The following is a 57,671-nucleotide window of genomic DNA, read 5'->3' on the forward strand; positions in this document are numbered from 1 at the left end:
GCCGAAAAGGCAGCGTGGCAACGAGAAACACATCCATCCTTCGTCATCCTAGGGCGGAGCAGGCCGAAGGCCGTCGCGCAGACCCTGGGATCCATGCCGCGACCAAGCGGCAGCGCGCTCAGCGCCACGAACCCACGCAATCGACCAGGTGCTTGTTTCGCAGCGCGGCTCGATCGAAGTTCCTGAACGGCGTGTGGGCTACGAGCAGGGCGACCACGTCGCTTTGCGTCAGCGCGTCGTCCAACGGCTGCAGCCTGATATTGGCGTGGCCTGCCAGGGCAATGGGAAGTTCGGCGACGTGAGGCTCCACCACGGTGACATCGTAGCCCTTGTGCCCGAGCATCTCCACGATCTCGACGGCCGGGCTTTCGCGCAGGTCGTCGACATCTGCCTTGTAGGCCTCATCGTCTATCTGATACCCTACGAGGAGCCTGGAAATCTCTACTCTCAATGGTCTAGCGAGGCGTTGTACTACCTAGCCGATAAGACGAAATGCGTACCGGCATTCCTACGTCGGGAGGTGCAGGAGCCGGTGTCGTCCTACGCACACCATGGATGCGCGTTCGCAATATCAGCTAAGTGGGCAGTCCATGAACGGCAACGCCCGACACATGCGTGCCGGGCGTTGCGACCGATCATCCATGTTGCACCGTTAAGCCGATGCGGAAAATCTCTACTTCTTGCGCGGCAATAGCGACCAGACTGCCGGAACGAGGCTGGCTGCCAGCGCGACCTTGATCAGGTCGGAGAGAATGAACGGCATGACGCCGAACTGCCAGGCCTTTTCAGCGCCGATCATCGTTGCCAGCCAGGCAAAGCCCATCGACATCATCACCGCTTCGGCGACCAGCAAGGCGCCGAACAGTTTGAAAGGGCTGCGGTCGAAGCCACGGTCAGCGGCCCAGCCGGCGATTGCCGCCATAACCACGAAGCCGGCCAGATAGCCGCCGGTGGAGCCGAGCATATAGGCGATGCCGATGCCCTTTTCCGGAGTGCTCTGGAAGACGGGAAAGCCCATCGCGCCTTCCAGCATGTAGAGAAGCAGCGTGGCGACCGCGAGGCGCATGCCGAAAGCTGCGGCGATCAGGAAGATAGCCAGGGTTTGCAGCGACATGTCGACGGGGCCGAGCACGACTTTCGTCTTGGCCGACAGGGTCAGCAGAAGCGTTCCGGCAATGGCGAGGAACAACTGAGTGGCTAGCCGTGCGGCGCCCTTTTCGGGCAAAGCCAGTGAAACAAGCGGACGCATTGTTGTTGCAATTGCCATGATCTTCCTCAATCCGTTTGGCCAAGGCGCAAATGCGCTTCGGGTTTCCCCTATATTGGCTTCCGTGATATGCGGCAAACGATTTTGCCCGCTATTGGTTGAGTAAATGGGCTATGAGCCTCAAATTCGACACCAGTTTTCAACCGGCATACGGCGAAGCGGTGACCGTCGCGTCAGGCGTGCAGCGCATCACAGCGCCGAACCCTTCGCCTTTCACCTTCCATGGCACCAACAGCTACCTGATCGGCAGCGATTCGCTGGCGGTGATCGACCCAGGCCCGGACGATGCTTCTCATCTGCAGACACTGCTTGGAGCCATTGCTGGGCGACCGGTAAGCCATATCTTTGTCAGCCATACGCATCGGGACCATTCCCCGCTTGCATCGAGGTTGAAGGCCGAGACCGGAGCCATCGTTGTAGCCGAGGGGCCGCACCGCCCGGCGCGCCCGCTCAGGATCGGCGAAACCAATCCGCTCGATGCCAGTGCCGACACCGAATTCATGCCGGATATCGCCTTGGCGCATGGCGCCGTGGTCGATGGTGACGGCTGGTCGATCAGGGGTGTTTTTACACCCGGGCATACGGCCAATCATCTGGCGTTTGCACTGGAAGGCCGCCGTGTCCTGTTTTCCGCCGATCACGTCATGGCTTGGTCGACCAGCATTGTCGCCCCGCCGGATGGGGCGATGGCTGACTACATGGCATCTCTCGATGTGCTGCTCGAACGCGACGACCGGCTGTTTTTGCCCGGTCACGGTGGGCCGGTCGGTGCGCCGCATGCCTTCATGCGTGGCTTGAAGGCGCACCGCAAGATGCGCGAGCGCGCTATACTGGAGCGCATCAGAAAAGGCGATCGCACCATCAAGGCCATGGTTGCGGCGATATACCGGGATACCGATCCGCGTCTGCACGGAGCAGCAGGATTGTCGGTGCTGGCCCATCTTGAGGATTTGGTGACGCGCGGCACGGTTTCGACCGATGGAAATCCTTCGATCGACGGCATCTATCTGCCGGCTTGAACCTACTCTGCAGTCGATGAGGTGCCGATCTGGCCAACCACCTCCTGGTCCAGTTCTGCCAGGAATTTGACGATACGGGCGGCATTGTCGCCAAGGTCTTGGCGGCCGTAGCGGGAGGCTGAGCGCATGTCGACATAGCTCGTCTCGCCTTCACTGGTGACACGGATTGCCACATCGACAGGCAGTTCTAGAACGAAGCTTTTGGCAATCGCTTTGACGACCGCGTCGCTGTCATTGACGTCCGATGACGGCAGTGGTCCCTGAGCTTGCCATCCCTGCCGGGCGAATACCGTTTCGACCGCATCGACTGTTTCCTTGAACGGCAGATCGTAGCGCCGGCCAGTTACCAGCGGGTAGGCCTGCACTTGCAGGCGCCGTTCCCCCGGTGTCGGTGCGTGTGTTCCGTTTGCACTATCTTTCGCAACAGCAAGCGCTGGCGGATCTTCGAGATCGGTCGAAATGTCCTTGAGCGGCGGGTAGGTCGTCGTCCAATAGGCCGCGACTGCAAAAGGAACGAGTACGATCATGGCGAGCAATGCGCCGACGGTCAGGTCGCGGCCGCCCCGGGCGCCAAAATTCCAGAGTCTCGAAAAGGCAAGGCCCGCCAACAGAAGGGCAAGTGCCGCGAGCAGCGCCACAAGGGCCAGCACCCAAAGGAACGCAAGCGTTTCCACCAGTCCGAAATGATGGCCGACCCACACAGTCAGCAAAAGCACCGGGGAGAAAGCTCCGGTCCGGCGTGACCAACTGGCCGCCTTTGATGATTGCCTGTCAGGATATTCGCTCATTGACTGCCAAAGACCGTTTCGCATTTCCCGGCCGGATGCTTAACGCATGATCCGGCAAAGTTGAATGACCCGGCAGCGCGAAGATGGCGGATATGTTGGTCGTTCGTCAGACGGTAGGCAATCGATAACCCCTGAATTGCTCGCGAAGGGCGGTCTTCTGGATTTTTCCAGTCGCGGTGTGTGGAATTTCGGTCACGAAAGCAATGTCGTCAGGCATCCACCATTTTGCGACCTTGCCGTCCATGAAGCCGAGTATTTCACTCTTGCTTGGCTCTTTGCCTGCTTTTGGAACCACGACAAGCAACGGCCGCTCGTCCCATTTCGGGTGGCTGACGCCGATTACCGCAGCTTCGGCGACATCGGGATGGCCCACCGCCAGGTTCTCCAGGTCTATGGTCGATATCCACTCGCCACCCGACTTGATGACGTCCTTGGCCCGGTCGGTGATCTGCATGTAGCCATTAGGGTCGATGAACGCGACGTCGCCTGTGTCGAACCAGCCTTCTTCACCGAACTGTTCGGTGCCCGCGTCACCATAGTAAGCGCGCGCCACGGCTGGGCCGCGCACCTTCAGCCGCCCGAAGGTTTTGCCGTCCCAGGGATGCGCGTTGTCGTCGTCGTCCGTCACTTTCATCTCGACGCCGAATGGCGCGAATCCTTGCGTTTTCTGAACGGCCAGGCGCTCCTCGCCCCTCAGGTCGTCGGTTTCGGGCTTCATGGTGCAAAGTGTGCCGAGCGGCGACATCTCCGTCATGCCCCACGCATGCACGACCTCGACATCATAGTTGTCCTGGAATTTCTGGGTGATCATGCTCGGGCAGGCGGAACCGCCGATCACCACCTTGTTGAGGAACGGAAGCTTTTTGCCGGCTTCCTCAAGATATTGCAGCAGCATCAGCCAGACCGTCGGAACGGCGGCGCTGAACGTCACCTTCTCGGTATCGAGCAGTTCGTAGATCGAGGCGCCATCCATCCTGGCGCCAGGCATGACCAGTTTGGCGCCTATCATCGGCGCGCTTTGTCCGAGCCCCCAGGCGTTGGCGTGGAACATGGGAACGACTGGCAAAATGACATCGCGTGAAGAAATGCCCATGGCATCCGGCATTGCCGCGATCATCGCATGAAGCACGTTCGAGCGATGGCTGTAGAGGACCCCTTTCGGATCGCCGGTTGTGCCTGACGTATAGCACATGCCGGCAGCCGTCTGCTCATCGAACTGCCTCCAGCGGAAGTCACCATCGGCTTCGGCCAGCCAGTCCTCGTAACAGACCGTGTTGGCAAGCCCTGTCGCGGGCATGTGCTCCCGGTCTGTGAGAATGATGATCCTGGTCAATGATTTGACCTGGCCTGCGATCTTTTCGAGCAGCGGCACAAAGGTCAGGTCGACAAAGATCGCCCTGTCCTGAGCGTGGTTCATGATCCACGCCAGTTGCTCGGGAAACAGGCGAGGGTTCAGCGTATGATAGATGGCGCCGATACCCATGATGCCGTACCAGGCCTCAAGATGCCGAGCGCTGTTCCAGGCAAGTGTCGCGATCCTGTCGCCCAATAGAAATCCGTCTCGTTCAAGGCGTTGCGCCACTTTTAACGCGCGTGTGCGGGCATCTGTGTAGGTCGTCCGGACGATTGGACCTTCGATCGAGCGTGTGACGATTTCGCGCTTGCCGTGTTGGGTAGCGGCGGCATCCAGAATCTTATGGCAGAGCAGCGGCCATTCCTGCATCAATCCAAGCATCATGTTCCTCCCTGGATATATTGTGGAACGAACCGCAAAATTGTCGAGTCGCCAAGCCAGGATGCCGTCGTCTAAGCCGAATTGACGAGATCGGGCGCCATAATGCGGCCATTGTCGACGTAAATCTTTTGTGAGGCGGGGCTGGCCAGCGAAATGCACGAGGTTTGCATGGATGCGCAGCTTGACGATAAGGCGCTGGAGACCAGCTTGGCGGAAAGCCTTGGCGATCTCGTGCCCGAAGCACGAACCGTTTCCGAAGACGAGTTCGTAGAGATTGTCGGCCAGGCCCTGGAAGCGGTCGGCGGCGAGATGCTGTTCAAGATGTGCCTCGAGACGGACGGCCGACGCGAATACGTGGCTGCGGCAGCAGTCGGCAGCGATGACAAGCGTCAGTTCCTGCTCCTTACCTTGCCTGTCGATGGCGGTGCGCTGAAGGTCGAGACGGCGTCGAAAAGCACCAACCCTGTCGCTGGCCTTGCCCCCGCCTATGCAGGGCTCATGGATGTCTTCCAGGCTGCCGCCTGACAAGTTTTGCGATACGAACTTGCGGCAGTTTCATGCCGAAGGTGGGTTCGAGTCCATCCTGTGGGCGAGACCGGGATTCGCCGGTATGGAGGCGGCGATCAAAAGGGCGCAGAAGATGAAGAAGGCGTCCATGATGTCGTGCTTGAACATGATCTGGGTCATGCCGCAGCCTACGTAGGCTGTGAACAAGATCAGCGCGAGGAACAGCCGGGTACGATAGCTTGGATCGCGCGGCGCCCGCCAGGCGATGAAGACCGGAACGCACAACACTGCCGCCAACGCTGCCAGCGTGATGATCCCGCCATCGAGAGCGAAAGAAAGAAAGCCGTTGTGAGCGTGGGTAAAGCCGCGGATGGGAAGCCCATCCTTTGACAGTTCCGGAATCAGCGACGTCATCCTGTTCTGGATGCCATGGCCCCAGACTGGTGAATCGAAAAAGGCGTCCCAGCCCGCGCGCCAGAGCCTGAGCCGCTCGCCAATACCTCTGGTGGTTTGCACCCCCGTCAAGAGGCGATGGAGTTCACGTAGAGTTTCGTTCCAGCGCCCGTCAAGCAGACGTTGGACGTTGTAAAGGGCGATTGCCGCGACCGCGACCACCAGGCCGCTCAGGGGACGCATCACGACGAAACGCCAACGGGCCGGGGCAAATATCACCAACAGGGCCAGGATGGGGAAAATCATCAGGCCGACACCTCGCGTAAGCGAGATGCTGAGAGCAACGATACCCCCGACAACCGCCGAGATCGCCAACACCTCGCGTGTCTTGGACGGTGAAGCAATGTTCAGGCCTCCGATGCCCATAAGGCACAGCGACATCATGGAGAATACCGCGGCATTTCCCGCTCCGCCCTCGGCCCTGATGCCGGAAATGCTCGACTGGACGAAAGCCAGCAGCGCTGCCGCCGTTACGCCAATTGCGGCACCGATAATATAAGGCTGAAGAAGATCGATACCCCGACTGGCCCGCAGTCTTGGAATGACGACCCAAGGCGAAAGGAATGCCAGCAGCCAGACGATTGAATGCGGGATTTCGGATCGGTTCGGCCCAATGAGCGCGGTAAGCACGATCAATGCGGCAAAAGCGGTGAAGGTCCAGGCCAAAGCGCGATCGGAACGGGTCATCTGGAACTCGAACCGCTTCAATGCGAGGGACATCAGCCCCCACACGAAGAATGAATACAGCATGAAGGAAATCACACTTCCGCCCACTGCCGGGAGGGCTCCCATTAAAAAAGCGGCAATGACGTTGTTGCGGTCAATGCCGTTCCGCGGCAGCGTCATGCCAAGTATCTTCGGCCCAAATATCTTCGGCCCGCAATCAGGTACTGTATCCATGTTCGGACCTTGCGTTGATTCGACAACTTCCCCGACCCTCGTGTCACAGTGTGGTCTGTTTAAAGTATGTCGCCCGAAAAATCGGTTTCTGGATCACGACAGGCGCAACCAAGGCCTCCAAGTACGTTGCATAAGAGTGCTGGGCCTTAGGCAGCAAACCGGTTAGAGGCGAGTAGGGGCTGTGCCGCTTTGACGTTCTTCAAGGTTTTTGCCCGAATTGCCGCATATGTAGAAAAATCGTTTCCGTGGGTCGGTGGAATGAGCGGGGCTGACGTTGGCTGTCAGACGAGAGGCGGCTAGAAGACAGTTGCGGAACGCCGTTCACTCGCGGGCTGGCTGATCCCATTGGTCGGCAGGAGTGGACCTGGATCTGCGGAAAGGGACTAGTCTTACCATGACCATGGCACTTACCCACCTGCAGCGGCTGGAGGCAGAGGCCATTCATATTTTCCGCGAGGTCGCGGCGAGTTTTTCCAAGCCGGTGATGCTCTATTCAGTCGGCAAGGACTCTTCGGTCCTCATGCACCTGGCCATCAAGGCATTCTACCCCGCCAAACCGCCGTTTCCTTTCCTGCATGTCGACACGACGTGGAAGTTCCGGGAAATGATCGCGTTTCGCGACGCGATGGCGAAGGAACTCGGTTTTGATCTCATCGTGCACATCAACGAAGACGGTGTACGCGAAGGTATCAATCCGTTCGACCACGGCTCCAATACCCATACCCACGTCATGAAGACGGTTGCGTTGAGGCAGGCGCTCGACGAATATGGCTTCGACGCGGCTTTCGGCGGAGCGCGTCGTGACGAGGAGAAGTCGCGCGCCAAAGAGCGCATTTTTTCCTTCCGCAACGCCCAACATGCATGGGACCCGAAAAACCAGCGGCCGGAGATGTGGAACATCTTCAATACCCGTATTTCCGCTGGCGAATCGATCCGTGTCTTCCCGCTGTCGAACTGGACCGAACTCGATATCTGGCAGTACATTTTGCAAGAGGGCATTCCGATAGTGCCGCTTTACCTCGCCAGGAAGCGGCCTGTGGTGGAACGCGACGGTATGTTGATCCTCAAGGACGATGACCGCATGAAATTGCGCCCCGGTGAACAAGTCCAGGAGAAGATGGTGCGGTTTCGCACATTGGGCTGTTACCCGTTGACCGGTGCGATCGAGTCCGATGCCGACACGCTGGAAGCAATCGTCGGCGAAATGCTGACGGCCCGCACGTCCGAGCGGCAGGGACGTCTCATCGACCGCGACGAATCCGGATCGATGGAAAAGAAGAAGCGCGAGGGGTATTTCTGAACCATGCGCCATGTCACGGCCGATAATCTGGCAGCATCCGACGATATTCGCGGCTACCTGGCATCGCAGGAAAAGAAGTCGCTGTTGCGTTTCCTGACCTGCGGGTCCGTGGACGACGGCAAGTCGACACTGATCGGCAGATTGCTCTCCGACACCAGGCAGATCTTCGAAGATCAACTCGCAGCACTTGAGCGCGATTCGCGCAAACACGGCACAACCGGCGACGATGTCGATTTCGCACTGCTCGTAGATGGCCTCGAGGCTGAACGCGAGCAGGGCATCACCATCGATGTTGCCTACCGCTTCTTTGCCACGCCGAAGCGCAAGTTCATCGTCGCCGACACGCCGGGCCATGAGCAGTACACACGCAACATGGCAACAGGTGCCTCGACCGCCGACCTCGCTATCGTTCTGGTCGATGCGCGCCAGGGCGTATTGCGCCAGACCAGGCGTCACTCGGTTATCGCCTCGCTGCTCGGCATCAGACACATCGTGCTGGCCGTTAACAAGATCGATCTGGTCGATTTCGACAAGGCGGTTTTCGAACGGATCGTCTCGGACTATGAGCAATTCTCGAAAACGCTCGGCTTCCACTCTGTCGCGGCCATCCCGATGTCCGCCCGCTACGGCGACAATGTCAGCAAGCGCTCGGAAAACATGAGTTGGTATGATGGGCCGACGCTGATCGAGCATTTGGAAACCGTCGGGGTCGACGATCTAACCACCGAACTTCCGTTCCGCTTTCCGGTCCAGTATGTGAACCGGCCCAATCTGGATTTTCGTGGTTTTGCCGGCACCATAGCCTCGGGAGCGGTTGCCAAGGGCGACGAGGTTGTGGTCGCCAAGTCCGGCACGTCGGCGAAGGTCAAGCGCATTGTCGCGCATGGCGGCGACCTGGAGCGGGCGGTTGCCGGGCAGGCTGTGACGCTGGTGCTTGACGAGGAAGTGGAGGTCTCCCGTGGCAACATGCTGGTGGCGCCCTCTGCGCGCCCGCAGGTAGCCGATCAGTTCGCCGCCAACATCGTCTGGTTCGACGAGCAGGCGCTGCTGCCTGGACGCTCCTATATCTTGCGTACGGAGACGGACCAAGCTAGCGCGACCGTCACAGACCTTAAATATCGCATCAATGTCAACAACTTCGCCGAGGAGGCCGCCAAATCCCTCGGATTGAACGAAGTGGGTGTCGTTAACGTTTCGACACGCTCGCCGATTGCCTTCGACCCCTTTGCCGAGAACCGCTCGACCGGCGCCTTCATCCTGATCGACCGCATCACCAACGCCACGGTCGGTGCCGGCATGATCCTGCATCCGCTGCGTCGCGCCGACAATATCCACTGGCAGTCCCTTGACGTCGACAAGCGTGCCCGCGCGGTGATGAAAGGCCAGCGCCCGGCGGTATTCTGGTTCACCGGCCTTTCCGGCTCAGGCAAGTCGACCATTGCCAATATGCTCGACAAGAAATTCCATGCCACCGGCCGCCACACCTATATTCTCGACGGCGACAATGTCCGTCACGGCTTGAATCGCGATCTCGGTTTCACCGATGCCGATCGGGTTGAAAACATCCGCCGTGTGGCCGAGGTTGCCAAACTGATGGCCGACGCCGGGCTGATCGTCATCGTTTCCTTCATCTCGCCGTTCAGGGCCGAGCGGCGGCTGGCGCGGGAATTGATGTTGGGAGAGTTTGTTGAGGTGTTTGTGGACACGCCCTTCGAGGAATGCGCCAGGCGCGATCCCAAGGGCCTGTATGCGCGTGCACTGAAAGGTGAAATCAAGAACTTCACCGGCGTAGACTCGCCTTACGAATCGCCCGAGAACCCGGAGCTACATCTTGAAACCCTCGGACGAACGCCTGAGGAAATGGTAGAGGTAGTGGAACGGTGGTTGATTGAGCGTGACATTGCCCAGGACCAGTACGATAGCGGCGGCGGAATCTGACGACAGCGAAATCCTCGCACTCTTCGAGCGCCTGGCGCTGGACGCGGGCCGCGAAGTCATGCGCGTTTACCATGCCGGATGCGAGGTCGACAGCAAGGCCGACAGTACGCCGGTAACCGACGCCGATCGCGCCAGCGAAAAGATCATCCTCGCGGGACTGCGCGCAGCCTTTCCCGATATTCCCTGTGTGGCGGAAGAAGAGGCCGCCGCGGGCATTTTGCCCGCACATCTCGGTCAGGCCTTTTTCCTCGTCGACCCGCTCGACGGGACCAAGGAATTCGTCAAACGCCGCACCGATTTCACCGTCAACATCGCGCTGATCCGTAACCGCGTCCCTGAAATCGGCGTGGTGTTCGCACCGTGCACGGGACGGTTCTTCTGCGGCAGGCCAGGCCAGGCCGAGGCCCTTTGGGTTGGCGAGGATTTCGCTGTCGTGGCGCGTCAGCCCATTGCCGCGCGCGCGCCTGCCGTGCCCTTGGCCGTTGTGGCAAGCCGGTCGCACAACACGCCTGAGACTGAGGCCTATATCCGAAGGCTGGGCGCGGCCGAGATCGTCTCGGTCGGATCGTCGCTGAAATTCTGCCTGGTGGCCGCCGCCGAGGCGGATGTTTATCCGCGTTTTGGCCGTACCATGGAATGGGACACAGCCGCCGGCGACGCGGTGCTGCGGGCGGCAGGCGGTACGACGCGCAAGCTGGATGGCTCACCATTGACCTATGGCAAGCGCAATCAGGAACACGACGAGGATTTCGCCAATCCCTATTTCATCGCGAGTGGAAAGGAATAGGTTTCCGACCGTCGGTGGCTATTCCGCTGCGGCCTGTTCGGAGTTGGAGCCGACATAATTGCGGATCGTCTCGATGATCCGGTCCTGGTCGGATTCGCTGAGATAGGGGTGCATCGGCAGGCACAGGATGCGCTCCGGCAATGTCTCGGAGACTGCCAACCCGGTCGGTGTTCTCGGATAGTCGCGATACGCGACCTGCGCATGCAGTGGCTTCACATAGTAGATGACCGACGGAATGGCTTTTTCCTGCAGGTGAGCCTTTAGCTCATCGCGCTTTGGCGTCTCGATGGCATATTGAGCCCACGCCGAGCGGCTTCCGGCAAGATTGCCCGATGCCTTGATAACGTCGCCAAGCCCCTCTGCGTAGCGTGCGGCCACTTTCTGGCGCGCGACCATTTCTTCTTCGAGGATGGCGAGCTTCTCGATCAGGATCGCCGCCTGCAGCGTGTCGAGGCGCGAATTGATGCCGACATGGACGTTATCGTACTGGGTCTCTCCCTTGCCATGGAAGGCGAAGGAACGCAGTTTCTCGGCAAGCGCGCCGTCATTGGTGAACATCGCACCGCCGTCACCGTAGCAGCCGAGCGGCTTTGCCGGATAGAAGCTGGTGCCTGCGACGTGGCCGAACGAACCGCACATGCGGCCTTCGCTGGAGCCGCCGATGGACTGGGCGGCGTCCTCGATGACCAGCAGGTCCTCGCGCTTGGCAATGGCCATGATCGCATCGTAGTCGGCGCAAAGCCCGAACAGATCGACGGGAATGATTGCCTTGGGCTTCAGTCTGCCCTCCGCCTTGATCATGGCGATCGCAGCCTCGAGGCTGGCAAGGTCGATATTGTAAGTGCTGGCGTCGACGTCGACGAATACGGGTTCGGCCTTGGCCAGCGCGACCACTTCGGCGGTCGCTGCAAAGGTGAAGCTCGGCACGAATACGGCATCTCCCGGGCCAATTCCGGCGGCATACAGCGGCAACAGCAGCGCATCGGTGCCGTTGGCGCAGGCAACGACATGCTTGGTGCCGACATAGGCGGCGAGCTTGTTCTCGAACTCGGCGACTTCCGGCCCGAGGATATAGCGCCCGTCATTGACGACGCGGTCGATTGCGGCCTTCAGCCTGTCACGGATGCGTTCGCGCTGGGCGCCTAGATCGATGAACTGCATGTCTGTTCCAACAAAATGAGCAAGAGTTTGGCGTGCTGGTATCAGAGTTGACGGAATCGTAAAAGCGGCAGACCCACTTCTTCGCTTGATCAGCCGCATTCGATGTTACTGGCATGCGGAGGAATTTGCCCAACGAATGCTGCAAATACAAGGATACCGCGCGCCTCGGGGCAAGCCGTCAGTAAAGTTCTGTAGCTCCGAAACATAAAGTGATCAAAGGCTTGAGGCTGCCGGTCAGGCGAGTTCATGCCTCCAGGGCGGATTGGCGCCCGCACGTGATACGGTGACGGCAGCCGCCTTCGCGCCGAGGCTCAGTGCCTTGTGGATTGCCTCGCCCGACAGGTTGGTGACCGCAGCCTTGGTCAACAGGCCCTGCTCATGCAGCGAGGCGAGCACGCCGCCATTGAAGGTGTCTCCCGCTCCGACCGTATCGACCACCTTCACCTTGCCGGGAACCACCGCGACCGATCCGTCTTTCGTGTAACCCACCGCGCCTTCGCCGCCATGCGTCACGACGACAAGTCTGGGGCCACGGGACAGCCATGTGCGGATCACCTCTTCGCGGGAGCCCGACTCGCCGAACCAGTCGAGGTCCTCGTCGGAAACTTTCACGATGTCGGCCATCGCCATCATGGCGCGAATGCGCTGAAGGTGTTTTTCCCGGTCCGGGATGAAGCCAGGCCGGATGTTGGGGTCGAGCATGGTCACGTGACTTTGGTGTTCACGACGCATGAATTCCTCGTAAGCACCGCCGGCCGGTTCCGAAATCAGGCTGATAGCTCCAAACAGCATTGCCTCTACCTCGCCGCCAAGCTTGGGCAGGTCTGCCACCCTCAGCATGCGTCCGGCTGTACCCTCGTCGTAGAACACATAGGTCGCATGGCCGTCATCGAGATGGACAAAGGCCAGTGTCGTCGGGCGAGGGGAGGTGTGAGCATAGCTGCAATCGACCTTGCTTTCGCCAAGTGCTTTCTTCAACTGGATGCCGAACAGGTCCGACGACAGGCCGGAAAAGAACCCGACTGGCGCGCCGAGCCGGCCAAGCGCGATCGCCGTGTTGAACACTGCACCGCCGGCATAGGGTGCAAAGGCGGCTTCGCCAGCCGTCGTCTTGCGCGGCAGCATGTCGATCAGGGCTTCGCCGCAGCACAGGATCATTCCTTGCCGGTCCCTTGCGGATAAATGACGCCCTTGCGAATGATGATGTTGGCGTAAAGGCGCGGCTCGCTTGTTGCCACCATCGCATGGGCGCTGCGGGCACGGGCATAGAAGTCGGCGCCCTGCATGGCCACCAGCTTGCGGCCCGGCGCCCGTTTGGCGCAGACGACCTCCATTTCGCGATGAACCTGATCGATCAACTGTGGATCGCCTTTCACCGATGAGCGGAATAAGGCTTCCGGCACGAAATCGTCGACGGGCAGGACGGTGAGGATCGCATCCAGAACCGGGATCAGGTCGAGGCCGTCGGCGCGGACCAGGCGGTTGGCATCCTGTTCGGCTGGGTAGTTTCCATCCACGATGGCGATTTCGTCGCCGTGGCCCATGGCGCGCAGCACCGCCAGCAGTTCTGGTCCAAGCAGGGCCGGTATTCCGATCAGCATTGTCACGTCCCCCCGGCGATCATGGTCGGCCGGATCAGAAACCGCTCCGACAGTGGCAGGCTGGCAGCGCCGAGCGCCCGGGCATGCACGCCGACTGTTCCCTCATGAATCTTCGGGACTGTCAGGCCCTCAGCATCAATGTCGCCGATCGCCTTGCGAACGGCATCCACCAGTTTCAGCCGGACGGAAGTTGGCATCCAGCCGTCGATGACGGCCGCCTCGAAGTCGATGACCGAGACGGTCGAGACGATAGCATGAGCCAGAGCGTCGGCCGCGCGAACAATCCACTCGTCAAGCGTCGGGCCGAGTTCGCCCCAGTCTTCCGGCGACGTCCACAGGTGCGGCGCCTCGATGCCGCGCTTATTGAGTTCTTTTTCGAGCACCGCGACTGAGGCGATATCGATAAGCTGGGCCTGTTTCCCGCCGGGCCCGGATACCAGCATGGACCCCAGCGCGCCGGCATTGCCGGTAGGGCCGCTGTAGAGGCGGCCATCCAGCACGATGCCGCCGCCAGCAAAAGCTCCGATGTAGAAATAGACGAAGTCGCGAAGTCCGCTAGACTGGCCGAAAACGAGTTCGGCGCCGCAAGCAGAGGTGGCGTCGTTCTGCAGGTAGACGGGAAAGTCGCACAGAGCTTGTACGTCGCCCCGCACGTCGCGATGGCGCCATTCGTCCATGATCTCACGCGGCGCACCGGCCGTGTCGACCCAGTTCCACAATTCGAACGGCATGGCGATACCGAGGCCGGCGATGCGCTTTTCCTGCCCGGCATTCAGGCAGCCCCGCAGCTTTTCCATACCCGAGGCCACGAATTCCACCGTTTCGCGCGGCGTCGGGTAGCGATAGGAAAGTTGCTCGGCCGCCCGCACCTTGCCCAAGAAATCGATCAGCACGAGTTCTGCGCTGCGGCGTCCGATCTTGAGGCCGATGAAATAGGCGCCGTCCGGATTGAGCGCCATGGGAATGGATGGCTGGCCGATCTTGCCGCGTTGAGGGGCTTGCCTCAGAAGCAGGCCATCATCCTCGAGTTCGCGCATGATGACCGACACGGTCTGCGCCGACAGCCCGGTCATGCGGGCAATATCGGACTTCGCAAGGCTGCCATGCTGACGCACAAGCGACAGCACAAGCCGCTCGTTGTGGTCGCGCATGCCGCTCTGATTTGTGCCGCGATGAAAACGGCTTTCGGCCGGTTCAGGCGGACCGTGCTTTGTAGTGCCGGTTTCCACCGAGCTCCTCCGCCAATCCCTCGCGTCCTTTTGCCAGAATGTGTGATGGACGCAACAGAGTCAATAATAAATAAGAGTGATTTAATTATTGACTCTTGTAAAGTGGTGGTGTTTGTTTTGGGCGAGAGCGCGGCTGGGTTGCAGCGCAGGCGCTCGCGTCACGGCACCGGTATGGACCGGAACCGCATTGTTTTTGGGAGGTTTCTTATGAGAATGTCTGGCTTCAAGACTGCGTTGTTTTGCGCGTCCGCGTTCGGGCTCGTTGCCTTGGCGGCACCTGCCTCGGCAGCCGACGTGAGTGCTTGCCTGATCACCAAGACCGACACCAACCCCTTTTTCGTGAAGATGAAGGAAGGCGCAACGGCCAAGGCGCAGGAACTGGGGGTCGATTTGAAGGCTTATGCCGGCAAGATCGACGGCGATAGCGAAAGCCAGGTCGCCGCGATCGAAAGCTGCATCGCCGATGGCGCCAAGGGCATTCTTCTGACCGCTTCCGATACGGCGGGCATTGTTCCGGCAGTGAAGAAGGCGCGCGACGCCGGCATTCTGGTCATCGCGCTTGATACGCCGCTGGAGCCCGCCGACGCTGCCGATGCGACCTTTGCGACGGATAACCTTCTGGCCGGCGAATTGATCGGAAAATGGGCCGCTGCCACTTTGGGCGACGCCGCCAAGGATGCAAAGATCGCGTTCCTCGACCTGACACCTTCACAGCCGACCGTCGACGTGTTGCGCGACCAGGGCTTCATGAAGGGCTTCGGCATCGACACCAAGGACATCAACAAGATCGGCGACGAGGACGACCCGCGCATCGTCGGCCACGACGTGACCAACGGCAACGAGGAAGGCGGCCGCAAGGCGATGGAGAACCTTCTCCAGAAGGATCCATCCATCAATGTCGTCCACACGATCAACGAGCCAGCCGCTGCCGGCGCTTATGAAGCACTCAAGGCCGTCGGCATGGAAAAGAATGTGCTGATCGTCTCCGTCGATGGCGGTTGCCCGGGCGTGAAGAACGTCGAGGCCGGCATTATCGGTGCGACCTCGCAGCAATATCCGCTGCTGATGGCATCGCTTGGCATCGAGGCAATCAAGAAGTTCGCTGACACGGGCGAGAAGCCGAAGAACACCGAGGGCAAGTCGTTCTTCGATACCGGCGTGGCGCTGGTTACGGCGAAGCCGGCTGCGGGAGTCGATTCTATCGACGTCAAGAAGGGCACGGAGCTTTGCTGGGGTTGATATGACCCTTGCTTAGGCACAGTATCGACAAGAGAGAGCGGCCGCCGCCGCTCTCTCGCATCCCGGTAGGGGCAACTCCAGGGAGGAGGCCGGATGACTGACGCTTCAGCGCGTGGCGCGCGGCCGCAGGAATTCGAGAAGGTACTGACGGGCAGCGACACTTCGATCGCGAGGTTCGAAACGCACGAGCGCTCCGGTATCGAAAGGGTGCAGCATTTCCTGCACTCCAGCCCGGCAGCGGTTCCCCTTATCGTCCTGATAGTATCGTTGCTGGTGTTCGCAACGGTTATCGGCGGCAAGTTCTTTTCAGCCTTTTCGTTGACGCTGATCCTGCAACAGGTGGCCATTGTCGGCATTATCGGCGCTGCCCAGACCCTCGTCATCCTGACAGCAGGCATCGACCTTTCGGTGGGCGCGATCATGGTGCTGTCATCGGTGGTGATGGGCCAGTTCACTTTCCGTTACGGGTTGCCGGCACCGTTAGCCATTTTGTGCGGCTTTGCCGTCGGCGCAGCGTGCGGTTATCTCAACGGCTGGCTCGTGGCGCGTATGAAGCTCCCGCCATTCATCGTCACCCTCGGCACCTGGCAGATCGTGCTGGCGGCCAATTTCCTCTATTCGGCCAACGAAACCATTCGCGCCCAGGACATCGAAACGCAGGCGCCGATACTTCAATTCTTTGGTGAGAGCGTCCGGGTCGGCAACGCCGTCTTCACCTATGGCGTCATCGTCATGGTTCTGCTCGTTCTGTTGCTCTGGTATGTGCTCAATCACACCGCATGGGGCCGTCACGTCTACGCGGTTGGCGACGATCCGGAGGCCGCCGAACTGTCGGGCGTCAATGTCGGCAGGATGTTGATCTCCGTCTACGTCATCGCCGGGCTGATTTGCGCGCTGGCGGGATGGGCCTTGATCGGCCGCATCGGATCGGTGTCGCCGACCTCCGGTCAATTCGCCAATATCGAATCGATCACGGCGGTGGTGATCGGCGGCGTCTCGTTGTTCGGCGGGCGCGGCTCGATCCTCGGCATGCTGTTCGGCGCATTGATCGTGGGCGTCTTTTCGCTGGCGCTCAGGCTGATCGGTACAGATCCGCAATGGACCTATCTGTTGATCGGTGTTCTCATCATCGTCGCGGTCGCGGTTGACCAGTGGATCAGGAAGGTGGCTGGCTGATGACGAAGGAACCCATCCTCACCGCTCGCGGACTGGTCAAGCGCTATGGCCGCGTAACCGCTTTGGACAACGCCGATTTCGATCTCTACCCCGGCGAAATCCTCGCCGTGATCGGTGACAACGGTGCTGGCAAGTCCTCGCTCATCAAGGCGATCTCGGGTGCTGTCACGCCAGATGAAGGCGAAATCAGGCTGGACGGCCAGCCTGTTTCCTTCAAGTCGCCGATGGAAGCGCGCAATGCCGGCATCGAAACGGTCTATCAGAACCTGGCGCTGTCGCCGGCGCTTTCGATAGCCGACAACATGTTCCTTGGCCGCGAGATTCGTAGGCCCGGTTTCATGGGCAACTGGTTGCGCATGCTGGATCGGCCCGCGATGGAGAAGCGGGCGCGTGAAAAGCTGACGGAACTTGGCCTGATGACCATCCAGAACATCAGCCAGGCGGTCGAAACGCTGTCCGGCGGCCAGCGTCAGGGCGTTGCAGTGGCTCGCGCCGCAGCTTTCGGCTCCAAGATGGTCATCATGGACGAACCGACGGCAGCGCTCGGCGTCAAGGAATCCCGGCGGGTGCTGGAACTCATCCTCGACGTCAAGAAGCGCGGCTTGCCGATCGTGCTGATCTCCCACAACATGCCGCACGTCTTCGAGGTTGCGGACCGCATCCATATCCACCGGCTCGGACGGCGCCTGACCGTCATCGATCCGAAGCAGTACACCATGTCCGACGCCGTGGCCTTCATGACCGGTGCAAAGTCGCCGCCGGAAGCTGCCTTGGCTGCTTGATCCGGCAAAAAGCGGTGGGGGATTTGCATTCCTAGGTAAGTTAAATCGATTGAATAATTGCGTTTGCCGGTTAATATCGGCGATGGAGAAGGCACCATCAGCGCAACCGGCACGGGTGGGTCGAATTCCAAGCGTCGAGAGGTGACATGACGCAAATCATGACAGCCGAAGTTCCCACACCGCTCCCGATAGACTCCGACCCAAAGACGCTTGCCGCTGAAGTGCTCAATGCGCTTAAGTATCGGCTTGGCAAGGACATGACCGTTGCCACCCAGCACGACTGGCTGACCGCCTCGATCACGGTGGTACGCGACCGCATAATTGACCACTGGATCGGCGGCACCAAGGAGGCTTACGACCGGAAGGAAAAGCGGGTTTATTACCTGTCGCTGGAATTCCTGATCGGACGCCTGATGCGGGATTCCTTCTCCAATCTCGGGTTGATGGACAACATGCGCGCGGCGCTGTCGTCGTTGGGCGTCGATCTCGATGTCATCGCCGCGCTGGAGCCTGATGCAGCGCTTGGCAATGGCGGGCTTGGCCGCCTCGCAGCCTGCTTCATGGAATCGATGGCTAGTGTCGGCATCCCGGCACACGGCTACGGCATCCGCTATGCAAATGGCATGTTCAGGCAGGAAATTCAGGACGGCTGGCAGGTCGAACTGCCCGAAACCTGGCTCGATCATGGCAATCCGTGGGAATTCGAACGGCGCGAGCGTTCGTTCGAGGTCGGCTTCGGCGGTTCGGTCGAATCCATCACGTGCAGTGACGGCCGGCTGGAGCGGCATGTGTGGAAGCCGACCGAACATGTCCTGGCAGTCGCCTACGACACGCCGGTGGTGGGTTGGCGGGTAAACCGCGTCAACACTTTGAGGCTGTGGGCCGGCATGCCGGTCGATCCGATCCTGCTCGACCGCTTCAACGCGGGCGATCACATTGGTGCTTTGGCCGAAAGCAACAAAGCCGATGCCTTGTCGCGGGTGCTCTACCCGGCGGATTCGCACAAAGAAGGCCAGGAACTGCGGCTAAGGCAGGAGTATTTCTTTTCCACCGCGTCGTTGCAGGACATTTTGCAGCGGCATCTCAGCCAATATGGCGATCTGAAATCGCTCCCCGACAAGGCGGCGATCCATCTCAACGATACCCATCCGGCAATCGCCGTGCCCGAACTGATGCGGCTGTTGATGGATGTGCACGGCATCGACTTCGACCAGGCATGGGATATCACCAAGCGCACCTTCGCCTACACAAACCATACGCTTTTGCCGGAAGCGCTGGAAAGCTGGCCGGTGCCGCTGTTTGAACGCCTTTTGCCGCGCCATATGCAGATCATCTATGCCATCAACGCCCAGGTGCTGTTGGAAGCCCGCGCCAGCAACCGCTTTTCGGGTGAGCAGGTCGCCGCGATCTCGCTGATCCAGGAAAACGGCGAGCGGCGCGTACGCATGGGCAATCTGGCCTATGTCGGCTCACATTCGATCAACGGCGTATCGGCTCTTCATACCGACCTGATGAAGGAGACGGTCTTTGCTGACCTGCACCGGCTTTATCCCGACCGCATCAATAACAAGACCAACGGCATCACGCCGCGACGCTGGCTGATCCAGTGCAATCCGGACCTGACCGCATTGGTGCGTGAGGCGATCGGCGACCGCTTCCTCGACGACATCGAGGCGATCAAGGATCTGGACGCGTTTGCGGAAGATGCGGCATTTCGCGAGAAATTTGCCGCTGTTAAGCGCCTGAACAAGGCACGGCTCGCCAATCTGGCCACCGAACGGCTCGGCATCAGGGTCGATCCGTCGGCGCTCTTCGATATCCAGATCAAGCGCATCCACGAATACAAGCGCCAACTCCTCAACGTACTGGAAGCCGTTGCCCTGTACGATCAGATCAGGTCGCATCCGGAGCGGGACTGGATGCCGCGCGTCAAGTTCTTCGGTGGCAAGGCGGCGCCCAGCTATCACAATGCCAAGCTCATCATAAAGCTGATCAACGACGTCGCCAGGGTCATCAATCACGATCCGTCGGTGCGCGGTTTGCTCAAGATGGTGTTCGTGCCGAACTACAATGTCAGCACAGCCGAAATCATGATGCCGGCTGCTGACCTGTCTGAGCAGATTTCGACCGCCGGCATGGAGGCATCGGGCACCGGCAACATGAAGTTCGCGTTGAACGGTGCGCTGACCATAGGCACGCTGGACGGTGCCAATGTCGAGATCAGGGAGCATGTCGGCGACAACAATATCTTCATTTTCGGCCTGAAAGCCAACGAGGTCGCGGAGCGTCGCGCCAACGGCTATGCGCCACGTCCTGTCATCGATGCTTCGCCGGAATTGAGGCAGGCTGTGGCCGCCATCGCCTCAGGCGTCTTCTCGCCTGACGACCCGCAACGCTATCGCGCCCTGATGGACGATCTCTACAATACCGACTGGTTCATGGTTGCCGCCGATTTTGACGCCTACGCCGCCATGCAGCGCGAGGTGGATTGTGTCTGGCGCAATGGCCCGCAATGGTATGCGAGAGCGATCCGCAACGTCGCGCGCGTCGGCTGGTTTTCCTCCGACCGCACGATACGCCAATACGCCAAAGACATCTGGAACGTGCCAGCTTGATGTGATTGCATTGACCGGTGACCAAGGTCATCAGGAGGAACAGTTTGACCAAGACGCCGCGCGCGACGACAGCGCCAAGCGAGCCGGAGGGGGCGGCCGCGGCGAGTGATGTCGCGGCGATTGTCGCCGGCACGCATGGCAATCCGTTCGCGGTGCTTGGCATCCAGCAAATCGGCAAATCGCTTTATACACGCTGTTTCGTGCCCAATGCGGACTTCGTCACGGCCCATACGTTGGCGGGCAAGAATGCCGGAGAGCTTGTGCACCGCGACGGCGCTGGTTTCTTCGAAGGCAAGCTCAGTATCCGCAAGCGCCAGCCGCTACGCTATCATGCCCGCAATGCGGTCGGTGACTGGTGGCTGACTGACCCCTACTCTTTCGGGCCGGTGCTCGGCCCGATGGACGACTATTATATCGCCGAAGGATCGCATCTTCGCCTTTTCGACAAGCTTGGCGCGCATGCCATCGACCATGAGGGCACAAGCGGCATGCATTTTGCGGTCTGGGCTCCGAATGCACGCCGCGTTTCAGTCGTTGGCGACTTCAACAACTGGGATGGTCGCCAGCATGTCATGCGGGATCGCCATGATACCGGCATATGGGAAATCTTCGTACCCGACATCGGCGCGGGCAGGCCGTACAAATATGAAATCATCGGTTCGCAGGGGGCGCCGCTGCCGCTGAAAGCCGATCCGTTCGCCTTCAAGTCGGAACTGCGTCCGGCGACGGCCTCCGTGACGGCCTCGCCGTTTTCTCATCGATGGGGGGATGAAGCGCATCGTTCCTTCTGGAGGAAGGCCGACCACCGGCGCGAGGCCATCTCGATCTACGAGGTTCACGCCGGTTCATGGCAGCGCCACGATGACGGCACGTTCCTGTCCTGGGATGAATTGGCTGACCGGCTCATCCCTTATGCGGTGGACATAGGCTTCACCCATATCGAGTTCATGCCGATCTCCGAACACCCCTACGATCCTTCATGGGGCTATCAGACAACTGGCCTTTATGCTCCGACGGCGCGTTTCGGCGATCCGGACGGCTTTGCGCGCTTCGTCGACGGCGCCCATCGGGCCGGCGTCGGCGTCATCCTCGATTGGGTGCCGGCACATTTTCCGGTGGACGAGCATGGGCTGGCCAAGTTCGACGGAACCGCCCTCTACGAGCATGCCGATCCGCGCAAGGGCTTCCATCCCGACTGGAACACGCTGATCTACAATTTCGGCCGCCGCGAAGTCGTGTCCTTCCTCGTCAACAACGCCCTTTACTGGGCGGAGAAATATCATGTCGACGGCCTGCGCGTGGATGCCGTGGCCTCGATGCTTTACCTCGATTATTCGCGCAAGGCCGGGGAGTGGCTTCCGAACGAGAAGGGCGGGCGCGAAAACCTGGAGGCCGTTGCCTTCCTGCAGAAGATGAACAAGGAACTCTACGGCCATCATCCCGGCGTCATGACCATCGCCGAGGAATCGACTTCATGGCCTAAGGTTTCGCAGCCCGTTCATGAAGGCGGGCTCGGCTTCGGCTTCAAGTGGAACATGGGCTTCATGCACGACACGCTGGAGTATTTGTCCAAGGAGCCCGTCCACCGCAAATACCATCACAACGAACTTACCTTCGGGCTGATGTATGCCTTCAGCGAGAATTTCGTGCTGCCGCTTTCCCATGATGAAGTTGTGCACGGCAAAGGTACGCTCCTTGCCAAGATGGCCGGCGACGACTGGCAGAAATTTGCGACGCTTCGGGCATATTACGCCTTCATGTGGGGCTATCCCGGCAAGAAGCTGTTGTTCATGGGGCAGGAATTCGCGCAGCGGCGCGAGTGGAGCGAGGAACGACCGCTGGACTGGGACCTGCTCGATCATGCGCCTCATAGAGGCGTGCGGCAGGTGGTGCGCGACCTCAACTATCTTTATCGGTCACGCCCGGCGCTCCATGCGCGCGATTGCGAGCCGGAAGGCTTTTCCTGGCTGATCGTCGACGACAGCGAAAACTCCGTCTTCGCATGGCTGCGCAAGGCGCCGGGCGGGAACCCGATTGCCGTCATCTCGAATTTCACGCCCGTGCCTCGCGAGAACTATCGCGTGCCGCTGCCTAGTGCAGGAATCTGGCGCGAAATCGTCAACACCGATGCCGCCGATTATGGTGGCACTGGCATAGGCAATGGCGGTGTCATACGGGCGACGGGCCAGCGCGATGGCGCTTCGGCAACCATGGTCCTTCCGCCGCTGGCAACGATCATGCTTGAGTTCATTTCGGATTGAGGGTCTTGGGAGGCTGTAAATGGTGGAGACGAAACGGACCCAGCCGCTGGCGCGTGACGCCATGGCCTATGTGCTGGCGGGAGGGCGTGGCAGCCGCCTGAAGGAACTGACCGACCGGCGCGCCAAGCCGGCGGTCTATTTCGGCGGCAAGACCCGCATCATCGACTTTGCGCTTTCCAATGCGCTGAATTCTGGCATTCGCCGGCTCGGCGTGGCCACCCAATACAAGGCGCACTCGCTGATCCGCCACCTGCAGCGTGGCTGGAACTTCCTGAGACCGGAGAGAAACGAAAGCTTCGATATCCTGCCGGCCAGCCAGCGCGTTTCCGAAACGCAATGGTATGAAGGCACCGCCGACGCCGTCTACCAGAACATCGACATCATCGAGAGCTACGGCCCCGAATTCATGGTGATCCTGGCCGGCGATCACATCTACAAGATGGATTACGAACTCATGCTGCGCCAGCATGTCGATGCCGGCGCGGATGTCACCGTAGGTTGCCTTGAGGTTCCACGCATGGAAGCCACTGGTTTTGGCGTCATGCATGTCGACAAGAAGGACAACATCATCTCCTTCATCGAAAAGCCGGCTGATCCACCCGGCATTCCCGACAAGCCCGACCATGCGCTGGCCTCGATGGGCATCTATGTCTTCCGCACGAAATTCCTTATGGATCTGCTGCGCAAGGACGCGGCCGATCCGAATTCGAGTCGCGATTTCGGCAAGGACATCATTCCCCAGATCGTCAAGGACGGGAAGGCTGTGGCGCACCGTTTCGCCAAATCCTGCGTGCGCTCCAGTATGGAAGCCCAGCCCTATTGGCGCGACGTCGGAACCATCGATGCTTACTGGGAAGCCAATATCGATCTGACCGATATCACACCGGAACTCGATCTCTACGACAGCGACTGGCCGATCTGGACTTATGCGGAATTGAAGCCGCCGGCAAAATTCGTGCACGACGAAGATGGCCGGCGCGGCATGGCGGTTTCCTCGCTGGTGTCGGGCGACTGCATCGTTTCGGGCGCATCTTTGAAGCGCAGCCTGATCTTTACCGGCGCGCGCATCAATTCCTATTCCACGCTTGATCATGTCGTCATGCTGCCGGACTGCGTGGTTGGCCGTAACGCGCGGCTAAAGAATGTCGTGATCGACCATGGCGTCGAGATTCCTGAAGGCCTTGTCGTCGGCGAGGACCCGGTTCGCGATGCCAAACGCTTCCGCGTCTCCGAAAGGGGTATATGCCTGATCACGCAGCCGATGATCGACAAGCTGGGGCTGTAAGCGCATGCAGGTTCTCTCGGTCACGCCGGAGATTTTCCCACTGATCAAGACCGGCGGGCTTGCTGACGTGGCTGGGGCATTGCCCATTGCACTGGCAGGCAAGGGCGTCACGATGCGCTCGCTCGTGCCCGGCTATCCTGCGGTGATGGCTTTATTCAAAAAGGGAAAGCCTGTCCTGCAATATGCCGAGCTTCATGGTGGCAAGGCAAATGTCCACGCCGCCAGGATCGGTGGACTTGATCTGTTTGTCGTCGATGCGCCGCATCTGTTCGACCGCCCGGGCGGCCCCTATGGCGATGCGACTGGTGCCGACTGGCACGACAATTGGCGCCGCTTCGCCGCGCTTGGTCGTATCGGCGGCGACATCGCCGCCGGTGCCGTTCGAGGTTACCAGCCTGATATCGTGCATGCCCATGACTGGCAGGCTGCGATGACGCTGGCTTACATGCGCTACGGCAAAGCCGCGGGTGTTCCGTCTATGATCACGGTACACAACCTTGCCTTCCAGGGGAGATTCGGTACGGGCATTTTCGGCGAACTTGGCTTGCCTGCCGAAGCGATGACGCTCGACGGGGTCGAGTATTATGGTGGCGTCGGCTTCCTCAAAGCTGGCTTGCAGGCGGCGTGGGCGATTACCACGGTGAGCCCGACCTATGCCCAGGAAATTCGCACGCCTGAATTCGGCATGGGGCTGGACGGATTGATCAATATGCGCGCGGCCGACCTCTACGGTATTGCCAACGGTATCGATGTCGATATCTGGAACCCGGCCACCGACAGGGAATTGGTCGCGGCTTATGCGACCAAGACATTGAAAGCGCGTAAGGCGAACAAGGCAGCGGTTGAGGAGCGCTTTTCCCTCGACAGCGATACCAGCCCCATTGTTTGCGTGGTCAGCCGTCTCACCTGGCAAAAGGGCATCGATACCTTGGCGGCGGTCGTCGATGGCATCGTCGCTGCCGGCGTCAGGCTGGCGATCCTCGGCTCTGGCGATGCCGGGCTGGAGGGCGCGCTGCTTGCTGCCGCCGCCCGCCATCGCGGGCGTGTCGGCGTTGTTGTCGGTTATGACGAGGGGCTGTCACATCTGATGCAGGGCGGTTGCGACGCCATCATCATTCCGTCCCGGTTCGAGCCTTGCGGGCTGACCCAGCTTTACGGCTTGCGCTACGGATGCGTACCGCTCGTTGCCCGAACCGGCGGGTTGGCCGACACGATCATCGACGCCAATGATGCAGCCCTTTCGGCTGGCGTTGCGACCGGTTTCCAGTTTGCGCCGAACGACGTGGAAGCCCTGTTGCATGCCATCCGCCGGGTGGTCGACGCTTACGGAAATTCATCGATATGGACCACGATCCAGAGGCAAGGCATGAAGGCAGATGTCTCGTGGGATCGAAGTGCTGCCAAATACGTTGATCTCTATCGCATGCTTGTCTCCGCAAAGGCCGATCGACCATGATACGCACCGTCGCCACCAAACCTTATGACGATCAAAAGCCTGGAACGTCCGGCTTGCGCAAGAAGGTGCCGGTGTTCCAGCAGGAACATTACGCGGAGAATTTCATTCAATCGATCTTCGATGCCCTGGAGGGGTTCAAGGGCAAGACCCTGGTGCTCGGCGGAGATGGCCGCTTCTACAATCGCGAGGTTATCCAGAAGGTGATCGGCATCGCCGCTGCCAACGGCTTCGGCAAGGTGATGGTGGGTCAGGGCGGCATACTGTCGACACCGGCAGCATCGAATCTCATCCGCAAGTACAAGGCCTTCGGCGGCATCATCCTGTCGGCCAGCCATAATCCGGGCGGCCCGCATGAGGATTTCGGCATCAAGTACAACGCCGAGAATGGCGGACCCGCGCCGGAGAGGATCACCGATGCGATCTTCGCAAAGTCGAAGACGATCAGGGAATACAAGATCGTCGATATAGGTGAAATCGACATCGATAAGCTGGGAACAGTACAGGCTGGCGGAATGACCGTGGAGGTCATCGATCCAGTTAAAGACTACGCCGGATTGATGGAAAGTCTGTTCGATTTCAATGCTTTGAGGAAGCTTTTTGAATCAGGCTTTCACATGCGTTTCGATTCCATGCATGCCGTTACGGGCCCATATGGCAAGGAGATTCTGGAAAACCGCCTCGGCGCCGCCAAAGGCACTTGCCGCAACTTCAAGCCGCTGCCGGATTTCGGCGGTCACCACCCCGATCCGAACCTTGTTCACGCCAAGCACCTCTATGACGAGATGATGGGCGCGGATGCGCCGGACTTCGGCGCGGCCTCGGACGGCGACGGCGACCGCAACCTGATCATCGGCAAGGGCATATTCGTAACGCCGTCGGATTCGGTCGCCATGCTTGCGGCCAACGCCACCGTTGCCCCCGGCTACAGGAAGGGCCTTGCCGGTATCGCCCGCTCCATGCCGACCAGCGGGGCCGCCGATCGCGTGGCGGAAAAGCTCGGTATCGGCATCTATGAAACGCCGACCGGCTGGAAGTTCTTCGGCAATCTGCTCGACGCCGGCATGGCCACCATCTGCGGCGAGGAAAGCGCCGGCACCGGCTCCAACCACGTGCGCGAGAAGGACGGGCTTTGGGCCGTGCTTTTGTGGCTCTCCATCATCGCCGTGCGGGGCGAGAGCGTGAAGGAGATCGTGACCAAGCATTGGGCTACCTATGGCCGCAACTACTATTCCCGCCACGACTACGAGGAGGTCGAGACCGAGCGCGCCAACGCGCTGATAACCGCATTGCGCGGCAAGCTTGCCTCTTTGCCGGGAACCAAGGTACGCGGCCTCACCGTCGCCAAGGCGGACGACTTCGCCTATCACGATCCGGTCGACGGCTCGGTCAGCGAGCATCAGGGCATTCGCGTGCTGTTCGAAGGTGGCTCGCGCGTCGTCTTCCGGTTGTCGGGCACAGGTACAAGCGGCGCGACGTTGCGCGTCTACATTGAACGCTACGAGCCGGATGCGTCAAAGCATGACATTGAGACGCAGCAGGCGCTTGCCGACCTGATCGCTGCCGCCGATGACATCGCCGGAATTCGGTCGCATACCGGCCGCGCCAAGCCGAGTGTCATCACCTGAATACCGCAACCGTTTCCAGCATATGTCCGCGTTTCGGCAGCCTTGTCCAAAAGGGCGGCATCCGCTTTGCCACCTGGTCCGGTGCGGCCGAGCGGCTTTGGGTGTCGATCTTCGACCAGAATGGAAATCACGAAATCGACAGGTTGGAACTCGCGCCGGAAGGCGATGGGGTCTTTGCGCTGTTCGCGGCAGGCTTGAAGGAAGGCACGCGCTATGGCCTGCGCGCGGACGGTCCCTATGCTCCCGAAAAGGGGCTCTGGTTCGACTCGGATAAATTGCTGGCCGATCCTTATGCGGTCGAGATCGACCGCCCTTATGCCTACGATCCTCGCCTGAGCGCCAATCGACGTGGAGGCGACACGGCGGCACTGATGCCGAAGGCCGTCGTGCGCGAACGCCTGCCTGAAACAGTGCCCGCGCCGCCGCTCTTTCGCCCCGGTGGCCTGACATATGAACTGTCCGTGCGCGCCTTCACCATGCGGCATCCTGATGTTCCGGCGCAGGATCGCGGTACTATCCGCGCGCTCGCCCATCCGGCGGTGATCGATCACCTTGTCCGGCTCGGCGTGTCTGCCGTCGAGTTGATGCCCGTCACGGCCTGGATCGACGAACGACATCTGCCTTCGCTCGGCCTTGCCAATGCCTGGGGCTACAATCCCGTCACCTTCATGGCGCTTGATCCGCGCCTTGCCCCTGGAGGGCCTGCCGATCTGCGCGACGCGGTGGCAGCGCTGCATCAGGCAGGGATCGGCGTCATCCTCGATCTGGTTTTCAACCACACCGCTGAGAGTGACGTGCTGGGGCCGACGCTGTCGCTGCGAGGCCTTGACAGCCATGCCTACTACCGGCACGCGGCTTGCGGCCAACTTGTCAACGACACCGGCACCGGCAACACGCTTCGTTGCGGGCATCCTGTCGTGCAGGAACTCATCCTGGATAGCCTGCGCCATTTCGTGCGGGCAACTGGCGTAGACGGCTTCCGCTTCGATCTCGCGCCGGTGCTGGGGCGAACTGGCAGCGGCGGCTTCGACGCCGACGCGCCGTTGCTGCAGGCGATCCGGTCCGATCCGCTGCTTTGCGACCGTATCCTGATCGCCGAGCCGTGGGATATCGGCCCCGGCGGCTACCAACTCGGCAACTTCAGGTCGCCTTTCCTTGAATGGAACGACAGGTTTCGCGACGATGTACGCCGTTTCTGGCGTGGCGACACTGGTATGGTGGGGGCATTGGCGACACGGCTTGCCGGCTCGTCGGACGTGTTTGCGAAAGAGAGCGCCGGATCGAGCCGAACGGTCAATTTCATCGCGGCGCATGACGGCATGACGTTGGCCGACCTCGTTGCCTATGAGCACAAGCACAACGAGGCCAATGGCGAGCAGAACCGCGACGGTCATGACGATAATTTGTCATGGAACAACGGCGTGGAAGGGGTCACGGTCGATCCAGAAATAGTGGCCCGCCGTGCCAACGATATTCGCGCCTTGCTGGCCATGCTGTTTGCCGCGCGCGGTACGATCATGCTGACCGCCGGTGATGAATTCGGCCGCAGTCAACAGGGCAACAACAACGCCTACGCCCAGGACAATGACTTGACCTGGCTGGATTGGGCAAGCCGCGACCAAGAGATGGAACGCTATGTCATGGCGCTCTCGACATTGCGCCGGTCGGTGCCAGCGCTGAATGAAACGGGCTTTCTGACTGGACAAGCGACGGCTGGCGAAACGGTTCCCGATGTCGAATGGCTCACCGAAACCGGAACCGCACTGCGGCAATCCGATTGGGAGGATGCGGACCGGCGGCGTTTGGTGATGATGCTGGAGCAGGGCACGGCCGAAGGCGGGAGGCTGGCCGTCATCGTCAATGGCGACATTGGAGCCTGCACATTTACGCTGCCGGAACGTCAGGGCTACAGTTGGACGGCGGCACTGGAAGCAGCATTCCAAGCGGTTCCGGGGCGAAGCGTGGCCTTCATGATCGAATTGAAAGAAGGTGCCGATGGCGATCACTGAAGCGGCCTTGTGGTGGCGCGGCTGCGCCATCTATCAGATATATCCGCGCTCGTTTCAGGATACGACCGGTGACGGCAGCGGCGATCTGCGCGGCGTTGCGCAACGCCTTGGCCACATAGCTTCGCTGGGCGTCGATGCGATCTGGCTCTCGCCGTTCTTCAAGTCGCCGATGGCGGACATGGGCTACGACGTGTCGGACTACTGTGCCGTCGATCCGATCTTCGGCACTATTGAGGATTTCGACGTCGTTGTTGCCGAGGCTCACCGGCTTGGCCTCAAGGTGATCATCGATCAGGTGCTGGCGCATTCGTCCGACAGGCACCCATGGTTCGTGGAGAGCCGGCTGAGCCGCGACAATGCGAAAGCAGACTGGTATTTGTGGGCCGACGCAAGGCCTGATGGCACGGCACCCAACAACTGGCTTTCAGTGTTCGGCGGGCCGGCATGGGAATGGGATTCAACCCGCCGCCAATACTACCAGCACAATTTCCTTGCCTCACAACCGGCGCTTAACTTCCACAACCCGCAGGTTCAGGACGCGCTTCTGGAAACCGTGCGTTTCTGGCTTGATCGCGGCGTCGATGGGTTTCGGCTCGATACGGTGAACTACTATTTCCAGGATCGTCGGCTGCGCAGCAATCCGCCTCTTGCAACAAGCCTGACAGGAACTGGCGCCGAGACGACCCCGTACCTCTACCAGCAGCATCTGTTCGACAAGACGCAGCCGGAGAACCTCGAGTTCCTGCAGCGCTTTCGCTCACTGCTCAATCGATACGACGACCGTGCCAGCGTCGGCGAAGTTGGTGATGAGGATCGTTCGCTGGAAACGCTCGCCGCATACACATCGGGCGGCGACAAGCTCAACATGTGCTATACATTTGATTTGCTCGGCCCCAAATTCTCGGCCGCGCATATCCGTAGCTGCGTCGAAGCTTTCGAGACAGCGGCTCCGGACGGCTGGCCCTGCTGGGCCTTCTCGAACCACGATGTCATGCGCCACGTCAGCCGCTGGACACTGCCGGGCGGCGATCCAGCGCTGCTCGCCAATTTTTCGATCGAACTGCTCTGTTGCCTGCGCGGGTCGATCTGTCTCTATCAAGGCGAGGAACTTGGTCTGGAGGAGGCAGAGATCGCCTTCGAGGACCTGCGTGATCCCTACGGCATCCGCTTCTGGCCCGGATTCAAGGGTCGTGACGGCGCGAGAACCCCGATGGTGTGGCAGCATGACACCGACCACGCCGCCTTTACGACAGGCAAGCCATGGCTGCCGATCCCTGCAGGCCATCGTGCCCTGGCCGTCGATGCGCAGATCGTCGACAAAGGCTCGGTCCTTCACCATTATCGCGCAACCCTGGCGTTGCGCAAACGTCATCCTGCGCTGATATCGGGGAGTATCCATTTCATAGATGGCGGAGACGATGTGCTCGCTTTTGTCCGCGAAGGCAGCGGCGAACGGCTGCTGTGTGTCTTCAATTTTGGCGCTTCACCGGCAAGATGGTCGCTGCCAGATGATCTGGGATCAGTCAGGGCAGTCGACTTCGCCGACTATGGTTCTGTAGTGCAGGGCGATGCGCTGTCGCTTGCGGGACAGCATGGTTTCATTGGCCGGTTAGAGCATCGGACCGAAAAGTGGAATCCGGTTTTCGGAGAATCCGATACTCAAACAAAGGGATAGGACGCCACTGTGCAGGCCTCAGGACGCACGGCGATCTTGAGTGATGCTGGCCGAGCCTACTGCACCAGAACGGAGCGGCCGCAGGTCGCGCCGGTCACGCGAATATCCGCCTGGCCGAGGCTGACCCCGAGCATGCCAAGGACAGTGTTGAGCAGCGTATCTACCGGCTCAGCTACGGTGCCCAGTGTTGCCACGACAGCTGGTTTCACAGCACCTAGTAAGCCAGTTACGTCGAGGCCGAGGCCGCCGGCGTTGACTGACAGGGAAAGATTGGCGGCTAGCGAGGTCGTGAGCGATTTCGTGAAGTCATGTGTCGAAACGGTCTTGGGCTTCCTTCCGTCGATATCGCTCCGGTCGAAGGTCAGTGTCTGAGGCGCCATGTTTTCGATGGCGGTGAAGGCCTGCCCCTTGACCTTCAGGAGGTCGAGCGAAAGCAGGAACAGCTTGATGCTGGCTTCCGCAATGGTAACTTCGTGGAACGACTGTGGTCTGGTGAAGTCTGCAAAACCGTTGCCGTCGCTTTCGGCCAGCCTGAGCGAGGCGACGCCAGGATTCGCGGCGACGGCAACCTTCACGCTGTCTGGTCTGCCCGTTGGGCAACTGATGTCAGACAGCCTGGCCTCGGCATGCGCCACTTCCACATGGAGCGGCAGCTTGACCGACAATAGCTTGATGCCGCTGCCGAGAGCGGAGGTGCCTGGACTGACGGTGGCGGTGAGCTTGATGCGCGTCTGGGCAGTGCGCACAACCGCTCCTGCTTCCCCCACCGCCAGCCAGGGTGAGAATTGCTCCGGCTCGCCGATGGCAAGGTCGAGAGTTGCGGACGCCAGTCCCGGCACGGTGACGCCGAGATCGACTTCAACCTGGTGATTTCCGTTGGCGAGGGCGGCGCCGGCGGTCAGCATGCCGAGCGCGTTTGCCGCCACCGTCAGGCCTGCCGGCTTCTGGCCGAGCGCGAGATTGCCCACCGGACCGAGATCGACGAGGTGGCTAAGCGGAACCTTGACAGTGTTGGTCGCGCTTGCGGCGATGGTTTGCAGGGCTAGCTTGCTGGTGTGATCCAGACCCGGAACGCTGGCCATGGCCGCCGCGATCTGCCCGATGGCGGCCTCGGAAGCGAGCACGTCCGAATAGGTACCTCCGGTCAGGTGCAATTGGACAGCAAGCGCGTCGAAGAATGACAGCACGTCGATGTCGGCCGCGATGAGGGCGTTGTAGTCCATTATGTCGAGCTTGATATCGCCGCCGACCAATCCGCCCAGCAGGGCATTGACGATGCCGCCGTCGAGTTTCAGCAGCCTGGACCCGACTGAAAAAGCGGCTTCGGCTTTGGCGCTCGCAATCGCCGTGGTGCCGATCACCGGTGGCGCCATGATCGCGCCGCCGAAATAGAGATGACCCACCTTGCGCATGGACACCTGAACCGCGTTGTACGGCTGCTTGCCGACCTCAAACCGGCCCGGGGCCGCAACAGAAGCGTCGGCGACATATCTGCCCCTGGCAACTTCGGCCACCGCTCGCCCGGCAGAAGGCTGCACTGTGCTTCCCGCGCTGTGCAGGGTGACAGAGGACATGCCATTGTCCGCGAAGGTGGCAAGGACTGCGGCGTCGGCCTTGCCGATATTGGCTGCGGCGGTGATGGCGGCCAGATCGACCAGCGACTGCGCCTCGCGTCGCTCCGTGTAAAGAGCGCCCTCATCGACGGCAAAGGCGGTCAACGTGATGGCGACCGGCGCGCAAAGTGCGGTCATGACGGCAAAATTGGCCCGCCTGCCGGAAAGGAATCGCTGGCACAAATCCCGCACGGCTGAGGCCATGTCGTGGCGCATCACAATCCTCCAAGCCGGATGGTGGACGCCCGCTCGATTGTGGTACCGGGCATGGCAAGCCCGTTGAACAGGCCCCAGATCGGCAGGTTGCTGGCGTCGTAGCTGATTGACACCACGAACTGGCTGCCGTCGTTCGTGCTGTCTCTTGCCTCGACAACCAGTTTGTTCGCGTCGACGAAGGGATAGCCTCCAGCGTTTCGGTCGACAAAATCGATGACCAGCGCTTCGCGTTCCGGTGCCGACAGTCCTGCTATGGCGGTTCGGGCGGCGTCGGCCGCGAGCTGTTGAATGGAATGGCTTGCTCCGAAGTAGATTCCATATGCAACCATTCCGAGCAGCAACAGGATAAGAATAGGCGAAAGGATGGCAAATTCCACAGCTGCTGTCGCCGAGCTGTTTTGATGAAAATGGGCAGATAAGTGGTTGTCTGGTAAAAAGTTTTGCATTCTGGAACGCTAGGCTCGAATTCCGGTAGAAATCGCAAAGCGATATTGCAACCTGGTATTGTGATCAGGTTGCAATTTGAGGCTGCTGCAGTGGCTGGGCGTGTGCGAAACCCTGCATCACGTTGCGTCATGCACGACTTTGTTGAAATCGGATTTCGGGGTGACTAGTCTCCCCTCCACGAGCCGTGGGATTGGGAGTCCGCGGCGTGCTCATGGAAGCCGGATAAGCCGGCTCTGGAGATCTGATGTTCGAGCGGCGCCGTCGGTATGTGCGCCAAAAGGGAGAGTTGCATGCTCAAGAGAATGCTCAAGGCGACGGTGTTCGCCACAACACTGGCTTTGGCCGCGGGAACGTTCTACACGCCCGCTTTTGCCGAAGTCGTCTACAATCGCGGAAATTCCGCCGATCCGGAGTCGCTCGATCCACACAAGACCTCGACCGTCTACGAAGCCCACATCCTGCGCGATCTCTTCGAAGGCCTTGTCATGCAGGACAAGGACGCCAACCTCATCCCCGGTGCAGCCGAAAGCTGGACCGTTTCCGACGACGGCACCGTCTATACGTTCAAGCTGCGCAAGGGCGCGGTCTGGTCGGACGGCAGCGCGGTCACGGCAGATGATTTCGTCTATGCCTTCCGCCGTCTGGAAGACCCTGCGACCGGCGCTGAATACGCCTCCATGCTTTATGTCGTGAAGAACGGCGAAGCCGTCAACACCGGCAAGGTAAAGCCGGAAGAACTCGCCGTGAAGGCGGTGGACCCCGAGACCTTCGAGGTGACGCTCAACGCGCCGACGCCTTATTTCCTCGAAATGCTGACGCATCAGTCGACCTATCCGGTCAACAAGGCTGCCATCGACAAGCTCGGCGCGGACTGGATAAAGCCCGGCAACCTGGTCTCGAACGGCGCCTACACGCTGGCCGAGTTCACCCCCAACGATCACATCAAACTGGTCAAGAACCCCAAGTTCCACGACGCGGACAGCGTCAAGATCGACACGGTCAATTATATCCCGACCGAAGACCGTTCCACGGCGATCAAGCGCTTCGAAGCCGGCGAACTCGACACCAATGACGACATTCCGACCGAGCAGATGGCCGATCTGAAGGCCAAATTCGGCGATCAGCTCCGCATCGGGCCGTATCTCGGCACTTACTACTACTCGATCAAGACCGACAAGGCGCCTTGGGACAACGTAGAATTGCGCAATGCCATTTCCATGGCGATTGACCGCGATTTCCTGGCTGAGAAAGTCTGGCAGAACTCCATGTTGCCCGGCTATTCGATGGTCCCTCCCGGCATTGAAGGCTATACGTCCGCACTGGCCAAATTTGCCGACATGTCGCAGATCGACCGCGAGGACGAGGCGAAGAAAATTCTGGAGAAGCTTGGCTATACGCCGGAAAAGCCTCTCAAGATGGAAATCCGCTACAACACCTCCGAAAACCACAAAAACACCGCTGTCGCCATCCAGGAGCAGTTGAAGCCGCTTGGCGTCGAGGTGACTTTGCTCAACACCGACACCAAGACGCACTACTCCTTCCTGGAGCAGAAGGGCGATTATGATGTCGCTCGCGCTGGCTGGATCGCAGATTATAAGGATCCGGAAACTTTCCTTGGCATCTCTCGCAAGGCCAGCGGTAACAACTACTCGAACTACGACAGCCCTAAATTCGAGGAGTTGATGAACAAGGCGGCAGCGGATGGCGGTCAGCCGGAAGCGCGCCTGAAGGACCTTGCGGAAGCCGAGCGTGTACTGATTGACGATGTCGGTCAGATTCCACTGCTCTATTACTCCTACAAGAATCTCGTTTCGCCGAAGATCCACGGCTTCGAGGAGAACGTCATGGACGTTCATCCGACCCGCTTCGTCAGCAAGGACTGACCGCACAGGAGCCGCCGTTCCCAAGGGGCGGCGGCTTGTCCTTGCGAGTAAGGAGGGCCGGCTGTGCTGCTCTATGTATTGAGGCGGTTGTTGACCGCCATACCCACGATGTTCGTCATAGTGACGCTGGCATTCTTCCTGATACGCGTGGCCCCGGGCGGGCCGTTCAACCAGGAAAGAGGGCTCAGTCCCGAGATCAAGGCCAATCTGGAAGCTCAATTCGGACTGAACGATCCGCTGTGGCTGCAGTACGGCAACTACCTCAACAACCTTTTGCATGGCAATTTTGGACCGAGCTACAATCTTCCCGACTTTACGGTCGGCGAATTGTTCGCCAAAGGTCTGCCAATCTCGATCCAACTCGGCGCATCGGCGCTTATCCTCGCTCTTTTGCTAGGAACACTGCTGGGAACCGTCGCAGCCCTCAACCAGAACAAGGCGGCCGACTATTCCGTGATCGCGCTGGCCACGGCCGGCAGCACCATTCCCACCTTCGTCATTGCCCCGATAATCCAACTGGTATTCGGGTTGAGCTGGAAGTTGTTGCCCGTCGGGGGGTGGGGGGACGGTGCACTGCTCAACAAGATCGGCCCTGTGCTTACCCTGGCGCTGCCGCAGATCGCCATCGTCGCACGCCTGATGCGCGGATCGATGATCGAATCTCTGCGCTCTCACCACATTAGAACGGCGCGCGCGCTCGGCCTTTCAGACTGGTCTGTGGTGGTGCGGCATGCGCTGCGCGGAGCGGTTTTGCCTATCATCTCCTTCACCGGTCCTGCCGCAGCAGCGCTTTTGACAGGCTCGATCATTGTCGAGACAATTTTTTCTATTCCCGGTGTCGGCCGCTATTTCGTCGATGCGGCGCTCAATCGCGACTATACGCTGGTCATGGGCACCGTCGTGGTGATCGCCCTGTTCACCATCATATTCAACCTGATCGTCGACATCATGTATGCCGTGGTCGACCCGAGGGTGCGCTATGACTGACGCCGTCGTAGCCGCACCTGTCGTAGGGCGGTCACTATGGGGCGATGCGTGGGCGCGCCTCCAGGCCAACCGGGCCGCCATGTTCAGCCTCTACTATCTGATCTTCATGGGCATCATCTGCATTGTTGGCCCGTATTTTGTCCCGCATCAGTACACCACCATTTACCCCGACTATGTCCGTACCGCTCCCAGCCTTTCATCCTACCCCAAGTCTGACATGATCGAGACGACTCTCGCTGAGACGGTCAAGCGTATGCGCGTCGATGTGAAGGAGTGGCATCAGGAGGGCGAACGCGTATTCGTCACTGTCACCTCGTCGAAGGCGGTGGACGAGCGCAACGTGCGCTATATTGACCGGTCTGACACGTTCGACGACGCCAAGGTCGAAAGCAAATCAGCCGACGGCCTTGAAATGACGATGAGCGCTTCGATCAAGCAGCAATACTTCATCTTTGGAACCGACAATACGGGCCGCGACATGCTCTCGCGCACCTTGATGGCCGGCCGCATTTCGCTGGCCATAGGCCTCTTGGCCGGCTTCGTGGCGGTGACCATCGGCGTCGTCTATGGGGCGGCGGCCGGGTTCATCGGCGGCAAGGTGGACGAGGTGATGATGCGCGTCGTCGACGTGCTTTATTCGCTGCCGTTCATCTTCTTCGTCATCATGCTGGTGGTGTTCTTCGGGCGAAACTTCGTACTGATGTTCCTGGCGGTCGGTGCTGTGCTGTGGCTGGATATGGCGCGCATCGTGCGCGGCCAGGCACTGTCGATCCGGCGGCAGGAATATGTACAGGCGGCCGAGGCCATGGGGGTCCGCACTCGAGGCATCCTGATGCGCCATGTCATTCCGAACCTGCTCGGTCCTGTCGTCATCTACATGACGCTTCTGGTGCCGCACGTCATTATTCTGGAAAGCTTCCTGTCGTTCCTTGGATTGGGCGTGCAAGAGCCGATGACGAGTTGGGGCGTGCTGATCTCGGTCGGCGCCAAGAACATCGGCACGGCCAACTGGCTGCTGCTGTTTCCGGCATTCTTCCTGGTGTCGACGCTGTTTGCCTTGAATTTCGTCGGCGATGGACTGCGCGATGCCCTCGACCCCAAGGACCGTTGAACATGGCGGCTGCTGAGAAAATTCTCGAGGTCAAGGATCTGCGGGTCCGATTCCGCACTTTGGACGGTGATGTCGAGGCGGTGAAAGGCATCAATATTCATGTCGACGCCGGTGAGACGGTGGCAGTCGTCGGCGAATCGGGATCGGGCAAGAGCCAAACCATGATGGCGGCAATGAGCCTGCTCGCCTCGAATGGCGAGGCCTCGGGCGTGGTGGACTATCGCGGCCGCAACCTTCTCACATTGGGAAAGTCGGAACTCAACAAGGTTCGTGGCCGCAAGATCAGCATGATCTTTCAGGAGCCAATGACGTCGCTCGACCCGTTGTATTCGATCGGAAGCCAGTTGATCGAACCGATCCGCCACCATCGCGGGCTGAGTGTGACGGAAGCGGGCAAGGAGGCGTTGCGGCTGCTGCAACTGGTCCAGATTCCGGAACCGGAGCGGCGCATGAAGTCATATCCGCACGAAATGTCGGGTGGGCAGCGCCAGCGCGTCATGATCGCCATGGCGCTAGCCAACGACCCCGATATCCTCATTGCCGACGAACCGACGACGGCGCTTGACGTGACCATCCAGGCCCAAATTTTAACGCTGCTCGCCGAATTGCAGCGCAAGCTCGGCATGGCGATCGTCTTCATCACACACGATCTCGGCATTGTTCGGCGCTTCGCCGACCGGGTCTATGTCATGCGCAGCGGCGAAGTGGTAGAGGAAGGCGAGGCAGAGGCGCTGTTCGCCAATCCAAAGCACCGCTACACCCAGATGCTGTTGGCAGCAGAACCCACTGGTTCGAAGTTGCCGCCCGCGCCAGACGCGCCGGTTCTTCTCGAGGGCCGCAATGTTGAGGTGACGTTCAGGATCGGCGGTGGGTTGCTTGGTGGCCAGCCTTTGATGCTGCGCGCCGTTGACCATATTTCCATCCGCCTGAAAGAGAACCAGACCATCGGCATCGTCGGCGAATCCGGGTCAGGCAAGTCCACTCTAGGGCGGGCGTTGCTCAGGCTTTTACCCAGCGACGGCATCATTCGCTTCGGCGATCGTGATATTTCCGGCGCCGACCGCCAGGCGATGCGGCCACTACGCCGGGAACTGCAACTCGTGTTCCAGGACCCGTTCGGCTCGTTGTCGCCTCGCATGACGATAGGGCAGGTGGTGACAGAAGGTTTGCTGGTCCACGAACCGGACATCACCGGCAGGGAACGCGACCGCCGGGCGGTCGCAGCATTGCAGGAAGTGGGCCTCGATCCGGATACGCGAAACCGCTATCCGCACGAATTTTCGGGTGGCCAGAGGCAACGCATCGCCATTGCGCGCGCCATGATCCTGAAACCCAAGGTGGTCGTGCTGGATGAACCGACCTCGGCGCTGGATCGATCCGTGCAAAAGCAGATTGTCGATCTGCTGCGCAAGCTGCAGGCGGACAACGATCTGTCCTATTTGTTCATCAGCCACGATCTTGCGGTCGTGCGGGCCATGGCCGACTACATCATCGTTATGAAGCAGGGTCGCATCGTCGAGGAGGGACCGACGCAAGCCATCTTCGACAACCCGCAGGACCCCTATACGCAGACTTTGATGGCTGCTGCGATCGATTCGACACGGTTCCGGCTCAGCGCCTAGCCGATTAGGGGATGTGCCAATTTTCCTCAGGATTGATCTGGTCGGAGTGGCAGGATTTGAACCTGCGACCCCATCGTCCCGAACGATGTGCGCTACCAGGCTGCGCTACACTCCGCGACCAGACGCCGGGCTTATAACCCCCTGAATTTCTTCCTGCAAGCGGCATGACGGCACAATCTGCCGCTTGCTGTGGAATGTCGGCAAAGCTGGAATTGAGCCATCGGGATAACCGCCCCTTAAAGGCTTCCGTGCTAGGAGAATTGCCGCATGTGCGGTTCAAGGGGCCGCATTTTTACGCGGCTTGGAGCCTGTTCAATTGACTTTTACCATAACCGGAGAATCGCGGTCCAACACTTTCGCGTTTGAAACAACGGCGCTCATCAAGGCGTCGGGATTTCGCGAATACGATGCGCGCTGGTGGTTCGGGTATCCCGGATCGGGCAAGGCGCCCGAACTCAACCTGATCGGCGTGCAGGCCCTCGGGATGGGGCTGGCGACGCTGATGCGCCGTCTTGGAGTCGAGCCGGAAATCGTTACCGGGCATGATTTCCGCTCCTACTCGCTTGGCATCAAGCTGGCCCTCGTCTCCGGCCTTATGGCGGCCGGCGCCAAGGTCAAGGATGTGGGCCTTGCGGTCTCCCCGATGGCGTATTTTGCCCAGTTTGCATTGAATGTGCCATCAGTTGCCATGGTCACCGCCTCACATAATGAGAATGGCTGGACCGGGGTGAAAATGGGCGTGGAACGGCCGCTAACTTTCGGCCCCGATGAGATGGCGGCGCTCAAGAAGATCGTGCTCAGCGGAGACTTCGATCTGGTCGGCAGCGGTTCATACGAATTTGTCGAAGGCTTTCGCGAGATCTATCTGGCCGATCTTGTCGCGGGCAGGAACATCGGCCGCAAGCTCAAGGTCGTGGTGGCTTGTGGCAACGGGACCGCGGGCGCCTTCGCCCCGGAAGCGCTTGGCCGCATCGGTTGCGAAGTGGTTCCACTCGACGTCGAACTGGATCATAGCTTCCCGCGCTACAATCCCAATCCTGAAGACATGCAGATGCTGCACGCCATCCGTGACAAGGTGCTGCAAACGGGCGCCGATGTAGGGCTGGGTTTCGACGGCGACGGCGATCGCTGCGGAGTGGTCGACAACGAAGGCAACGAGATCTTTGCCGACAAGATCGGCGTCATGCTTGCCCGCGATATTTCCCGCGACAATCCAGGTTCGACCTTCGTTGTGGATGTAAAGTCGACAGGTCTGTTCAACACCGATCCCGTACTCAAGGCGAACGGTGCGGTGGCCGATTACTGGAAGACCGGTCATTCTTATATCAAGCGGCGCGTGGCCGAGCTTGGGGCAATCGCCGGCTTCGAGAAATCGGGCCACTTCTTTTTCAATCCGCCAATCGGGCGCGGGTACGATGACGGTCTGGTGACGGCGATTGCAGTTTGCCGAATGCTCGACCGTAATCCTGCCAAGAGCATGGCCGATCTCTATCGTGAATTGCCGCTGACCTACGGCACGCCGACGATGTCGGCGCATTGCGATGACGATGTGAAATATGATGTTGTCGAGCGCGTCACCGCTGGAATGGTGCAAATCAAGGCAGCAGGGAGAGCTTTTGCAAGCCAGCAGATCGTTGACCTGATCACAGTTAACGGTGTGCGCATAGTTGCCAAGGATGGCACCTGGGGGCTGGTGCGGGCATCCTCGAACAAGCCGGAGCTTGTTGTGGTGGTAGAAAGCCCGGTTTCGTCCGATCGCCGCCGCGAGATGTTCGAGGCGCTGGACGAAGTTTTGCGCCGCAATCCGGAGGTTGGCCCCTATAACCAGACATTCTGACGGTGAGAGGCGGCGAAATGGAAATGCAATGAGCGAACGCATCGTCAGTTTCATCATGAGTGGCGGCGTCGGCGCGCGCCTGTGGCCGCTGTCGCGCGAAGACAATCCCAAACAGTTCCATGACCTTTCTGGCGACGGTTCGATGCTGGCGAAGACAGTCCAGCGTCTCAAGGGGTGCGAGGAAGGCGAGACTCCAGTGTTTCTTATCGCCTCTGAGCGGCACGCGTCGAGGATTCATGCCGACCTGCGCGCTGACCCAGTATCTGGATGCGACGGCCGACAGCGATCAGTAGGGACTGGCGACGTCGCCGGTCTCGACATAGACCGACTTGATCTGCGAGTAGAGCTGAAGCGCGGCAAGCGAGTTCTCGCGACCGATACCGGACTGCTTGAAGCCGCCGAACGGCATTTCGACCGGAGTCAGGTTGTATGTGTTGATCCAGCAGGTGCCGGCCTTAAGCTCGTGGATGACGCGATGAGCGCGCGGCAAGTCCTTGGTGAAGACGCCGGCGGCAAGGCCGAATTCGGTGCCGTTGGCCCGTGAGACCACCTCGTCCTCATGTTCGAAGCAAAGCACGCTCATCACAGGTCCGAAGATTTCCTCGCGCGCTATGCGCATGTCGTCCCTGACGCCGGTGAACACCGTCGGCTCAATGAAGCAACCGCCGTCGAAACCCTGCAGCGAAGGGACGTTGCCGCCGCAGGCAAGCTTTGCACCTTCGTTTCGGCCTATTCCGATATAATCCACGACCTTGTCGCGTTGCGTCTTGTTGACGAGCGGACCCATCTGGGTTTCAGGATCGAGGGGGTCGCCGATGCGGATTTTCTTGGTGCGCTCCACAAGGCGCTCGACAAAGCGGTCGTGAACGCCTTTCTGAACGAACACGCGGGTGCCGTTCGAGCAGACTTGTCCGGTCGAATAGAAGTTGCCGAGCATGGCGCCGCCGATGGCGTTTTCGAGGTCCGCATCGTCAAAGACGATCAAAGGCGATTTGCCGCCGAGTTCCATGGTGGCATGCTTCATACCGGAGCCTGCCAGCGACAGCACCTTCTTGCCGGTTGGCACTGAACCCGTCACCGAAACCTTGGTGACGGCTTCATGTCCGACCAGGGCGGCACCGACATCGCCGTAGCCTTGCACGACATTGAACAACCCGTCCGGCAGGCCGGCCTCGGAGTATATCTCGGCCAGCGCCAGCGCCGAAAGCGGCGTGTTTTCCGACGGCTTGAACACCATGGCATTGCCCATCGCGAGCGCCGGGGCCGACTTCCAGCCGGCGATCTGGATAGGGTAGTTCCATGCGCCGATGCCGACGCACACGCCAAGTGGTTCGCGGCGCGTATAGGCGAACGGGCCGCCAAGGTCGATGAATTCGCCGTTGAAGGCGGCAATGGCGCCAGCGAAGAATTCCAGGCAATCCGCCGCTGAGGGGGCGTCGGCGACAAGCGTTTCCTGGATGGCCTTGCCGGTATCGAGCGTTTCGAGGCGTGCCAGTACGTTGTTGCGCTCGCGCAGGATATCGGCGGCCCGGCGCAGGATGCGACCGCGCTCAACAGGCTTCATGCGCGCCCACACGCCTTGCGCTTCACGGGCTGCCTCGACGGCCAGTTCGACGATATTGGGCGTTGCCGAATGCAGCGTTGCAATCGTCTCGCCTGTCGCCGGATAGATGACCGGCAATTCGGCACCGCGCTCGTCGTCGACATAGCGCCCGTTGATGTAGTGCGAGGCCGTGGGTTGGGCGCGCATTGTATCTCCAATTCGTCCGTGGAAGCCGGGCGCGTGCAGCGCGCCGGCTATCATGACCTATCTGTCCGACACCTGCCAGCGTGGATTGATCCACGGCTCCTGGTTCGAAGCGGGAAGCGGCTGGCGTCCAAGGATATGGTCGGAGGCTTTTTCGCCGGTCATGATCGACGGCGCGTTGAGATTGCCGTTGGTGACACGCGGGAAGATCGAGGAATCCGCCACGCGCAGGCCCTTGACGCCGATGACGCGACATTCGGGATCGACAACGGCGGTTGGATCGTCCGCCCGCCCCATGCGGCAAGAACCGCAAGGGTGATAGGCGCTCTCGACATGCCGGCGGATGAAATCGTCCAACTGATCGTCCGACCGGATATTCGCACCGGGCGAGAGTTCCTGGCCGCGAAAGGGGTCGAAAGCAGCTTGTGCAAATATTTCTCGGGTCAGCCGGATGCAGTGTCGGAAATCTGCCCAGTCGTCCGCATGTGACATGTAGTTGAAGCGGATGACCGGCTTGTCGTTGGGGTCGGGTGAGCGCAGCATGATCGAGCCCCGCGACTTCGAACGCATCGGTCCGACATGGGCCTGGAAGCCGTGCGACTTGGCGACCGCCTTACCGTCATAGCGCACGGCGGCGGGGATGAAGTGATACTGGATGTCGGGGTAGTCGACACCGGGTGCCGAGCGCAGGAAGGCGGCCGCCTCGAAATGATTGGTGGCGCCAAGCCCGGTCTTGAACAGTAGCCAGCGCGCTCCAATGAGCGCCTTTGAAAATGGGTTCAGGACCGAGTGCAGCGTGATCGGCTGGGTAGATTCCTGCTGGATGTAGAGTTCGAGGTGATCCTGCAGGTTCTGGCCGACCCCCGCCCGGTCCGCGACAACGGCAATACCGTGTTCCTGCAAGTGGGACGCTGGGCCTATGCCCGACTGCATCAGGATCTTGGGCGAATTGATCGAGGAGGCGGCGAGGATCACTTCACGCCTTGCTTTAACGATCTGAATTTGTCCGCGAGTTTCGATTTCCACGCCGGTGGCGCGTTGATTCTCTATCGTCACGCGCCGTGCGAAGCCCTTGACCAGACTCACATTTTGCCGCTTGAGCGCCGGCCGCAGATAAGCATTGGCTGCCGACCAGCGCCTGCCCTCACGGATCGTCTGTTCCATCGGCCCGAAGCCTTCCTGCTTGGAGCCGTTATAGTCACTGGTGAGTTCGAAACCGGCTTGCCGGCCGCTCTCGATGAAGGCGTTATAGAGCGGATTGGTGCGGGAGCCGCGTTGGACGTGTAGCGGCCCGTCTCTGCCGCGCCAGCCGTCCTCGCCGCCATCGCTGTCTTCCATGCGCTTGAAGTAGGGCAGGACATCGGCATAAGTCCAACCGGTGGCACCCTGTTCTGCCCAATGGTCGAAGTCGCGGGCGTGGCCGCGTACATAGACCATGCCGTTGATAGAGGATGAGCCGCCAATGACCTTGCCGCGCGGCGTCGCGAGCACGCGGCCGCCGAGGTGAGGCTCTGGTTCGCTGGAAAAGCCCCAGTCATAAAGAGGGAGATTCATCGGGATGGATAGGGCCGATGGCATCTGAATCAGCGGCCCGGCATCCGTACCGCCATATTCGATGACGATCACCGAATGCTTGCCGTCTTCCGACAGACGGTAAGCCATGGCCGAGCCGGCCGAACCGGAACCGATGATGACGAAATCCGCTTCAAGCATGGTTACTCGCCTCTCGGAAAGCGTTTCTGCTCTTCGAGCACATTAAGGTCCATGTGGTTGCGCATGTAGCGCTCCGACGCTTTTTGCAGCGGCTGGAATTCCCACGGGTAATAGGCGCCGTTGCGCAGCGCTGGATAGACCACCCAGCGGCGGGCCTGGCTGGCGCGCACGGCGGCATCGAACGCCGCCAAGTCCCAGCACGCGCGAACCTTCTCCATGAATGCGGCGACAAGAGCGGCATGGGCCGGGTCGGCCGCCAGGTTGGTCAGTTCGAGGGGATCGGATTCAAGATCAAACAGTTGCGGCGGGTCGATCTCGCAATGCACGAATTTGTAGCGGCCTTCGCGAATGCCGACCAGCGGCGCATGGGAACCCTCGGCGGCATACTCCATCAGCACCGGCTGGTGCGGCTTGCCTTCGGTCAGGGGCAGCAGCGACTGGCCGTCCGTCCATGGCGCGATGTCGGAGATATCGATGCCGGCGAGATCGCATAGCGTCGGGCAGACATCGAGGTTTGAGACGGGTGTGTCGACGCGGGCGGGGGAAACGCCCTTGCCGGCGATCATCAGCGGCACGCGCGCCGAGCCTTCAAGGAAGCTCATCTTGAACCACAGGCCACGTTCACCCAGCATGTCGCCGTGGTCTGAGCAGAACAGAATCACTGTATCGTCGAGCATGCGCGTACGCTCGAGCGTTGAGACGAGTTCGCCGACCTTGTCGTCGATATAGGAAATGTTGGCGAAATAGCCCCGGCGCGAACGGCGGACCTGCTCAGGCGTGATGTCGAAGCTGTCGTAGTCGCTGGCCTTGTAGAGCCGCTTCGAATGCGCGTCCTGTTCGGCGTAGGCAATGAAGCCGACCTCGGGTTCGAGAGCCGGGCAGTTTTCGTAGAGGTCCCAATATTGCCGCCGCGCCACATAAGGGTCGTGCGGGTGGGTGAAGGAGACGGTCAGGCACCACGGGCGGCGGCCTGTATCGTCGGACTGGCGCGAAAGGTCGTAGAGTTTCTGGACGGCGTGGAAGGCGACTTCGTCGTCATATTCCATCTGGTTGGAAATTTCGGCAACGCCGGCACCGGTCACCGAGCCGAGATTGTGATACCACCAGTCGATCCGTTCGCCAGGCTTGCGATAGTCCGGTGTCCAGCCGAAGTCGGCCGGGTAGATGTCGGTGGTCAGCCGCTCCTCGAAGCCATGCAATTGGTCTGGCCCGACGAAGTGCATCTTGCCGGACAGGCAGGTCTGATAGCCTGCGGCGCGCAGATGATGGGCGTAAGTCGGGATTGAAGAGGCAAATTCGGCGGCGTTGTCGTAGACGCCGGTGCGTGAAGGCAATTGCCCGCTCATGAACGAGGCGCGGCCCGGCGCACAGAGCGGGGAGGCGGTATAGTTGTTCCTGAATCGGACCGAACGGGCTGCGAGCGCTTTGAGATGCGGTGCATGCAGGAAGGCTGCCGGCCCGTCCGGAAACAGCGTGCCTGCAAGCTGGTCGACCATGACGATCAGGATGTGCGGTCGTTTGCTCATCGGGCGCCCGCCTGCTGTGCCAGCTTGGCATCGACGTAGTCTTCGACCAGGCCACTGGCGCTGGCCGGGTTCGGAAGACCGTCGCGCAGGGCGCGGCGGATGTAGAGGCCATCGACCAGCGCCGCGATGGCTTCGGCCATGCGCTCGGCTTCCTCGCGAGGCATGAGTGGCACCAGCCCACTCATCAGGTTGGAGTGCAAGCGACGGGCATAGACGCCAAGCAGTCGACGCAACGGCAGGGAGTTCTGCGCCTCGACGTAGAAGGCCAGCCACGCATGGATGGTTTCCTCGCGGAATTGCCCGGCGTTGAAGTTGATGGCGATGATTGCGGAAATGCGCTCGCGGGCGGTGGTGGCCTTTCGCAGCGAAGCGACGCTGTCGCGGCCCAAATCGGCAAGCAATTGTCGCATTGTGGCCTGCAACAACTCTTCCTTTGGCCCGAAATAGTGGTGTGCAAGCGCTGACGATACGCCTGCGCGGCCGGCGATTTCCGACACGGTGACATTCAGCGTGCCGCGCTCGCCGATCGCCGAGATGGTCGCGTCGATCAGCGCCCGGCGGCGCAGCGGTTCCATTCCGATCTTTGGCATTTGCTTCACTCCCATAGTCAGGTTATTTTTAATTGACTGGTCAATCAATAAAAATCTGATGAACCAGCTCCGAAAGGATGCAGACTCCGCTTTACGGGATGGCGCGGGACGTTCATTTTGGCGCCCATGGAGTGCCGTCGGCCGATCACGCGGCCTGGACGGAAAGGAGCTTACCCATGACTGCATGCATCGTCGGCTGGGCGCATTCGCGTTTCGGCAAGCTGGAAGGCGAAACGCTGGAAAGCCTCATCACCAAGGTTGCCGCTGAGGCATTGGATCACGCAGGCATCGGTCCCGATGACGTGGACGAAATCGTGCTTGGTCATTTTAACGCTGGCTTCTCTGCGCAGGATTTCACCGCGAGCCTGGTTCTGCAGACGGATGCTCTGCTTCGCTTCAAACCGGCAACGCGCGTCGAGAACGCCTGCGCCACCGGGTCGGCAGCGGTACGGCAAGGCATCCGCGCCATCGATGCCAATGCGGCACGCATCGTGCTGGTGGTGGGCGCCGAGCAAATGACGACGACGCCCGGCCCCGAGATCGGTAAAAACCTGCTTCGCGCGTCCTATTTGCCTGAGGATGGTGACACCCCTGCAGGTTTCGCCGGGGTGTTCGGAAAGATCGCGCACGCTTATTTCCAGCGTCATGGCGACCAGTCTGACGCGCTGGCGACGATTGCCGCCAAGAACCACAAGAACGGCGTCGACAATCCCTACGCCCAGTTGCGCAAGGATTTCGGCTATGAGTTCTGTCGGCATGAAAGCGAGAAGAACCCATTCGTGGCTGGACCATTGAAGCGCACCGATTGCTCGCTGGTGTCCGATGGCGCGGCGGCATTGGTGTTGACCGATTCCACGACGGCATTGAAGATGCGCCGGGCCGTGGCTTTCCGGGCCAACGAGCATGTGCAGGATTTCCTGCCGATGTCGAAGCGCGACATCCTTTTGTTCGAGGGTTGCGAGGAAGCTTGGGGCCGGGCATTGAACAAGGCTGGCGTGACGCTTGAGGATCTGTCTTTCGTCGAAACGCACGACTGCTTCACCATCGCCGAATTGATCGAATACGAGGCGATGGGGCTGGCCAAGCGCGGCGAAGGCGCAAGGGTAGCGCTGAGCGGCGAGACAGCCAAGGGGGGACGCTTGCCGGTCAACCCGTCCGGAGGACTCAAATCCAAGGGGCATCCAATCGGGGCCACCGGAGTATCGATGCATGTGCTGACTGCCATGCAATTGACCGGTGAAGCGGGCGGCATACAGGTGCCCAATGCCAAGCTGGGCGGTATCTTCAATATGGGTGGCGCTGCGGTCGCCAACTACGTGTCGATCCTCGACCGTATTCGATAAGGCACGACGAGGGTCCTGACATCATGACAAATCCAGTTCTGGTTGACGTGCTGCGTGGCGCGGTGGTGGAAAGCGCGCATCGCGGCGCGGTTGCCGTATTCGATGCGGACGGCAAGGCGGTTTGGGAAATCGGCGATACGCACAGGCCGGTTTTCCCTCGCTCGGCGGTCAAGGCAATCCAGGCATTGCCACTAGTAGAGAGCGGTGCGGCTGATGCCTATAGCTTCGGTGACAAGGAACTGGCGCTGGCCTGTGCGTCACATTCCGGCGAGCCTGCTCATACCGAACTGGCGCGTACCATGTTGGCCAAGGCAGGACTGGACGAAAGCGCCTTGGAGTGTGGCACCCACTGGCCTTCGGATCAGGATGCCACGGTTGCTCTGGCGAGAACCGGCGGTGTGCCGAACGCCTTGCACAACAATTGTTCGGGCAAGCATGCGGGCTTCGTTTGCACTTGCTGCCACTCCGGCATCGATCACCACGGCTATGTCAAGGCCCAGCATGGCATGCAGGAGATGATCCGCGAGGCCATGGAGACGGTGACCGGCGCTGCCCACGATGTCGATCACCGTGGCACCGACGGTTGCTCCATTCCGACCTATGCGGTGCCATTGCGCAATTTCGCCATCGGATTTGCGAAGATGGTGTCCGGAAAGGGGCTGGGCCCTATTCGCGCCAAGGCGGCGCAGAGGCTGCTTTCGGCCTGCATGGCCGAACCGTTTCTCGTTTCCGGAACCGACCGCGCGGACCTGAAGCTGATGCAGGCATCTCCTGGCCGCATCTTCGTCAAGGTGGGAGCGGAAGGCGTCTACTGCGCGGCACTGCCCGAACTTGGCTTCGGCATAGCGCTGAAATGCGACGGCGGAACCGGCCGTGCCGCCGAAGTGATGATTGCTGCCGTTCTGGCAAGACTTCTGCAGTCGGATCGGGAACTGTCGGTCGAACTCCTTCGGCAGGCCAATCCGCCGATCAAGAGTAGGGTGGGCGCGGAAGTGGGCGCATTGCGACCCGCCGAGGCACTGCGATAGGCCGATTTGTGGCCGTTGGAGCGGCTGGCTTGCCCTGTCGATGTTGTCTTTGGCGAGGTAGCTTGTGAAGCCGGCCCGCCGCGCCTAAGTTTGCCATATGAGCAGGGCCTTCACGCGCGAAGAAGACAGTGAGAATGCCATTGCGGGCATCGGTGAGCGGCCGGTAAGCCCGCACCGCAATCTCGTCACGCCAAACGGCCTCGCCTTGATCGAAGTCGAACTGCTTCGCTTGCGCGAGGAACTGGGCAAGGCGGAAACTGAGGCCGACCGCGAACGCACGGCGCTGGTTTCGCGCGACCTGCGCTATTGGACAGCCCGGCGTGAGAGTGCCGAAGTGTCGACACCCGAGGCGGATAGCGATGTCGTGCGTTTCGGCATGTCCGTCTCTCTGGAGGGCGAGGACGGCGGCGCGGTCAACTGGAAAATCGTTGGCGAGGATGAAGCCGATCCTTCAAGCGGCTCTATTTCGCACGTTTCGCCGATGGCGCGCGCCTTGTTCGGCAAGAAGGTCGGGGACGTTGTGACCGTCAATGGCAAGGAATGGGAAATCGTCGGGCTGGGATAGACAGACGCTCTCTATTCATTGACTCGTTCTGTATGGTCTCGGAAAAAGGCCGCCGCGCCCGACTCATCGATTTCGCCTGCGGCGACGCCCATTGTGAATTCGTAGAGCATTCCGTTGTCCGCAGTAAGCGCGTAGCCGTTGACGATCAGGAAGGCGCCAGACGCCACGATGGCGGTGCGCTTGTTGCCGTCCACGAAAGTAAGATTGCGGGCTATGCCGAATACATAAGCGGCTGCAAGTTCGTAGATCGAAGACTTGCCGTGGGTCACCTTGTTTTCTGCTCGCGCAAGGGCCGACTCGAGAGCATTTTCGTCCCTCAATCCCTGCGCTCCGCCGTGCTTGCGCAACTGTTCCGCGTGGATGGCCTCGACAGCGCGACGGCTCAGAAATTCCCAGTTCATTTTGCGAGTTTCTGAAGCGCAACCTTGTACTTATCCATGACTTCGCGGGCTGCCTTCATCTGGCGTTCAAAACTGTCATCCACAGGCTCAAGGGTGAAGCCCTTAGCCGTTTCGATGATGGAGAGTTGATCTCCAGCCTTGATGTTGAGGCGATCAAGAACCTCTTTCGGCAAGATAACGCCTTCCGAATTGCCGATCTTGCGAATGGTCGTGTTCATGAAAAACTCGTTACAACGTTAATTATAACGTGGAGTGTTTATGTTGCAACAGAGATTATAACGTTAAGCCAGCAACAGCAACTGGTCCATCAGGCGGCCCGCCGCTTCGGGAATGACTGTTCCTGGCGGGAAGATATCGGTAGCGCCGGCCGCACGTATGGCCTCGAAATCCTGGGGTGGAATGACACCGCCGGCCACGATCATGATGTCGTCGCGACCGGATTTTTTGAGTGCAGCTTTCAGTTCGGGAATCAAAGTCAGATGCCCGGCGGCGAGGGAGGAGGCGCCGATGATGTGGACGTCGTTGTCGACGGCGAGCTTGGCGATTTCCTCCGGCGTCTGGAACATGGATCCGATCGTCACGTCGAAGCCGAGGTCGGCGAAAGCGGTGCCGATCACCTTCTGGCCGCGGTCGTGGCCGTCCTGTCCCATCTTGGCGACGAGAATGCGTGGCTTGCAGCCGAACTCTTTCTCAAACCTGGCAATCTTTTCCTGCAGTTCGACGACGATGGGCAGTCCGCCCAGTTCTTTCCGATAGACACCGGAAATCATCTGCACCGACGCGACATGACGGCCGAATGCTTTTTCAAGCGCCAGCGAGATTTCGCCGACGGTGGCCTTGGCGCGTGCGGCGCGGATGGCGAATTCGAGCAGGTTCTCGTTGCCGTAAGCGGCTTTTGCAAGTGCTTCCAATGCACTCTCGACGGCGCCGACATCGCGCGTGCCTTTCAATTGCTGCAGCTTGGATAGCTGGCGTGCGCGCACTTCGGCATTGTCGATCTTGAGCACATCGACTTCGATGTCTTTTTGCGGTCGAAACGCATTGACGCCGACCAGCGTTTGCTCGCCGGAATCGATGCGCGCCTGGGTGCGCGCCGCAGCTTCCTCAATACGCAGCTTCGGAATGCCTTTTTCGACCGCTTCCGCCATGCCGCCGAGTTTCTCGACTTCTTCGATATGCTTCATGGCCAGCGCCGCCAGATCGTGCGTCAGGCGCTCGACATAGGCCGATCCGCCCCATGGATCGATGATGGCGGTGGTGCCGGATTCCTTTTGCAGGATGATCTGGGTGTTGCGGGCAATGCGCGCCGAATGGTCGGTCGGCAACGCAAGCGCCTCGTCGAAGGAGTTGGTGTGCAGCGATTGCGTGTGGCCCTGCGTCGCGGCCATCGCCTCGATCATGGTGCGGATGACGTTGTTGTAGGGGTCCTGCGCCGTCAGCGACCAGCCCGACGTCTGACAATGGGTGCGCAAGGACAGCGAACGCGCGTCCTTCGGCGCGAAGTTCTTCTGCATCAGTTGCGACCAGATCAGGCGGGCCGCCCGCATCTTGGCCACTTCCATGAAGAAGTTCATGCCGATCGCCCAGAAGAACGACAGGCGCGGCGCGAACTTGTCGATGTCGAGGCCTGCGGCGACGCCGGCACGCGCATATTCGATGCCGTCGGCGATGGTGTAGGCAAGTTCGAGGTCCGCCGACGCCCCGGCCTCCTGCATGTGATAGCCGGAGATCGAGATCGAATTGAACTTCGGCATGTGCCGCGAGGTGTAGGAGAAGATGTCCGACACGATCCGCATCGAGGGCTTGGGCGGATAGATATAGGTGTTGCGGACCATGAACTCCTTGAGGATGTCGTTCTGGATGGTGCCGGCGAGATCCTTCTGAGCGACGCCTTGTTCCTCGGCGGCCACGATGTACAGCGCAAGGATGGGCAGGACGGCACCGTTCATGGTCATCGAGACGGTCATCTCGTCGAGCGGGATGCCGTCGAATAACTGGCGCATGTCGAGGATGGAATCGATAGCCACGCCGGCCATGCCGACATCGCCGGCAACGCGCGGGTGGTCGCTGTCATAGCCGCGGTGGGTGGCAAGATCGAAGGCGATCGACAGGCCCTTTTGACCGGCGGCAAGGTTGCGCCGGTAGAAGGCGTTCGATTCCTCGGCGGTTGAGAAACCGGCATATTGGCGGATCGTCCACGGCTTCTGGACGTACATTGTGGGATAGGGGCCACGAAGATATGGGGCAAGGCCGGGAAAGGTTTCGAGATGGTCGAGACCGGTCAGGTCGCTTTCTTCGTAGAGGCGTTTGAGAGTGATGCCTTCGGGCGTGGTCCAGCCGCCGTCGACCTTGACTGTCTGGCGGTGTGCTGGCGCCCACGCAATCTTGCTGAAATCGGGGATCATGCTGTTATGCCTCGATCTCTTGATCGATACGGGTAGGAGCAAGCGCGTCGCAAAAGACGACGCCGTCCGAGGGCGTGGGCCGTTGCGTGGCGGCGAGTGTTTCGACGAGCCGCTCCAATTTTGCGGGATAGAGCGTGGTGCCGACGATTTTGCGATTGCCGGCCCTGTATGCCTTGGCGCGTTCGGTCGCGGATGCCTTCACCCTGGCCTGGATATGACCCGCCTTGAGGCTGGCCAGTACGCCACCTTCCGATTCGATACGCTGAAATTCCACCCAGGCCGCATCGCACAGGCTTTCGGTAAGGGCCTCGACGCCACCCGATCCCCTTGCCGGATCGAGGACGTGGTCGATGTGGCTTTCGCGCATCATGACCAACTGGGTGTTGCGGGCGACGCGGCGGGCAAAGCCGCCCGGTAAACCATGGGCAATGGTATGCGGCAGGATCGAGATCGAATCAGCACCTCCCACCGCTGCCGCAAAGCAGGCAATGGTGTTGCGCAGGATGTTCGTCTCCGTATCCAGGCGGCTGATCATGCGCATTGACGTTTCGGCATGGACGACTGCCGGTGAGGCCGGAATGGAGCAGGCCTCCTGGATGCGCGCCCACAGTCGCCTCAAGGCCCTGATCTTGGCCATGGACACGAATTGGTTCTGGTCGACGCTGAGAGCGAAGCCGATATGCGGCGCGGCATAGACAAGCGCCTGCCGGGCCTCCTCGAACAGCTTCAGATGCGAGACGGCGGATGCCAGCATGACACCCAGTTCCTGCGCTTCGGTGGCACCGGCATTGTGCAGCACCCGACCGTCCGCTTCGAGCAAGACACCCGGCACGTCCATGGCAAAGAAATGCGCCAGCGATTGCGGCATTGAGGCTTGCAGCGCCTCAAGCGACATGCGCAAGCGTCCGGTTCCGGCAAAGGTGGCGGCAGGGTCGATGCCGAAGGAAAGACTGAGCTTGGCAGGATCGACCTTGGCCTGCGAAATCAGGGTGACGAGCCAATCGGCCATCGCCCGGCTGGCCGGATGAACGTCGATCCGCACATGGACGTCATTGAGTGAGACGCCGTCCAGCACGCGCTCGAGGGTCCGCGGCTCGCTTGGCAGGCCATAGCCGAATGCGTTGGGAGCACCTTCGAACACCAAGGCCAGGCCGGTCGCACCCTGCGCGATATCGTCCGCGATCTGTGTCCTTGCCCGTTCGATGTCGGGGTCGTCCACGCGCTGGCAGATGGTCCAGGGCCGGGCAGGCCTGGCGCGAACACTTGCCTCGGTGTTGGCGTGGCGTTCGTAAAGCGGGTCTATGCGCAAGCCGTCGTCGGTGTGCGAAACCAGCGTTTCCTCGAACGAAGCTCCGGCGAGCGCCTTTTCAGCGAGCGTCAGCCACCGCTTCTTCTGCACGTCGTGGCTTTCTGATTTTTCGGTCAAGGCTCCGGCGCCCTCCGCTGAATTTGATTGCCGGCCGCATCAGCCTGGAATGCTTCACTCTACGGTTCCTGTGTCTGTACCGCAATGCAACAGATGTCTGAGGCGGACGAACTTGCGCCTTTGATTTTCGCCAGTGCCTCACTATACCTGCACAAATGGCTTGGTACGCGAAGTTGGACACATCGGGTTTGCGGAGATTTACATAATGGCCGACAACGAAAGCATTTTCCTGGGCGCCAGCCGCAAGCCGGACGATAGCTACCAGAGGCCCGAGTCGTTGCTTTTGCAATATGGCAACCGGCACGGGCTGGTAACCGGCGCAACGGGTACCGGCAAGACGGTGAGCCTTCAGATCATGGCGGAAGGCTTCTCCAATGCCGGGGTGCCGGTATTTTGTGCCGACGTGAAGGGGGACCTTTCCGGCATTGCCATGATCGGCGAGGCCAAGGATTTTCTTCTCAAGCGAGCCGAGCAGATCAAGCTCGACCCTTACGAATTCCAGGAATTCCCGGTCATTTTCTGGGATCTGTTCGGCGAACAGGGGCACCCCATTCGCGCGACCGTTTCGGAAATGGGGCCGCTGCTGCTTTCACGCCTGATGAACCTGACGGAAGCGCAGGAAGGCGTGATGAACATCGCCTTCCGCATCGCCGACGAAGAAGGCCTGCTTCTGCTGGACATGAAGGACTTGCAGGCGCTGCTTGCCAACATTGCCGAACGTGCCGATGAGATCGGCGCCCGTTACGGCAACGTCACCAAGCCGTCGGTCGGTGCGATCCAGAGATCGCTGCTTGTTCTGGAACAGCAGGGCGGCAAGAACTTTTTCGGCGAGCCGGCCCTGCGCATCGCCGACCTGATGCGTACGACCCGCGACGGGCGAGGCGCCATCAACGTGCTTGCGGCCGACAAGCTGATGATGAATCCGCGGCTTTATGCGACCTTCCTGCTTTGGCTGATGTCGGAACTGTTCGAGGTGCTGCCCGAGGTAGGCGACCCGGACAAACCCAAGCTGGTGTTCTTCTTCGATGAAGCGCATTTGCTGTTCGACGATGCGCCGAAAGCGCTGGTCGATCGCGTCGAGCAGGTCGTGCGCCTGATCCGCTCCAAGGGCGTCGGCGTCTATTTCGTCACGCAAAACCCATTGGATGTGCCCGAAACCGTGCTGGCGCAGCTCGGCAACCGCGTCCAGCACGCCTTGCGCGCCTATACCCCGCGTGAGCAGAAGGCGGTCAGGACCGCTGCCGATACCTTCCGGCCGAACCCGGACTTCGACTGCGCAACGGTGATCACGCAACTCGGAACAGGCGAGGCGCTCGTCTCGACGCTGGAAGCCAAGGGCGTTCCCTCGATGGTTCAGCGGACGCTGATCCGCCCGCCGTCCTCGCGCCTCGGACCGATCACCCCGGAAGAGCGGCGCAAGCTGGTCGCCGCAAGTCCGGTCGCCGGCCAGTACGACGAGGCGGTGGATCGGGAATCCGCCTTCGAAATGCTGCAAAAGAAGGCGGTCGAAGCACAAGCGGCGCAGCAGCAATCCGAGCAGGAGGGCGGCTCGCGCTGGACCCTTCCGGATTTTGGCAACGGCGGCGCTTCGCCGGAACGCAGCACGGGACGCCGGGCACCGGCGCCGCGTGCTTCCAACCGGCAGACCGTGGCGGAGGCGGCCATCAAGTCCGTGGTCAGGTCGGTGGGATCTTCAGTCGGCCGCGCGATCGTTCGCGGTATCCTGGGGAGCCTGTCAAGAGGCCGATAAGTTTCGAGGCTCCTGGCGCGCCTCGAAACCAAAGCAACCAAAAGTCTAGAACCACCGGTCGCGGACGCGGCCGAGCAACACCGAGCCCTCGGGGACGCCGGCATCGATGGGGGTTCTCGATTGGTACGAATTGGCCACGATCGGCGTCCCAAGCCCTGCGGTGACCAGGATGGGGGTGCTGTTTGGGACCCGGTCGTAAAGATCGATGATGTCCTGGTTCAGCAGCCGCACGCAGCCTGACGAGACGGATTTTCCGATCGAACTCCATTCTGGCGAGCCGTGGAGACGGTAGAGCGTGTCTTCGCCGTTCTGGAAGATATAGAGCGCGCGTGCGCCGAGCGGGTTGGTAAGCCCCGGAGGCATGCCGCCGTTGCGCACGCTGTATTTTTCCAATTCAGGCTGACGCCCGATCATCTCATCCGGGGGCGTCCATTTCGGCCACTTGCGCTTCCATTGCACCACGGCCCGTCCGGACCATTCGAAACCGGCGCGGCCAAGCCCGACGCCGTAGCGGATCGCCTGGCCGCCTTCGCGCACCAGATAAAGGAAGTGAGCGGACGTATCGACCACGATGGTGCCGGGCCTCTGGCCGGTCGGATCGGCAACGATCTGGCGAAGGAATTGCCGGTCCATCTTGCGAATCGGAACGCCGGGAATTTCATAGCCCTCGTCGATGATGGGGCCGTACATCATTTCATAACTGCCGAGTTCGGGTTCGACCGGCTGCTCCACCGGAGGCGGAGGCGCCTGGGTGGTTGTCGTGCATGCGGAAACCGCCGTTGCCGCCGCACCCATCGCTGCGATGTTGAGGAAACCGCGCCTGCTCAGCAGGGTAGGAGGTGAAACTGTTGCCATGACGTTGCTCTGAATCCGTTATGCAAGAAACTCAAGGATGCACCTCTTGCGCAATCGCAATTGCGTCAAAGGTGCGGTTCCCTCCCGACAGGCGGCGATAGGTAGCCTTGAATCTGGCCTCAGGGTGGACAAACAAAGGCAATGATGTGGCGCCCACGCCACTGTTGCTATTTTGCAACACGAGATTAGCCGCTGGTCGGCAAGCCTTCCAGCGACGGCAAGATGAGTGCGGGGGAGAAATCCCGATATTCGTCCGGCTGGTTGCTGCGGTTGATCCAGACCGTGCGGAAGCCGGCCTTTGTTGCACCCGCGACATCCCACCGGTTCGAAGATTGGAAGGATACGGCTGCGGGATAGAGACGCCAGGCCGTTGTGACGATGTCGTAGACATTCGGGTCGGTTTTGAAGCGCTTGACTTCGTCAACGGAGAACACGTCGTCAAGGATCTGGTCGAGTGCTGCGGATTTCACCGCGGCCTTCAGCATTTCGGGCGAGCCGTTCGAAAGGATAGCCACCCTGGCGCCCGATGCCTTCAGCGCGCGCAGCACGCCGGGCACTTCAGGATAGCAGTCGAGATGCCAATAGGAATCGAGCAGCTTTTGCCTGAGTGCCGGGTCGGCGCTCGGAACCTTGAGGAAAGCAAAATCGAGCGCTTGCTCCGTGAGTTGCCAGAAATCAGCATAGGCGCCCATCAGCGACCTGACCCACGAATATTCGAGTTGCTTGGCGCGCCATATCTCGGAAAGCAATTGTCCGTCCGTGCCGATGTCGCTGGCATGGCGGCGAACGGCGGCATGGACATCGAAAAGGGTACCGTAGGCGTCGAATACGTAAGCGGCGTGATGCATGATGGTTGTTGTGAAGCCTGATGTCGTCTTGTGCAAGCGGACTTTGCCGTCGATGCCGCCACTGGCATCAATGAATCTGCGCCATGACGATTGACGAACGGCTTTGAAGCCTTTTCCAATAGGGCTGACCTCAGCCGAATGATGGAAACACGGATCGAGACAATGACACTGGCGACCGCTGCGCAATCGACGACGTGGACCTTTGTGGACGGCGACTGGTACGAAGGCAACGTTGCGCTTGTCGGCCCGCGCAGCCACGCCATGTGGCTGGGCTCGAGCGTGTTCGACGGCGCGCGCTGGTTCGAGGGTGTCGCTCCCGATCTCGATCTGCACGCCCGCAGGGTGAATACCTCGGCGATAGCGCTGGGTTTGAAGCCAACCAAGAGTCCCGACGAAATTGTTGGGCTGACCTGGGACGGCCTCAAGAGATTCGACGGCAAGACCGCTGTGTACATCCGGCCGATGTACTGGGCCGAGCATGGCGGCTATATGGGCGTGCCGGCCGATCCGGCCTCGACGCGCTTTTGCCTGTGCCTTTATGAAGCGCCGATGATGCCGCCGAGCGGGTTTTCGGTGACTGTTTCACCGTTCCGGCGGCCAACGATCGAGACGATGCCGACCAACGCCAAGGCTGGCTGCCTTTATCCGAACAACGGCCGCGCCATTCTGGAGGCCAAGATGCGCGGTTTCGACAACGCGCTGGTCCTCGACATGCTGGGCAACGTGGCCGAAACCGGGTCGTCAAACATATTCCTGGTCAAGCAAGGCCATGTCTTCACGCCGGCAGCCAACGGCACGTTCCTGTCCGGCATCACGCGTGCCCGCACCACGGCGTTGCTGGTCGACCATGGCTTCCAGGTAACGGAAAAGACGCTTTCGGTGCGTGACTTCCTTGAGGCGGACGAGATTTTTTCGACCGGGAACCACTCCAAGGTGGTGCCGATCACGCG

General features: G+C 60.4%; 46 protein-coding genes, 1 tRNA gene and 1 pseudogene (1 of these 48 running past the window's edge). 26 read left to right on the forward strand and 22 right to left on the reverse strand.

Features of this window, described 5'->3' with window-relative positions:
- Positions 1-118: 118 nt before the first annotated feature.
- Positions 119-451, reverse strand: a complete 333-nt coding sequence (locus ASD64_RS10015; protein ID WP_056104405.1) for a UDP binding domain-containing protein — start codon at positions 449-451, stop codon at positions 119-121.
- Positions 452-673: 222 nt separating this feature from the next.
- On the reverse strand, positions 674-1,267 hold the full coding sequence (locus tag ASD64_RS10020; RefSeq protein WP_056104407.1) for a biotin transporter BioY: 594 nt from the start codon (positions 1,265-1,267) through the stop codon (positions 674-676).
- 113 nt (positions 1,268-1,380) lie between these two features.
- Between ASD64_RS10020 and ASD64_RS10025 the strand changes: the two genes are divergently transcribed.
- A complete protein-coding gene (locus ASD64_RS10025) occupies positions 1,381-2,286 on the forward strand; it encodes an MBL fold metallo-hydrolase (RefSeq protein WP_056104409.1) in 906 nt (301 codons plus the stop codon).
- A 2-nt stretch (positions 2,287-2,288) separates the two neighbouring features.
- Here the strand turns inward: ASD64_RS10025 and ASD64_RS10030 are convergent, their stop codons facing one another.
- Together ASD64_RS10030 and ASD64_RS10035 are read right to left on the reverse strand one after the other, a co-directional pair.
- Positions 2,289-3,074, reverse strand: coding sequence for a DUF1499 domain-containing protein (locus ASD64_RS10030; RefSeq protein WP_056104412.1), 786 nt, complete (start codon positions 3,072-3,074; stop codon positions 2,289-2,291).
- 106 nt (positions 3,075-3,180) lie between these two features.
- A complete protein-coding gene (locus tag ASD64_RS10035; protein ID WP_056105032.1) occupies positions 3,181-4,809 on the reverse strand; it encodes a fatty-acid--CoA ligase in 1,629 nt (542 codons plus the stop codon).
- A gap of 168 nt (positions 4,810-4,977) precedes the next feature.
- Between ASD64_RS10035 and ASD64_RS10040 the strand changes: the two genes are divergently transcribed.
- A complete protein-coding gene (locus tag ASD64_RS10040; protein WP_056104414.1) occupies positions 4,978-5,334 on the forward strand; it encodes a hypothetical protein in 357 nt (118 codons plus the stop codon).
- A 30-nt stretch (positions 5,335-5,364) separates the two neighbouring features.
- Here ASD64_RS10040 and ASD64_RS10045 read toward each other — a convergent pair whose 3' ends face one another.
- Positions 5,365-6,615 (reverse strand): O-antigen ligase family protein, encoded by a 1,251-nt coding sequence (locus ASD64_RS10045; RefSeq protein WP_056104417.1) that lies wholly within the window; start codon positions 6,613-6,615, stop codon positions 5,365-5,367.
- 448 nt (positions 6,616-7,063) lie between these two features.
- Here ASD64_RS10045 and cysD point away from each other — a divergent pair, with 448 nt between their 5' ends.
- The 3 genes from cysD to cysQ are packed head-to-tail and all read left to right on the forward strand — an operon-like array spanning position 7,064 to position 10,694.
- Entirely contained in the window at positions 7,064-7,969 is a 906-nt protein-coding gene (cysD, locus tag ASD64_RS10050; RefSeq protein WP_056104420.1) for a sulfate adenylyltransferase subunit CysD, read from the forward strand.
- A 3-nt stretch (positions 7,970-7,972) separates the two neighbouring features.
- Positions 7,973-9,907 carry a sulfate adenylyltransferase subunit CysN gene (gene cysN / locus ASD64_RS10055; protein ID WP_056104422.1) on the forward strand — a complete coding sequence of 645 codons (1,935 nt, stop codon included), beginning with the start codon at positions 7,973-7,975 and terminating at the stop codon, positions 9,905-9,907.
- Between the two features lie 10 nt (positions 9,908-9,917).
- On the forward strand, positions 9,918-10,694 hold the full coding sequence (cysQ, locus tag ASD64_RS10060) for a 3'(2'),5'-bisphosphate nucleotidase CysQ (protein ID WP_056105034.1): 777 nt from the start codon (positions 9,918-9,920) through the stop codon (positions 10,692-10,694).
- A gap of 18 nt (positions 10,695-10,712) precedes the next feature.
- Here cysQ and ASD64_RS10065 read toward each other — a convergent pair whose 3' ends face one another.
- The 4 genes from ASD64_RS10065 to ASD64_RS10080 form a co-directional block, all read right to left on the reverse strand.
- Positions 10,713-11,855, reverse strand: a complete 1,143-nt coding sequence (locus ASD64_RS10065) for a DegT/DnrJ/EryC1/StrS family aminotransferase (protein WP_056104425.1) — start codon at positions 11,853-11,855, stop codon at positions 10,713-10,715.
- Between the two features lie 234 nt (positions 11,856-12,089).
- On the reverse strand, positions 12,090-13,013 hold the full coding sequence (locus ASD64_RS10070) for a carbohydrate kinase family protein (RefSeq protein ID WP_056104428.1): 924 nt from the start codon (positions 13,011-13,013) through the stop codon (positions 12,090-12,092).
- Positions 13,010-13,456, reverse strand: a complete 447-nt coding sequence (locus ASD64_RS10075; protein WP_056104432.1) for an RbsD/FucU family protein — start codon at positions 13,454-13,456, stop codon at positions 13,010-13,012. Before ASD64_RS10075 ends, ASD64_RS10070 begins: the two co-directional genes overlap by 4 nt.
- 2 nt (positions 13,457-13,458) lie before the next feature.
- Positions 13,459-14,685, reverse strand: a complete 1,227-nt coding sequence (locus ASD64_RS10080) for an ROK family transcriptional regulator (protein WP_056104435.1) — start codon at positions 14,683-14,685, stop codon at positions 13,459-13,461.
- Positions 14,686-14,898: 213 nt separating this feature from the next.
- On the opposite strand from ASD64_RS10080, the gene ASD64_RS10085 reads away from it, so the two are divergent.
- The 10 genes from ASD64_RS10085 to ASD64_RS10130 all read left to right on the forward strand — a co-directional run bounded on the left by ASD64_RS10085 (position 14,899) and on the right by ASD64_RS10130 (position 30,808).
- Positions 14,899-15,924: a sugar ABC transporter substrate-binding protein gene (locus tag ASD64_RS10085; RefSeq protein ID WP_056104438.1), complete on the forward strand. Its 1,026-nt coding sequence runs from the start codon at positions 14,899-14,901 to the stop codon at positions 15,922-15,924.
- Between the two features lie 93 nt (positions 15,925-16,017).
- Complete coding sequence (locus ASD64_RS10090) at positions 16,018-17,100, forward strand: ABC transporter permease (RefSeq protein WP_056104442.1); 1,083 nt, start codon at positions 16,018-16,020, stop codon at positions 17,098-17,100.
- Positions 17,100-17,882 (forward strand): ATP-binding cassette domain-containing protein, encoded by a 783-nt coding sequence (locus ASD64_RS10095; protein ID WP_056105036.1) that lies wholly within the window; start codon positions 17,100-17,102, stop codon positions 17,880-17,882. The genes ASD64_RS10090 and ASD64_RS10095 overlap by 1 nt, the downstream gene beginning before the upstream one ends.
- Before the next feature lie 146 nt (positions 17,883-18,028).
- Positions 18,029-20,497, forward strand: coding sequence for a glycogen/starch/alpha-glucan phosphorylase (locus ASD64_RS10100; RefSeq protein ID WP_056104445.1), 2,469 nt, complete (start codon positions 18,029-18,031; stop codon positions 20,495-20,497).
- 44 nt (positions 20,498-20,541) lie between these two features.
- Complete coding sequence (glgB, locus tag ASD64_RS10105; protein ID WP_056105038.1) at positions 20,542-22,758, forward strand: 1,4-alpha-glucan branching protein GlgB; 2,217 nt, start codon at positions 20,542-20,544, stop codon at positions 22,756-22,758.
- Positions 22,759-22,777: 19 nt separating this feature from the next.
- Positions 22,778-24,043 (forward strand): glucose-1-phosphate adenylyltransferase, encoded by a 1,266-nt coding sequence (glgC, locus tag ASD64_RS10110; protein WP_056104449.1) that lies wholly within the window; start codon positions 22,778-22,780, stop codon positions 24,041-24,043.
- Positions 24,044-24,047: 4 nt separating this feature from the next.
- The gene (glgA, locus tag ASD64_RS10115) at positions 24,048-25,499 is read left to right on the forward strand and encodes a glycogen synthase GlgA (RefSeq protein WP_056104452.1); all 1,452 of its coding nucleotides are present in this window, start codon (positions 24,048-24,050) and stop codon (positions 25,497-25,499) included.
- On the forward strand, positions 25,496-27,124 hold the full coding sequence (locus ASD64_RS10120) for an alpha-D-glucose phosphate-specific phosphoglucomutase (RefSeq protein ID WP_056104455.1): 1,629 nt from the start codon (positions 25,496-25,498) through the stop codon (positions 27,122-27,124). The genes glgA and ASD64_RS10120 overlap by 4 nt, the downstream gene beginning before the upstream one ends.
- 20 nt (positions 27,125-27,144) lie before the next feature.
- Positions 27,145-29,133 (forward strand): glycogen debranching protein GlgX, encoded by a 1,989-nt coding sequence (gene glgX / locus ASD64_RS10125; RefSeq protein WP_056104457.1) that lies wholly within the window; start codon positions 27,145-27,147, stop codon positions 29,131-29,133.
- Positions 29,120-30,808, forward strand: a complete 1,689-nt coding sequence (locus ASD64_RS10130) for an alpha-glucosidase family protein (protein WP_056104461.1) — start codon at positions 29,120-29,122, stop codon at positions 30,806-30,808. The genes glgX and ASD64_RS10130 overlap by 14 nt, the downstream gene beginning before the upstream one ends.
- Before the next feature lie 56 nt (positions 30,809-30,864).
- On the opposite strand, the gene ASD64_RS10135 is transcribed toward ASD64_RS10130, so the two are convergent.
- On the reverse strand, positions 30,865-32,637 hold the full coding sequence (locus tag ASD64_RS10135; RefSeq protein WP_056104464.1) for a TadG family pilus assembly protein: 1,773 nt from the start codon (positions 32,635-32,637) through the stop codon (positions 30,865-30,867).
- Positions 32,637-33,083: a TadE/TadG family type IV pilus assembly protein gene (locus ASD64_RS10140; RefSeq protein WP_082549938.1), complete on the reverse strand. Its 447-nt coding sequence runs from the start codon at positions 33,081-33,083 to the stop codon at positions 32,637-32,639. The genes ASD64_RS10135 and ASD64_RS10140 overlap by 1 nt, the downstream gene beginning before the upstream one ends.
- A gap of 291 nt (positions 33,084-33,374) precedes the next feature.
- On the opposite strand from ASD64_RS10140, the gene ASD64_RS10145 reads away from it, so the two are divergent.
- From ASD64_RS10145 to ASD64_RS10160, 4 genes are all read left to right on the forward strand, one after another.
- Positions 33,375-34,967, forward strand: coding sequence for a peptide ABC transporter substrate-binding protein (locus ASD64_RS10145; protein WP_056104467.1), 1,593 nt, complete (start codon positions 33,375-33,377; stop codon positions 34,965-34,967).
- 63 nt (positions 34,968-35,030) lie between these two features.
- Positions 35,031-35,954 carry an ABC transporter permease subunit gene (locus tag ASD64_RS10150; RefSeq protein ID WP_056104475.1) on the forward strand — a complete coding sequence of 308 codons (924 nt, stop codon included), beginning with the start codon at positions 35,031-35,033 and terminating at the stop codon, positions 35,952-35,954.
- Positions 35,947-37,065, forward strand: coding sequence for an ABC transporter permease (locus ASD64_RS10155; protein ID WP_056104479.1), 1,119 nt, complete (start codon positions 35,947-35,949; stop codon positions 37,063-37,065). Before ASD64_RS10150 ends, ASD64_RS10155 begins: the two co-directional genes overlap by 8 nt.
- Positions 37,066-37,067: 2 nt before the next feature.
- Positions 37,068-38,687 (forward strand): ABC transporter ATP-binding protein, encoded by a 1,620-nt coding sequence (locus ASD64_RS10160; RefSeq protein WP_056104483.1) that lies wholly within the window; start codon positions 37,068-37,070, stop codon positions 38,685-38,687.
- Between the two features lie 38 nt (positions 38,688-38,725).
- Here ASD64_RS10160 and ASD64_RS10165 read toward each other — a convergent pair.
- Positions 38,726-38,802: transfer RNA gene (locus ASD64_RS10165), tRNA-Pro, on the reverse strand.
- Positions 38,803-39,003: 201 nt separating this feature from the next.
- Between ASD64_RS10165 and ASD64_RS10170 the strand changes: the two genes are divergently transcribed.
- Complete coding sequence (locus ASD64_RS10170) at positions 39,004-40,524, forward strand: phosphomannomutase/phosphoglucomutase (protein ID WP_056104486.1); 1,521 nt, start codon at positions 39,004-39,006, stop codon at positions 40,522-40,524.
- Positions 40,525-40,552: 28 nt separating this feature from the next.
- Positions 40,553-40,792: pseudogene (locus ASD64_RS20605) on the forward strand (sugar phosphate nucleotidyltransferase); the annotation flags it as partial.
- Between the two features lie 18 nt (positions 40,793-40,810).
- Here the strand turns inward: ASD64_RS20605 and betB are convergent.
- From betB to betI, 4 genes are read right to left on the reverse strand one after another with little or no spacing between them, the layout of a single operon-like run.
- On the reverse strand, positions 40,811-42,274 hold the full coding sequence (betB, locus tag ASD64_RS10175) for a betaine-aldehyde dehydrogenase (RefSeq protein ID WP_056104488.1): 1,464 nt from the start codon (positions 42,272-42,274) through the stop codon (positions 40,811-40,813).
- Positions 42,275-42,331: 57 nt separating this feature from the next.
- The gene (gene betA / locus ASD64_RS10180; RefSeq protein ID WP_056104491.1) at positions 42,332-43,984 is read right to left on the reverse strand and encodes a choline dehydrogenase; all 1,653 of its coding nucleotides are present in this window, start codon (positions 43,982-43,984) and stop codon (positions 42,332-42,334) included.
- 2 nt (positions 43,985-43,986) lie between these two features.
- Positions 43,987-45,510 carry a choline-sulfatase gene (gene betC, locus ASD64_RS10185; protein WP_056104494.1) on the reverse strand — a complete coding sequence of 508 codons (1,524 nt, stop codon included), beginning with the start codon at positions 45,508-45,510 and terminating at the stop codon, positions 43,987-43,989.
- A complete protein-coding gene (gene betI, locus ASD64_RS10190) occupies positions 45,507-46,100 on the reverse strand; it encodes a transcriptional regulator BetI (protein WP_056104497.1) in 594 nt (197 codons plus the stop codon). The genes betC and betI overlap by 4 nt, the downstream gene beginning before the upstream one ends.
- 176 nt (positions 46,101-46,276) lie before the next feature.
- Between betI and ASD64_RS10195 the strand changes: the two genes are divergently transcribed.
- The 3 genes from ASD64_RS10195 to greA all read left to right on the forward strand — a co-directional run bounded on the left by ASD64_RS10195 (position 46,277) and on the right by greA (position 49,036).
- A complete protein-coding gene (locus tag ASD64_RS10195) occupies positions 46,277-47,443 on the forward strand; it encodes an acetyl-CoA acetyltransferase (protein ID WP_056104501.1) in 1,167 nt (388 codons plus the stop codon).
- Between the two features lie 23 nt (positions 47,444-47,466).
- A complete protein-coding gene (locus ASD64_RS10200; RefSeq protein ID WP_056104505.1) occupies positions 47,467-48,471 on the forward strand; it encodes an asparaginase in 1,005 nt (334 codons plus the stop codon).
- Positions 48,472-48,568: 97 nt separating this feature from the next.
- The gene (greA, locus tag ASD64_RS10205; protein ID WP_056104508.1) at positions 48,569-49,036 is read left to right on the forward strand and encodes a transcription elongation factor GreA; all 468 of its coding nucleotides are present in this window, start codon (positions 48,569-48,571) and stop codon (positions 49,034-49,036) included.
- A gap of 11 nt (positions 49,037-49,047) precedes the next feature.
- Here the strand turns inward: greA and ASD64_RS10210 are convergent, their stop codons facing one another.
- From ASD64_RS10210 to ASD64_RS10225, 4 genes are all read right to left on the reverse strand, one after another.
- A complete protein-coding gene (locus tag ASD64_RS10210; RefSeq protein ID WP_056104511.1) occupies positions 49,048-49,437 on the reverse strand; it encodes a type II toxin-antitoxin system death-on-curing family toxin in 390 nt (129 codons plus the stop codon).
- The gene (locus ASD64_RS10215) at positions 49,434-49,655 is read right to left on the reverse strand and encodes an AbrB/MazE/SpoVT family DNA-binding domain-containing protein (protein ID WP_056104514.1); all 222 of its coding nucleotides are present in this window, start codon (positions 49,653-49,655) and stop codon (positions 49,434-49,436) included. Before ASD64_RS10215 ends, ASD64_RS10210 begins: the two co-directional genes overlap by 4 nt.
- Before the next feature lie 63 nt (positions 49,656-49,718).
- The gene (gene scpA, locus ASD64_RS10220; protein WP_056104517.1) at positions 49,719-51,842 is read right to left on the reverse strand and encodes a methylmalonyl-CoA mutase; all 2,124 of its coding nucleotides are present in this window, start codon (positions 51,840-51,842) and stop codon (positions 49,719-49,721) included.
- Between the two features lie 4 nt (positions 51,843-51,846).
- The gene (locus tag ASD64_RS10225; RefSeq protein WP_056104520.1) at positions 51,847-53,268 is read right to left on the reverse strand and encodes a methylmalonyl-CoA mutase subunit beta; all 1,422 of its coding nucleotides are present in this window, start codon (positions 53,266-53,268) and stop codon (positions 51,847-51,849) included.
- Between the two features lie 205 nt (positions 53,269-53,473).
- Here ASD64_RS10225 and ASD64_RS10230 point away from each other — a divergent pair, with 205 nt between their 5' ends.
- On the forward strand, positions 53,474-55,018 hold the full coding sequence (locus ASD64_RS10230; protein WP_056104523.1) for a helicase HerA-like C-terminal domain-containing protein: 1,545 nt from the start codon (positions 53,474-53,476) through the stop codon (positions 55,016-55,018).
- Between the two features lie 45 nt (positions 55,019-55,063).
- Here ASD64_RS10230 and ASD64_RS10235 read toward each other — a convergent pair whose 3' ends face one another.
- Positions 55,064-55,873 (reverse strand): L,D-transpeptidase, encoded by an 810-nt coding sequence (locus ASD64_RS10235; RefSeq protein ID WP_056104526.1) that lies wholly within the window; start codon positions 55,871-55,873, stop codon positions 55,064-55,066.
- Between the two features lie 185 nt (positions 55,874-56,058).
- Entirely contained in the window at positions 56,059-56,721 is a 663-nt protein-coding gene (locus tag ASD64_RS10240; RefSeq protein ID WP_056104529.1) for a haloacid dehalogenase type II, read from the reverse strand.
- Between the two features lie 162 nt (positions 56,722-56,883).
- Here ASD64_RS10240 and ASD64_RS10245 point away from each other — a divergent pair, with 162 nt between their 5' ends.
- Positions 56,884-57,671, forward strand: the 5' portion of a protein-coding gene (locus ASD64_RS10245; RefSeq protein WP_056105042.1) for a branched-chain amino acid aminotransferase. It continues 91 nt past the right edge of the window; only the first 788 of its 879 coding nucleotides appear in the window; the start codon lies at positions 56,884-56,886; the stop codon falls past the right edge of the window.

It is taken from the genome of Mesorhizobium sp. Root157 (genome assembly GCF_001427385.1).
GTDB lineage: Bacteria > Pseudomonadota > Alphaproteobacteria > Rhizobiales > Rhizobiaceae > Mesorhizobium.

Bases quoted from the DNA above. Each gene is read 5' to 3' on its own strand.
- ASD64_RS10230 (WP_056104523.1), top strand. From the start codon at position 53,474: ATGGCCGACAACGAAAGCATTTTCCTGGGCGCCAGCCGCAAGCCGGAC.
- ASD64_RS10085 (WP_056104438.1), top strand. From the start codon at position 14,899: ATGTCTGGCTTCAAGACTGCGTTGTTTTGCGCGTCCGCGTTCGGGCTC.
- betB (WP_056104488.1), bottom strand. From the start codon at position 42,274: ATGCGCGCCCAACCCACGGCCTCGCACTACATCAACGGGCGCTATGTC.
- ASD64_RS10155 (WP_056104479.1), top strand. From the start codon at position 35,947: ATGACTGACGCCGTCGTAGCCGCACCTGTCGTAGGGCGGTCACTATGG.
- ASD64_RS10065 (WP_056104425.1), bottom strand. From the start codon at position 11,855: ATGCAGTTCATCGATCTAGGCGCCCAGCGCGAACGCATCCGTGACAGG.
- cysD (WP_056104420.1), top strand. From the start codon at position 7,064: ATGACCATGGCACTTACCCACCTGCAGCGGCTGGAGGCAGAGGCCATT.
- glgC (WP_056104449.1), top strand. From the start codon at position 22,778: ATGGTGGAGACGAAACGGACCCAGCCGCTGGCGCGTGACGCCATGGCC.
- ASD64_RS10045 (WP_056104417.1), bottom strand. From the start codon at position 6,615: ATGACGCTGCCGCGGAACGGCATTGACCGCAACAACGTCATTGCCGCT.
- ASD64_RS10100 (WP_056104445.1), top strand. From the start codon at position 18,029: ATGACGCAAATCATGACAGCCGAAGTTCCCACACCGCTCCCGATAGAC.
- scpA (WP_056104517.1), bottom strand. From the start codon at position 51,842: ATGATCCCCGATTTCAGCAAGATTGCGTGGGCGCCAGCACACCGCCAG.
- ASD64_RS10140 (WP_082549938.1), bottom strand. From the start codon at position 33,083: ATGCAAAACTTTTTACCAGACAACCACTTATCTGCCCATTTTCATCAA.
- betA (WP_056104491.1), bottom strand. From the start codon at position 43,984: ATGCTTGAAGCGGATTTCGTCATCATCGGTTCCGGTTCGGCCGGCTCG.
- ASD64_RS10145 (WP_056104467.1), top strand. From the start codon at position 33,375: ATGCTCAAGAGAATGCTCAAGGCGACGGTGTTCGCCACAACACTGGCT.
- ASD64_RS10025 (WP_056104409.1), top strand. From the start codon at position 1,381: ATGAGCCTCAAATTCGACACCAGTTTTCAACCGGCATACGGCGAAGCG.
- ASD64_RS10075 (WP_056104432.1), bottom strand. From the start codon at position 13,456: ATGCTGATCGGAATACCGGCCCTGCTTGGACCAGAACTGCTGGCGGTG.
- ASD64_RS10020 (WP_056104407.1), bottom strand. From the start codon at position 1,267: ATGGCAATTGCAACAACAATGCGTCCGCTTGTTTCACTGGCTTTGCCC.
- ASD64_RS10120 (WP_056104455.1), top strand. From the start codon at position 25,496: ATGATACGCACCGTCGCCACCAAACCTTATGACGATCAAAAGCCTGGA.
- ASD64_RS10235 (WP_056104526.1), bottom strand. From the start codon at position 55,873: ATGGCAACAGTTTCACCTCCTACCCTGCTGAGCAGGCGCGGTTTCCTC.
- ASD64_RS10035 (WP_056105032.1), bottom strand. From the start codon at position 4,809: ATGCTTGGATTGATGCAGGAATGGCCGCTGCTCTGCCATAAGATTCTG.
- ASD64_RS10130 (WP_056104461.1), top strand. From the start codon at position 29,120: ATGGCGATCACTGAAGCGGCCTTGTGGTGGCGCGGCTGCGCCATCTAT.
- greA (WP_056104508.1), top strand. From the start codon at position 48,569: ATGAGCAGGGCCTTCACGCGCGAAGAAGACAGTGAGAATGCCATTGCG.
- cysN (WP_056104422.1), top strand. From the start codon at position 7,973: ATGCGCCATGTCACGGCCGATAATCTGGCAGCATCCGACGATATTCGC.
- betC (WP_056104494.1), bottom strand. From the start codon at position 45,510: ATGAGCAAACGACCGCACATCCTGATCGTCATGGTCGACCAGCTTGCA.
- ASD64_RS10195 (WP_056104501.1), top strand. From the start codon at position 46,277: ATGACTGCATGCATCGTCGGCTGGGCGCATTCGCGTTTCGGCAAGCTG.
- ASD64_RS10135 (WP_056104464.1), bottom strand. From the start codon at position 32,637: ATGCGCCACGACATGGCCTCAGCCGTGCGGGATTTGTGCCAGCGATTC.
- ASD64_RS10095 (WP_056105036.1), top strand. From the start codon at position 17,100: ATGACGAAGGAACCCATCCTCACCGCTCGCGGACTGGTCAAGCGCTAT.
- ASD64_RS10090 (WP_056104442.1), top strand. From the start codon at position 16,018: ATGACTGACGCTTCAGCGCGTGGCGCGCGGCCGCAGGAATTCGAGAAG.
- ASD64_RS10210 (WP_056104511.1), bottom strand. From the start codon at position 49,437: ATGAACTGGGAATTTCTGAGCCGTCGCGCTGTCGAGGCCATCCACGCG.
- ASD64_RS10030 (WP_056104412.1), bottom strand. From the start codon at position 3,074: ATGAGCGAATATCCTGACAGGCAATCATCAAAGGCGGCCAGTTGGTCA.
- betI (WP_056104497.1), bottom strand. From the start codon at position 46,100: ATGCCAAAGATCGGAATGGAACCGCTGCGCCGCCGGGCGCTGATCGAC.
- ASD64_RS10200 (WP_056104505.1), top strand. From the start codon at position 47,467: ATGACAAATCCAGTTCTGGTTGACGTGCTGCGTGGCGCGGTGGTGGAA.
- ASD64_RS10240 (WP_056104529.1), bottom strand. From the start codon at position 56,721: ATGCATCACGCCGCTTACGTATTCGACGCCTACGGTACCCTTTTCGAT.
- glgA (WP_056104452.1), top strand. From the start codon at position 24,048: ATGCAGGTTCTCTCGGTCACGCCGGAGATTTTCCCACTGATCAAGACC.
- ASD64_RS10215 (WP_056104514.1), bottom strand. From the start codon at position 49,655: ATGAACACGACCATTCGCAAGATCGGCAATTCGGAAGGCGTTATCTTG.
- ASD64_RS10070 (WP_056104428.1), bottom strand. From the start codon at position 13,013: ATGATCCTGTGCTGCGGCGAAGCCCTGATCGACATGCTGCCGCGCAAG.
- ASD64_RS10160 (WP_056104483.1), top strand. From the start codon at position 37,068: ATGGCGGCTGCTGAGAAAATTCTCGAGGTCAAGGATCTGCGGGTCCGA.
- ASD64_RS10040 (WP_056104414.1), top strand. From the start codon at position 4,978: ATGGATGCGCAGCTTGACGATAAGGCGCTGGAGACCAGCTTGGCGGAA.